The sequence below is a fragment of the Streptomyces amakusaensis genome (assembly GCF_039532665.1).
Classification (GTDB): Bacteria; Actinomycetota; Actinomycetes; order Streptomycetales; family Streptomycetaceae; genus Streptomyces; species Streptomyces amakusaensis.
The window spans coordinates 1-54,638 of the sequence record NZ_BAAASB010000026.1 but is presented as its reverse complement, the minus strand read 5'-3'; the positions used below and the strand labels follow the sequence as shown (position 1 = coordinate 54,638).

Here is a 54,638-nt window from a genome sequence, read left to right as displayed (position 1 = left end):
CGTCGACCGCGACCTGCGGCGACCGGTAGTCGTAGCGGTGCTTCAGGAAGCCGTCGCCGATCAGATACTTGTTGTGGTACTCCGGCACCTGGAGGTACTCGTAGACCCCGCTGGTGTGGTTGAGCAGCTGCCGCACGGTTATCTTGCTGCCGTCGTGGCCGTTGCCGCTGACGACGCCGGGGAGGTGCTTCTCGACGGTGTCGTCGAGGTCGAGCTTCCCCTCGGCCTCCATCTGCAACAGCACGGTGGCGACGAAGGTCTTGGTGATGCTGGCGATCCGGAAGCGGTCGTTCTTGCCGCGCGCCTTGCCGGTCTTCAGATTCCCGACGCCCGAGGTGCCCTTCCAGACCCGCTGTCCGTCCCGGGCCTCGGCCAGCATCCCCGGGATGCCGCTCGCCACGATGGCGTCCATCGCCTGCTGGGTGGCGGTGTGCCGGGGGGCCTTGGCCTGGGCGGGCCGGTCCTGCGCCTGGGCCGGTGCGGCGAAGGCGGTGGCCGCCACCGCCGCCGCCAGAAGTCCGACCGTTCCGGTACGGGCCCGGGAACGGGTACGAGTACGGGTACGGGTCATGCGCCGTGCTGCCATCTGCTGTGCTCCTCAACTCCGCCGGGGTACCACCCCGCTGCCGGGCCCGGACGGCTCCCCGGGTGATCTGTGACTGCGGGCCGGGGCGGGCCGCCTCGGGCCGGCATCGCCTGAAGTGACCGCGTGAGGGGGCGGAAGGGTTGATCGCTCCACCGCGCGCGCCGCCGAATGGCCGAAGACAGCCGTTGGCCGAAAAGGTGGTTTTGACCGAAAGTAGCTGCGAAGGCAACCGGATCGTCATCTCATTCCTCTGTCGCGCTACGCGCGTTGACCCTAGGCTGCGCTCGCAGCACACATATCCACCGCGCAACCACCAAGGGGAGCGATGTCAGCCAGACCGCACAGGACGGGCCCTTCGTCCAGAAACCGCCGGATACTCGCCGTGGTCGCCGGACTGACCACTGTCGGCGCACTCGTCGCGGCCATGCCCGCCGGATCCCACGAGGCACAGGAGCGCAGCCACGGCCACGGCCGTACGGTGGATGTGCAGCTGCTGTCCTTCAACGACCTGCACGGCAACCTCCAGCCCCCGTCCGGTTCGGGCGGCCGGGTCACCCACACCCACCCCGACGGCACCACCAAGACCATCGACGCGGGCGGTGTCGAGTACCTCGCCACCCATCTGCGCGAGGCGCGCGAGGGCAACCGCTACTCCGTCACCGCCGCCGCGGGCGACCTCATCGGCGCGACGCCGATGCTCTCCGGGCTCTTCCACGACGAGCCCACCATCGAGGCGCTGAACAAGCTGGACCTCGACGTCTCCTCCGTCGGCAACCACGAGTTCGACGACGGCGCGAAGGAACTGGGTCGCATCCAGAACGGCGGCTGTCACCCCACCGCGGGCTGTCACGAGCCGGGCAAGAAGTTCAAGGGCGCGGACTTCCCCTACCTCACCGCCAATGTGACCCACGAGAAGTCCGGCAAGCCGCTGCTCGACCCGTACTTCATCTGGAAGAAGAACGGCGTCAAGATCGGCTTCATCGGAGTGACCCTGGAGGGCACCCCGGACATCGTCAACGCCAACGGCATCAAGGGCCTGAAGTTCAACGACGAGATCGAGTCGATCAACAAGTACACCAAGATCCTGGAGCGCAAGGGCGTCAAGGCGATCGTCGCCCTGCTGCACGAGGGCGGCTACCCCGCCTCCTCCTCGTACAACTACGACTGCGACAGCCCCGGCGCGGGCGACGGCATCTCCGGCCCGATCGTGGACATCGCCAAGAAGGTCAGCCCGCAGGTCGACGCGCTGGTCACCGGCCACACCCACGAGGCGTACGCGTGCACCATCCCGGACCCCTCGGGCAAGCCGCGCACCGTCACCTCGGCGGCCTCCGCCGGGCGGCTGTACACCGACACCACGCTGACCTACGACCGCCGCACCCGCGACGTGGTCCGCACCTCCGTCGAGGCCGCCAACCACGTGGTCACCCGTGATGTGCCCAAGGCCCCCGACATGACCCGGCTGATCGACCGCTGGACCACCCTGGCGGGCCCGATCGCGGGCCGTCCCGTCGGACACATCGCCTCCGACATCGAGACCTCGGCCACCGAGGAGAGCCCGCTCGGCAACCTCATCGCCGACGCCCAGCTCGAAGCCTTCGCCCCCGCCGACAAGGGCGGCGCGCAGCTCGCCCTGATGAACTCCAAGGGCATCCGCGCGAGCCTGGTGCACAAGGCCTCCGGGGCCGAGGGCGACGGAGTGGTGACCTACGGCGAGGCGTTCACCGTGCAGCCGTTCACCAACATGATGAATGTCGTCGACCTGACCGGCGCGCAGCTCGTCACCGCGCTCCAGCAGCAGGTCAGCGGCGCGAACCTGGAGACCCCGAAGATCCTCCAGAGCTCGAAGGGCCTCACCTACACCCTCGACTGGACCAGGACCGGCGCGGACCGCGTCGTCGCCTCGTCCGTCAGGCTGAACGGCGAGGCCATCGACCCGGCGAAGAACTACCGGGTCGCGATGAACGAGTTCCTCTCCGCGGGCGGCGACGGCTTCGCCGTGCTGAAGGAGCACCGCAACAAGCTCGTCGGCGCCTCCGACCTGGATGTGTTCATCGGTCACCTGACCGCGCACTCCAGCGCCGCCGCCCCGCTGACCCCGCCGGCCGTCGGCCGGATCACGGTCGTCAAGTAACGGCGGAAGACGGTACGGAGGCGGGGCGGCGGGTCCACCGGACCCGCCGCCCCGCCGCGTTGTTCTTCGCGTTCCCCGCGTTCCCCGCGTTCCCCGGGTTCCCCGCGTTCCCCGGGGTTCTCAGCCCGCGGCCGGTGCCGCCGGTGCCAGGCCGTACACCGTCCAGTCGGCGAACGGCCGGTACCCGATGCGCTCGTAGAGGGCGTTGCTGGTGGCGTTGGCCGCGTTCGTGTACAGCACCGCCTCCGTCGCTCCCGCGTCGAGCGCGGCGCGGGTGACCGCGACCGTCACGGCCGCCGCGTACCCCCGGCCGCGCAGCTCGGCCGGGGTGTAGACCGGGTCCACCCGGGCCGTGCCCGCGACCGTCGGATTGATGCCCGCGATGGAGACCGGGGTGCCGTCCGGGGTCTCCCAGAAGGTGTAGCGCTTCTCGGCGAAGCGGGTGACGGGCCAGGTGCCGGCGTCGATGGTGACACTCTCCCCGACGGCCGCCGCGAACCCGCGGCACCAGCGCATGACGTCCTCGTGATCCGCCTCGCCCAGGGCCCGTTCCCGGCCCGCCGGGAACGGATCGGGCGGGGTGAGCGTGGCGAGACGGCGCAGCAGGAGCCGGACGCGGACGGACGGCTCCGCGCCCGTGTGCCGCTGCCAGGCCTCGGCGAAAGCGGTGGCGGTGGCGTGCTCCGCGCTGACGGAGGGCAGTGCGTGGCCGAGGGCGACCAGATGGGCGGCGAGGGAGTCGGCCTGCTCGAGGGTGAGCGGGGTGACGCTCAGCCCGCCGGACGGGAAGCGGTGGAAGGCGGCGAGGACCTCGCCCGCCCGCTCCAGCCGGCCGAGGACCGGGGGACCATCGCCGAAGGAGGCCGGACCGAGCGTCCGCAGCTTCTCGACCGTCGTCAGCGGCGTGGTGTGCATGACGGGCCGCGAGCGCAGGAACTCTCCCGCGTGGCTGAGGAAATCTTCGAGGTCTTCGGTGAGGTGCCAGTCGTCCGTGAGCATCCCGCATGATCGCCGATGGACCGGCCCCCGGGGAAGCCGAGCACCCGGTGATGACGCACGGCCCCCGGCGGCCCTCCCCGGCGGCCGATCACCCGCTCAAATCCCTCGCGGCCGGGGGCCGTCGGGGCCCATACTGGCGCGGTGTTCACCGCCGACGACGCAGCCGAGCTGTACGACCTGCTGAACCCCTGGGACGCCGGACTCTTCCCCGCCAGCCGTTTCTACGACGAGTTGGTCATGGCCGCCGACTCGGTCCTCGACGTCGGCTGCGGCACCGGCCTGATGCTCCACAGCGCCCGTGAGCACGGCCACCGGGGTGCTCTCACCGGCCTCGACCCCAACCCCGCCGCCCTGGCGCGCGCCCGCCGCCGTACCGATGTCGAATGGACCGAGGCCACCGCCGCACAGGCCCGCTGGGAGCGCGCCTTCGACCTCGCGACGATGACCAGCCACGCCTTCCAGTGCCTCGTCTCCGACGAGGAGCTGCGCGCCTCCCTCACCGCGATCCGCGCCGCCCTGCGCGAGGGGGGCCGCTTCGCCTTCGAGACCCGCCACCCGCAGGCCCGCGCCTGGGAGCGGTGGAGCCCTCCGTACGCCCGGGACCTCACGGGCCCGGACGGCCGCACCCTGCGCGTCGGGCACCGGGTCGACTCCGTCAGCGGCGACGTGGTCACCTTCACCGAGACGACGGCCGACGCCGAAGGCACCGTGCTGTACACCGACCGCGAGAGCCTGCGCTTCCTCGGAGTGGACCCGCTCAACGCCTTCCTCGCGGAGGCGGGCTTCGCCGTCGAGGCGCAGTACGGCGACTGGCACGGCGGTCCCCTCACCGCCGACAGCACCGAGATCGTCACCGTCGCCGTACGGACCGGCTGACCTTCCGCGCACCCTTCAGGGGTGCGAAGGCGGCGGCACCGAGGCCCCCGGGAGCCGGATCACCGCCCGGGTGCCCCCGCCCGGGGCGCGCTCCAGCCGGATGTCGCCGCCCGACTGCTGGACCACCCGCGCCACGATCGAGAGCCCGAGCCCCGACCCCGGCAGCGACCGCGCCGACGGCGAGCGCCAGAACCGCTCGAAGACATGCGGCAGCTCGTCGGCCGGGATGCCCGGACCCCGGTCCCGCACGGTGAGCGTGCCGTCCTTCAGCCGTACATCCACCGTGCCGCCCGCCGGGGAGAACTTCACCGCGTTGTCCAGCACATTCACCAGCGCCCGCTCCAGCACGGCGGGCTCCGCCCGTACGTACCAGGGCGCGATCTCCGTCGCGAAGACCAGCTCCGGACCGCGCAGCCGGGCCCGGCCCAGCGCCGTCCCCAGGATCTCGTGCAGCGCGACCACCGTCACCGGGCCGCCCCGGACCGCGTCCGGCCGCGACAGCTCCTGAAGATCGCCGATCAGCGAGGCCAGCTCGGTCATCTGCGCCTCCACGGACGCCAGCAGCGCCTGCCGGTCCGCCGGCGGGATCGCCCGTCCGGTGCGCTCACTGCGCACCAGCAGCTCGATATTGGTCCGCAGCGAGGTCAGCGGCGTACGCAGCTCATGGCCCGCGTCCGCGATCAGCCGGGCCTGCCGGTCCCGCGAGGAGGCCAGCGCGGCGGTCATCGCGTTGAAGGAACGCGACAGCCGGGCGATCTCGTCCTCCCCCTCGGCCGGGATCCGCACGGTCAGATCCTTCGTGCGCGCCACATGCTCCACCGTCTCGGTGAGCTGGTCCACCGGCCTCAGCCCGGTCCGGGCGACCAGCAGCCCCGCCGCGCCCGCGCCGACGACCCCGACCCCGGCGAGACCGCTCAGCAGCAGTGCCAGCCGGTTCAGCGAGGTGCTGATCTCGTCCAGCGGCCGGGAGACGGAGACCGCGACATTGATCCCGCCGCCGATGCCCATCAGCGTGGTGTGCACCCGCACCGGCGAGCCGTCGTCGGTGACGCTGTCGTGCAGAGTGCTCTTCAAGGTCCCGTTCGCCACCCCCACGTCCGAGGGCCGCACCTTCACCGGCTCGGAGTACGGACCGACACAGCGCGCGCCGTTCGGCGTGACGAGCTGGGTGTACGCGAAGTTCGGCGACTGCTTGCTGTCGGCCGGGCGCACGTCGTAGCAGCTCGCGTACGCCTGGCGGACCATGTCCACCGGCGCGCTGGTGTTCCGCAGGGTGGTGTTCAGCTCCTCGTACAGCTGGCCCCGGGTCAGCAGCCAGGAGACGACGGACACGGCCGCGACCGCGACCGCGACGGCGGTGGCCACCAGCAGGGCGAGCCGGGACCTCAGGGGCAGCGTACGGAACCGGCCGGTCAGGCCCGTCACGCCTCACCGCCGCCCGCGCGCAGGACATAGCCCACCCCGCGCACGGTGTGCACCAGCCGTGGTTCGCCCGCCGCCTCGGTCTTGCGCCGCAGATACATCACATACACATCCAGTGAATTGGAACTGGGCTCGAAGTCGAAGCCCCAGACGGACTTGAGGATCTGCTCCCTGGTGAGCACCTGCCTCGGGTGCGCCAGCAGCAGTTCCAGCAGCGTGAACTCGGTACGGGTCAGCTCGACCGGGCGCGCCCCCCGGTGCACCTCACGGGTGATCAGATCCATCCGCAGATCGCCGAAGGACAGCACCTCGTGCCCGTCGTCGCCCTCCGCCGCCCCGCCCGCGGGCGCTGCGTACGCACTGCGCCTGAGCAGGGCCCGGATCCGCGCGAACAGCTCGTCCAGCTCGAACGGCTTCACCAGATAGTCGTCGGCCCCGGCGTCCAGACCGGTCACCCGGTCGCCGACGGTGTCACGGGCGGTCAGCATCAGGATGGGCACGGTGGACCCCGTGCCCCGGATCCGGCGGGCGGCGGTCAGACCGTCCATCCGGGGCATCTGGATGTCGAGCACGATCAGATCCGGCTGGTACGCCTCCGCCTTCGCGAGCGCGTCGACGCCGTCGACGGCGACCTCCGTGCCGTATCCCTCGAAGGCGAGGCTCCGGCGGAGCGCCTCCAGGACGGCGGGCTCGTCGTCGACGATCAGGATGCGTTCGCCTTCGCGCGGGGTTGTCATGGAACCAGCCTCGCACGCGGGCTGCTGGCTCAGCGGTCGCCTTCGCGGAGGTCGCCGAGGACACTTTTGACGGTGTCCACGGGGATGGCGAAGCCGAGGCCGACGCTGCCGGCCGCCGACTCGCCCGCCGCGCTGGGCGAGTACATGGCGGAGTTGATCCCGATGATCTCGCCGCGCATATTGATCAGCGCGCCGCCCGAGTTCCCCGGGTTCAGCGAGGCGTCCGTCTGGATCGCCTTGTACGTGGTCTTCGAGTCCCCGGTGTCGCCGTTGAACTGCCGCCCGCCGAACTCGAAGGGCCAGCCGGTGTCCGGCAGCCGCTGCTCCTGCCCCGGCTCCTTCGCCACCGTCACATCCCGGTCGAGCGCGGAGACGATCCCGCTGGTCACCGTGCCCGTCAGCCCCTCGGGCGAGCCGATCGCGACGACCTCCTCGCCCACTGTGAGCTTCCCCGAGTCGCCCAGGGCCGCCGCCTTCAGGCCGCTCGCCCCCCGGAGCTTGATCAGCGCCAGATCCTTGCCGGGGTCGGTGCCGACGACATCGGCGGTGGAGGTCTTTCCGTCGCTGAGACCGACCTGAACGGTCTCAGCGCCGGAGATCACATGGTTGTTGGTGATGATCTCCCCGTCCTCGCTGATGATCACACCCGAACCCGTGGACTGCCCCGCCGCGCCCCCGGCCCTGATCTCCACAATGCTCGGCATGACCGCCTGGGCCACCCCCGCCACCGTCCCCGCACTGCTCGTGGACACATTCGTCCCACTCACCCCGGCACCCGGGCCCCCCGCCCGCTCCCCGCCCGCCCCCCCGAACCCGCCGACCAGCGTCGCCACCCCGCCCCCCACGGTCGCCGCCACGATCGCCACCGTCAGCAGCAGCCCGATCGGCCGCCGCGCCCGCGCCTGCGCCCGGTGCGTCGCCGGGGGCTGCTCGGGCTGCGGCGGATAGGTGGTGGTGTCGTAGGTCTGGGGCTGCGCCTGGTAGTGGTCCGTCATGGATACGACTCTCCCGGCGGCAGATGAGAACCGTCTGAGGCGGCCGTAAGAACAGCACCAGAAATCCGTAGGACCCGGATAAACAGATGCGGTCCCCCTCCCCCTCTCCCCCTACACCCGCCGCCCCAGGAAATTCAGCAGCCTGGTCTGGGCATCCGCCCCTTCGGCCGAAGACACCTTCGCGCCGAACGCCTGCGGCATCCGGATGTCCCCGTCCTCCGGCAGCAGAATGTCCACCGCCACCGCCACCGCCTCGGAATCCAACGCCTCGTCCTGACCGGTCGCCCGCGCCAGATCCCACCCGTGGATCAAGGTGTCGGCACACGCCATCCGCCGCACGAACTCCTCGAACGGTAGGGAACCGAACTCCTCCCCCAGCAGCGCGCCCGCTGTCACCGGGTCCCGCAGAGCGGCCTTGATCTCCTCCGACGCCGCATCCCACGCCCGAGACAGATCCTCGCCCCGCCCGGGCGCGGAATAGCCCGAACCGTCCAGCCCCGCGACGGCCCTCCGGTGATTCGAGATCACATGCGCCACAACATCCCGGGCCGTCCACCCGGGACACGGGGACGGATCTTCCCATCTGCCCGGCGGGCATTCACGGATCAATTCCCCGAAGCGCTCCGCGATCCGCTCGTAAAGCTCCGGCACTGAAGATTCCATTCGACTCTTCTTTCCGATTTCCGAACCGTCATTTCAGGCCCTGTGGCCACACAAGTGCCCCGGTGCCGCCTCGGCATCAGCGATCGTTCGTACGCCGGCGATCGCCCACCGCGCGGGCACCCGGCCCCAACTCAGGGGAAAGAAGACCATGTTACGGACCCTCCACCGCCTCTCCACTGCCCGACCGCGTCGGAACTCACCTCGTACCGGGCGTCCGCCCAGATGTCGGCCAGGACGTCGGGCAGCGGATGAACCGAGAACCGCCCGGAGGGGGTTACCCGCAGCCGCAGGAGCTGCGGATGACCAGGCGGGAGGGGAATTGGCGGACGCGTTCGCGGCGGGAGCCGGTGAGGCGGAGGCTTTCGTCGAGGACGAGGTCGACGGCGGCGCGGGCCATGGCGGGGCGGTCGGAGGCGACGGTGGTGAGGGGTGGGTCGGTGAGGTGGGCTTCTTTGACGTCGTCGAAGCCGGCGACGGCGAGTTCGCGGGGGACGTCGATACGGAGTTCGCGGGCGGCGCGGAGGACGCCGATGGCCTGGTCGTCGGTGGCGCAGAAGATCGCGGGGGGCCGCTCGGGGCCGGCCAGGAGCTTGAGGGCGACCTGGTAGGCCTCGTAGCGGTTGAAGGGGGCCTTGAAGAGGCGGCCCTCCACCGGGCGGCCGGACTCCAGCATCGCGCGCCGCCAGCCCTCGACATGGTCGGTCACCGGGTCGCCGACGGGCGGGGTGGTGTCCGGGCCGCCGAAGCAGGCGACATAGGCGTTGCCGTGCTCCAGGAGATGGCGGGTGGCGAGCTGGGCGCCGCCGATGTCGTCGGTGACGACGGCGACGTCATCGACCCCCTCGGGGCGCTCGTGGAGGAGTACGACGCGGGCGTCCCAGGCCTCGATCTCCTGCGCGGCCTGCTCGGTCAGCCCCTGGCTGACCAGGATCAGCCCGGCGACCCGCATCCCGAGGAAGGCACGGAGATAGTGGACCTCGCGCTCACGGCGGTAGTCGGAGTTCCCGACGAGCACCATTTTCCCGCGCTCGGCCGCGGCCTGCTCCACCGCGTGCGCCATCTCGGCGAAGAAGGGCTGCCGGGCATCGGGGACGATCATGCCTATGAGGTCGGTCCGCCGCGATGCCATCGCCTGGGCGACCCGGTCCGGCCGGTACCCCAGCTGCTTGATCGCCGCCAGTACCCGCTCGCGGGTGGCCGGGGCGACCGGTCTGGGTCCGTTGTTGATGACATAGCTGACGACGGCGGTCGAAGTCCCCGCCAGTCGCGCCACATCGTCCCGCGTCACCTTGGCCACGCGCGGCAGTCTACGCGTGGTGACCTACCTCTGGGCAGGCCGTACAGAGGCTTTCTGCTGCTCGGAGGCTTCCTCCGAACGGGCGATGGCCGAGGCGGCCTCCGCCGCCTCCCGCTCCGCCTTCTCCGGCACCACGAAGCGGTAGCCCACGTTCCGCACGGTTCCGATGAGCGACTCGTGCTCCGGGCCGAGCTTGGCGCGCAGCCGCCGCACATGGACGTCGACCGTCCGCGTACCGCCGAAGTAGTCGTAGCCCCAGACCTCCTGGAGCAGCTGCGCGCGGGTGAAGACCCGGCCGGGGTGCTGCGCCAGATACTTCAGCAGTTCGAATTCCTTGAAGGTCAGATCGAGGACCCGGCCCTTGAGCTTCGCGCTGTAGGTGGCCTCGTCCACGGAGAGGTCGCCGTTGCGGATCTCCATGGGGGAGTCGTCGGAGGTGATCTGCCGGCGGCCCATCGCCAGCCGCAGCCGGGCCTCGACCTCGGCCGGTCCGGCGGTGTCGAGGAGGACGTCGTCGACGCCCCAGTCGGCGGTGACGGCGGCGAGCCCGCCCTCGGTGACCACGAGGATCAGCGGGGAGCCGGGTCCGGTGGAGCGGAGCAGCTGGCAGAGGGAGCGGATCTGGGGGAGGTCGCGGCGGCCGTCGACCAGGATCACATCGGCGCCCGGGGTGTCGACCAGGGCGGGGCCCTCGGCGGGGGCCACCCGCACGCTGTGGAGCAGCAGCCCGAGGGCGGGGAGCACCTCCGCCGACGGCTGGAGGGCGTTGGTCAGCAGCAGGAGGGAGCTCATCGTGTCCCACCCGCCTGTGCCCGGGGCGTCGTCTTGAGGTCGTGCACGGTTCGCTCACCCATAACGTCGTTTCCCTCCTCGGTCCCTGCGAGGACGTGGTGCTGCGGCCCTGCTTCGTACGGTTGGTTCACCTGTCTGTAACAACAGTCAGGAAACACAAAAGGACCCGGGGGCTGCGTCGCCCTGGATCCTCTCCCGAGCACAATAGCCCACATGCGTTCTGAGCCAGAGGGCTGATTTCACCCTGTGGACGCCTCTTCGGCCGGGGACCGCTCCTGGTACAAAACTACCTGTACCGTCCTCTTTCCGTCGGGTGACGGCAGGATCGACGCGCGGTGACACTGCGCCGTGGGCGGGCGCCGTGAGCTTGCGCACGCTCCGGCGGTTCCAGGTGGTTCCGGAATTCGAGGGGCGCACGGAAGCACGGACGGTGGCGCGGGGGTCGCCCACGGCGTGGACGGCGCACCGGAAGCGGCCGTACGCCGGGCAGCGCCCGGTGCGGATGGCTCATGATGGTTGCCGACGAGGGGAAGGGAGCCGGGCATGCCCGCGGGGACGATCCGCTACTGGGCCGCGGCCAAGGCCGCCGCCGGGAGACCGGAGGAGCCGTACACGGAGGCGACGCTCGCCGAGGCGCTCGACGCCGCGCGGCGCAGGCACCCGGGGGAGCTGGTGCGCGTCCTGAAGCGATGCGCCTTCCTCGTCGACGGCGATCCCGTCGGGACCCGTGACCATGAGACGGTACGGCTTGCCGAGGGCGGCACGGTCGAGGTGCTCCCGCCGTTCGCAGGAGGGTGAACCCACAGCATGAGCAGTGATCAGCAGTATCCGTACGGGCAGCCGCAGCACCAGCAGCCGTACCAGCAGCAGCCGCCGTACCAGGGACAGTACGACCCGTATCAGGGCCAGTACCAGGGGCAGCCGCAATATCAGCCCCAGCCCCAGCAGCAGTACCAGGACCCTTACGCCCCGCAGCAGGACGGCGCGGCGCAGACCTGGGAGGGGGAGACCTGGGACACCCAGTACCAGCCGACGATAACCCCCGAGCACCACGCGCCCCCGGCCCCCGCCGCCGAGGAGACCGCCTATCTCCCGCCCGTCCGGAGCGGCCCGCCCGTCCGGAGCGGCCCGCCCGTCCGGACCGGCTCGCACGCGCTGCCGCCCGAGAACCCGGCGGCGGCCTACCCGCCCCCGGCCCCGGTACCGGCCGCGCCCGCCCCCGAGCCGCCCGCCGGCTACAGCGCCCCGACGATGGGCGGGAACGCCCGGATCACCGACGCCCAGCGCGCCCGCGCCGAGGGCCGCTCGCCGATCATCCCGCCGGGCATCGAGCCCGCCGCCCTGACCGCCGGGCTCGGACTGCTGCTCGCGGTCGGCGCGGGCATCGGCTCGTACGGGCTGCTGGTCCCGCTCGTACTGCTCCAGGCGGTCACCGCCGCCGGATGGTTCCGGCTGAACGGCATGTGGCCCGCCCGCCAGGGCATCGCGCTCGCCTTCGCGGGCGGTCTCGTCGCGGACGCCGTACTGCTCGGGGTCGGCAAGGAGCACGCGCCCGCCGCGATCCTCGGCACGCTCGGCATCTGGGTGCTGCTCATCCTCGTGCTCCAGCTGCGCAGCGCCGCGGGCGCGGACGAGCGGATGCAGGGACTGATGGCGACGGTCGTCTCGGCGGCGCTCGCCGTCCTCGCGACCGGCTTCCTGGCCGCCGCCGACTACGCCGTGATCACCGGCGGTATCGCGGTCGCCGCGGCCGTCGTGGTCCGCGCGCTGCCGCTGCCCGCCGTCGCGTCCATGGCGCTGGCGCTGCTGGCGGGCGCGGGCGCGGGGCTCGCCGCCGGCGGGATGACCGTCGTCGGCTCCTCCCAGGGAGCGCTGCTGGGGCTCGTGGCCGGCGTGCTCGCCCTGGTCGGACTGCGGGTGGCGAGCTACGACTACCCCTCCCGCTTCGTGCACTTCACGGCCGGGGTGGCGCTGCCGCTGACCGCCGCCGCGCCCGGGATCTATCTCCTCGGCCGCGTTTTCGCGCCCTAGCCGCACCGAGGCGGCCCGGGCGGGGCCGGAGACGCCCCCGCCCGGGCCGTACGGAACCATTGGCCGTGCCCGTACGTCGATGAGTACCGAGAAGGCGTCGTCGGCCGGGAGCCCCCGGACCGGGGGAGGGGGCGCGGAAGTCGGACACATCAGTGGGGGACACCGGACAATGCGCGCACTGCGAATACTTCTGATCATCGCCGTGATCCTCGGCATCGTCTTCACCGGTGTGGACCGTCTCGCGGTCAATATCGCGGAGTCCCAGGTGGCCGAGAAGGTCAAGGCCCGGCAGGGCCTGCCCGCCACCCCCGAGGTGTCGATCAAGGGCTTCCCCTTCCTCACCCAGGTCATGGACAAGAACCTCGACGAGGTCGACATCGCGCTCTCCGACATCACCGCGGGGACCGGCGACCGGACCGTCGAGGTCACCGACGTCAGGGCCGAGCTGACCGGGGTGCGGATCGGCGCGGACTACAGCTCCGCCGTGGCCTCCCGGGCCGAGGGCTCCGCCCACATCGCGTACAAGGATCTGAGCCATGCCGCCCCCAAGGGCGCGTCCATCGGCTGGGCGGGGGCCGAGCGGGCCGCGAAGAACCAGGTCAAGCTGGTCGGCCCGCTGGTGGATCTGCTCAAGGGCGCGGGCATCCCGGTCCCCGCGGCGATCGAGACGCTGGTCGGGGACCAGAAGATCACCGCCTACAGCACGGTCGAGCTGAGCGAGTCCGGCGCGCTGCGGCTGAAGGCCGACTCCCTGCCGGAGCTGCCGGTGCCGGGCTTCGAGGACCAGCTGCGCGAGGCCGTCGACCACGAGCTGAAGATCGAGGGGATGCCGGCCGGGATCGTCCTCGACCGGCTGGAGGCGACCGAGAGCGGTCTGAAGATCATGGGCACCGGCAAGGACGTCGGCCTCGCCGGTTAGCCCGTCCTGTCGTCCTGTCGTCCTGTCGGCCCGGGGCTCCGGGGGCTACCGGTGGAGCGCGATCAGCTCCGCGAGATGGCGCCCTGCGAGCAGCAGCGGGCGCTCGTCCTGGCAGACCTGGGCGGCCAGCTCCGCGCCCTCCAGGGTGCTGACCACGGTGACGGCCAGCTCCCGCGCGGTCTCCTCGGCCATGCCCGAGGCGAGGAGGCGTTCGGCGACGAGCCCCTGCCAGCGGGTGAACGCCTCGGCGGCGGCGTGCTGGATGTCGGGGAAGCGCGCGGCCGTCCCCAGCGAGGTCGCGGTGACCGGGCAGCCGTCGGCCCAGCCGGACTCCCGCAGCCCGTCGGCGAGGCTCCGGGTGAGCGCTTCGAGGGCCTCGCCGAGGGTGCCTTCGGCGGCCAGGGTCTCCCCCAGGATGCCGGTGAACTCCTCGTCGCCCCGGTGCACGGCGGCGACGGCCAGCTCCTGCTTGCCGCCGGGGAAGAAGTGGTAGACGGAGCCCAGGGTCGCCCCGGCCTCCTGGGCGATCTGCTTGATCCCGGTGCCGTCGTACCCCTGCCGCTGCATCAGTGTGGAGGCCGCCCGGACGATCCGCTCCCGGGTGCCGGGCCGGTCGTCGGATGCCGGGTCCGTCTGCTGCCGTGTCCTGGTCTGCATTCTCCTGAATTTACTGGATTGAACGACCATTACAGAACCCCGCGTGCCCGGCTCCGCAGAAGGTTCCGCGCCGGGTCCGCGCCGGGTCCGCGCCCGCCGGGCCGGGTTCAGGGCCGTATGGCCGCATGGTGAGACAACGCTGTCCGATGGGCAGAAGCCAGGGCGCGTGAGCTGGCAACGCGCCCCCTTCGAGCCGCGCGCGCCCCTCTTTCGTATCAAATACCGGACGATCGCGTCTCAATATTCGACACACCGGTGACATTGCCCCCGATCCGTCCCTACGATCGGCCCTATGAAGCAGCGACAGGCGGATCTCACGAAGCGGCGGGCAGTCGACCTGTGCCGCGTCGCCGCCATGCTCTGTCGCCTCGTCTGAAAGAGAGCGCCCGCGCTCCCTTCCCTCCGGCCCTTCGACCTCTCTGATCAGGGCCGCCCCTCGTGCGGTACGCCGCTCCCGACGTGTACCCGCGCAGCGTTTTTCGTACCACCCGCCGCACACTGCCCCGGAGGAGAAACAGCATGAGCCGCAGCGACGTCCTGGTCGACGCCGACTGGGTCGAGGCCCACCTCAATGACCCGCAGGTCGCCATTGTCGAGGTCGACGAGGACACCTCGGCCTACGAGAAGAACCACATCACGAACGCGATCCGGATCGACTGGACCAAGGACCTCCAGGACCCGGTCCGCCGTGACTTCATCGACCAGGAGGGCTTCGAGAAGCTCCTCTCGGCCAAGGGCATCGCGAACGACACCACCGTGATCCTCTATGGCGGCAACAACAACTGGTTCGCCTCCTACGCGTACTGGTACTTCAAGCTCTACGGCCACGACAGCGTCAAGCTGCTCGACGGCGGCCGCAAGAAGTGGGAGCTGGACTCCCGCGACCTGGTCGAGGCCGTCCCGACGCGCCCGGCCACCGAGTACAAGGCCAAGCCGCAGAACTCGGCGATCCGCGCCTTCCGTGACGACGTCGTCGCCGCGATCGGCACCCAGAACCTGGTCGACGTGCGCTCCCCCGACGAGTTCAGCGGCAAGCTGCTCGCCCCGGCGCACCTCCCGCAGGAGCAGTCGCAGCGCCCCGGCCACGTGCCCAGCGCCCGCAACATCCCGTGGTCCAAGAACGCCAACGACGACGGCACCTTCAAGTCGGACGACGCCCTGAAGGCGCTCTACGTCGACGAGCAGGTCGACCTGGCGAAGGACACCATCGCCTACTGCCGTATCGGCGAGCGCTCGGCCCTGACCTGGTTCGTCCTGCACGAGCTGCTCGGTGTCGAGAACGTCAAGAACTACGACGGCTCGTGGACCGAGTACGGCTCCCTGGTCGGCGTGCCGATCGAGCTCGGCGCCGGCAAGTAACCCCGACCCGCGGACATTTGGAGAGCTGAGAGTATGTGTGGAGCGAAGGCCGGCGGCCCCGACGCCTCGACGATCAAGCCCGGTGAGACGACGATCCAGGGACAGGTGACCCGCGACGGCGAGCCCGTCACCGGCTACGTCCGTCTGCTGGACTCGACCGGCGAGTTCACCGCCGAGGTCCCGACCTCGGCCACCGGACAGTTCCGTTTCTACGCTGCCGAGGGCACCTGGACGCTGCGCGCCCTGGTGCCGGGCGGCACGGCGGACCGTACGGTCGTCGCGCAGACCGGTGGTCTGGCAGAGGTCGCTATCGCGGTCTGAGCGCCGGCACCGCGATCGCGGGTGACCCCGGGACACCGTCCGGAGGTCACACCGAACGGCCGAAGGGCCGCACCCCAGGGGGTTGGACGCCACTGGATCGGGGTGCGGCCCTTCGGTCGTGCCGCCGGAGCGCCGCGTCTCCGCAGGGTGCGGGACAGGCTCCGCGCCGTACCCTGGAGGCATGTACGCGCGGCGTCGGCGTGTCTATTTCCTGCTGATGGGCGGATGCCTGTTCCTCTTCGTCTCCGCCTGGGCCCTCGTACGCCTCTGGTCGGTGCCGGCGGCCGTCGCCATGTGCGTCGTCGCCATGGTCATCCCGCCGGTCGCGGCGATGATCGCCAACCGGCGGGGCCCGGAGGACCGCTGGTGGGACGATCCCTCCGGCGATCCCCAGTCCGACGAGTGGTGGGACGAGCTGGACGGCAAGCGCCGCCGCCCGGGCTCGGACGACCGTCAGTAGACCGTCGGCGGACCGTCAGTAGACGAGTGCCTGCACACCGTCCGGCATGATCTCGCTGACGAAGACCTGGGCCCCCGCGATCCGTACGCCCTCCAGCACATCCGCCTCCGTGATCTCCCGGCGCGCCGCGCACTGGGTGCACAGGGTGATCTGTCCGGCGGCCAGGATCGAGTCGAGCAGATCGGGCAGCGGGGCGGCGTGCGGCAGCTCGAACCCGGCGGCGCGGCCCGGCAGCGCGAACCACGAGGACTCGCCGGTCAGCCAGAGGGACACCTCCACCCCGCTGGCCACGGCGACCGCCGCCACCGTGAAGGCCTGCGAGCAGCGCTCGGGCGCGTCCGCGCCTGCGGTCACCTTGATCACGAGCTTTTTCGCCATGCCCGAACTCTAGTGCGCGCCCCATGCGCGCCCTGCCCGCGCCCCGCCCGTACCCCCAGGTCGTCCCGGCCGCCGGGCGGGGCGACCTCACCGGGATCCCCGGGCCCCCACCCATTAGGCTGGTGCCGGACCCCGACTCACTGTCGAGCCGTCCTGCCCACCGCTCATCCGAGGAGCACCCGTGCTTGAGGCATTCTTCGAAGCCCTGCTGGTCCTGGTCTGCATCGGCGTCACCGCCTTCGCCTTCCTGGCCGTGAAGAAGCTGTACCAGGGCCAGCGCTAGCGGCACGCGCGGATCCCCCTGCCACCGCCCGACGGCGTACCCCGCCGACGTACTACAGATCGCCAGAGCTGCTCATGATCGAGATTCCGTCCGACCTGAACCCGGACCTCGTCCCTCTCTTCTTCCTCCTCGGCACCTGGGAGGGCGCGGGCGTCTCCGACTTCCCCGGCTCCGAGAAGTGCAACTTCGGCCAGTCCGTGACCTTCAGCCACGACGGCCGGGACTTCCTGGAGTACGTCTCGCACAGCTGGGTCCTCGACGCCGAGGGCAACAAGGTCCGGCCGCTGGAGAGCGAGCACGGCTACTGGCGTGTCGACAAGGACCGCAAGGTCGAGGTCGTCATGGTCCGTGACCAGGGCATCGTGGAGATCTGGTACGGCGAGCTGGCCGACCAGAAGCCGCAGATCGACCTGGTCACCGACGCCGTCGCCCGTACCGCCGCCTCCGGCCCGTACAGCGGCGGCAAGCGGCTCTACGGCTATGTGAAGAGCGATCTGATGTGGGTGGGCGAGAAGGCCACCCCCGAGGTTCCGCTCCGGCCGTACATGTCGGCGCATCTGAAGAAGGTCGTCACCCCCGAGCAGGTCGAGAACTGGGCCAAGGACCTCGGCGACCTCCCGGACGACGGAATCGCCTTCTTCAAGTAGGAATGCCCCGGGCCCTTCCGGCCCGGACCCCGGCGAGAGCGGGGAGAGCGGCTCGCGGCAAGAGGCCCGTGCCGCTCTCCCGCCTACACTGGGGGCGTGGTGAGCACCGACTGGAAGAGTGATCTGCGGCAGCGCGGCTACCGGCTGACCCCCCAGCGCCAGCTTGTCCTGGAGGCGGTCGACGCGCTGGAGCACGCCACCCCGGACGACATTCTTCGCGAAGTGCGCAAGACCGCCTCCGGCATCAACATCTCCACCGTCTACCGGACCCTGGAGCTGCTGGAGGAGCTGGGCCTGGTCTCCCACGCGCATCTCGGCCACGGAGCCCCCACGTACCACCTCGCCGACCGCCATCACCACATCCACCTCGTCTGCCGTGACTGCACCGGTGTGATCGAGGCCGATGTCGAGGTCGCCGCCGACTTCACCGCGAAGCTCCGCGAGACCTTCGGGTTCGACACCGACATGAAGCACTTCGCGATCTTCGGCCGTTGTGGCGACTGCACGGCTGGGGCTTCAACTACCGAGTCGTAGGCTTTCCCCATGGCCACCGTGAAGAGCCCACTGCTGTCCCTGCCCGGCGCCGTGCCCGCCGAGGGCGCCGACGAAGGCGTCGCCGCGCACTACGGCGACCTCTTCCGCGAACAGCGCGCCCTCGCCGCCGGCCAAGGGCTGGTCGACCTCTCCCACCGGGGCGTCGTCACCGTCACCGGCGACGACCGGCTGAGCTGGCTGCATCTGCTGCTCACCCAGTACATGACCGACCTCCCGGCCGGACAGGCCACCGAGGCGCTGGTCCTCTCCGCCAACGGGCACATCGAGCACGCGCTCTATCTCGTCGACGACGGCACCACGGTCTGGGCGCACGTCGAGTCCGGCGGAGCCCCGGCGCTGATCGCCTATCTGGAGTCGATGAAGTTCTTCTACCGGGTGGAGGTCGCCGACCGCACCGACGACATCGCCCTGGTCCACCTCCCCGCCGGCTCGATCGCCACGACCCCGGAGGGCGCCGCCGTGCGGGAGACCGCGTACGGCCGGGATCTCTTCCTGCCCCGCGCCGACCTTGAGGAGTACGCCGCCCTCCACGGCCCGCCGGCCGGGATCCTGGCGTACGAGGCGCTGCGCGTGGAGGGCCACCGGCCCCGCGTCGGCTTCGAGACCGACCACCGCACCATCCCGCACGAGCTGGGGTGGATCGGCACCGCCGTCCACCTCCAGAAGGGGTGCTACCGGGGTCAGGAGACCGTCGCCCGGGTGCAGAACCTGGGCAAGCCGCCGCGCCGGCTGGTCTTCCTCCACCTGGACGGCAGCGAGGTCCATCTGCCCGGCCCCGGCACCCCGGTACGGCTCGCCTCCGAGGGCCAGGACGGCCGCCAGTTGGGCTTCGTCACCAGCTCCGCGCGCCATCACGAGCTGGGGCCGATCGCGCTCGCGCTGGTGAAGCGGAATGTGCCGGTCGATGCGGAGCTGATGGCCGGGGAGACGGCAGCGGCCCAGGAGACCGTGGTCGAGCCCTGACCCCCGGAGCCCCGGCCCCTCGGAGACCGAGGGGCCGGGGCTCAGAGGTCCACTATCACCGTGAACGGGCCCTGGTTCGTCAGCGAGACCCGCATGCTCGCGCCGAACCTGCCCGTCTCCACCCGAGCGCCCAACTCCCGCAGCCGCGCGACCACCTCGGCCACCAGCGGCTCGGCCACCGGCCCCGGGGCCGCCGCGTTCCAGGTGGGGCGACGGCCCTTCCGGGCGTCCCCGTAGAGAGTGAACTGCGAAATCACCAGCAAGGGCGCATTCACGTCCGAGCAGGACTTCTCACCCTCCAGGATCCGCAGCGACCAGAGCTTGCGGGCCAGCCGCTCCGCCTGCTCCGGGGTGTCCTCATGAGTGACCCCCACCAGCACACACAGTCCTTCGCCGACGATCTCGCCGACCGTCTCGGACCCGGACTCGTCCGTCACGACGACGCTCGCGCCGTCCACCCTCTGCACCACCGCACGCATACAGACCAACCTATCTGGGGCTGAACGGGTGCAGAGCACCTGCGTCGGAAGGCGGCGGAGTGGCACGATGCACAAAGGCGGGGTGCCGCACCGGTCAAGGGGACGGAATTACGCATATGAGCACATCTGGAACCGGGCAGCCGGCCGGTCCCTGCACGCCGCCGGCGGCCCCGGCCGCCCTCGCGACGGTGACCGCCCCCCTCCCCCCGGTGCCCCGGCCGCCCCAGCAGCGCACCACCGCGGGCGCGCTCCCGGGCGCGCTCCCGGACCCGCCGCAGTACGATCTGCGCGCCCTGCGCCTGCCGGAGCTGCGCGCCCTGCGCCGGGACTCCCAGCGCGACGAGGCCGACCTCAGCTATGTACGGCGGCTGCTGCACGGCCGGATCGACATCCTCCGCGCCGAGCTGGCCCGGCGCGCCCGGCCGCCGGCCCCGCCGGTGGACCGGCTCGTGGTGGACCGTCTCGTCGTCGACCGGCTCTCCGAGATCCTCGCCGACACCCCCTCGCGGCACCGCACCTCGGCCCGGCATGTGACGCTCTCGCCCCCGCACGGCGAGGAGTACCGGAGGCTCGCCTCCGACATGCTCGCCGATGTGGAGCTGTCCGATCTGACCGCCCGTACGGACGAGGAGCTGCTCGCCGGGACGGGCCGGCTGATCCGCTACGAGCAGCAGGTCTCCGGCCGTCGTCAGCTGCTCCAGCGCACCGCCGACGATTGCAGCGCGGAGATCGCCCGCAGGTACCGTGAGGGAGAAGCCCAAGTCGACGACCTGCTGACCTGAAGCGATCCTTCCGGGAGCGGGTTCTCACCCCCCGCCTGGAGATCGACCATGACCACCGCCGCCGCCCACGCCATACCCCCGGTCCTCGCCGAGGTCGTACGCTCAGGCTTCGTCGAGGGCCACCATCGCGGCTCCCTGGTCGTCCTCGCCGCCGACGGCCGGGTGGAGTTCGCGCTGGGCGACCCGGCGGCCCCGGTCTTCCCGCGCTCCTGCAACAAGCCCTTCCAGGCCGCCGCCGTGCTCCGGGCCGGTCTCGACCTGTCCGGCGAGCGTCTCGCGCTGGCCGCCGCCAGCCACTCCGGCGAGGACTTCCACCTCGGTCTCGTCCGCACCATGCTCGACGAGCACGGGCTGAGCGCCGACGAACTCCAGACCCCGCCCGATCTGCCGCTGGACCCGGTCGAGGCCGAGAGCTATCTCGCCTCGGGACGGGTGCGCGACAGGATCGTCATGAACTGCTCGGGCAAGCACACCGCGATGCTCGCGGCCTGCGCCCGGGGCGGCTGGGACCGCGCGAGCTATCTCGACCCCGCCCACCCCCTCCAGCGGCTCGTCCACACCGTGGTCGAGGAGGCCGCCGGGGAGCCGGTCGCGGCCGTCGGCACCGACGGCTGCGGTGCGCCGCTGTCGGCGATCAGCCTCACCGGGCTCGCCCGGGGGTTCCGCTCCCTGGTGCTGGCGGAGCCGGGCTCGGCCGAGCGCCGGGTCGCGGACGCGATGCGGGCCCACCCGGAGTATGTGGCGGGCACCCGCCGTCCGGACACCTGGCTGATGCGCGAGGTGCCGGGGACGCTCGCCAAGATGGGCGCGGAGGCCGTGCAGGCGATGGCGCTCCCCGACGGCCGGGCCCTCGCCTTCAAGATCGACGACGGTTCGGGCCGGGCGCTGGGCCCGGTGCTCGGCCGGGCGCTGGAGCTGCTGGGGGTCGACTCCCCGGTGGTCTCCCGGATCGGCCGCTCGCCGCTGCTCGGCGGCGGCGCGGAGGTCGGCGCGGTCCGCGCGGCCTTCTGACGGGTTCTGGCCGGGTCCGTGACGCCCGGGTCCCAGGACGGCCGTTCTGAGACCCGGGCTCGGGGTGCGGGCCTCATCGGTTCCGTACCCGGAACAGGGCCGCCGACGCGGCCGTCGACAGCGTGAGGATCCCCGCGCACCACGCCAGTGCGACCCAGGGCTCGTTCCCCACCGGCTCGGCGAGCAGCAGCCCGCGCAGGGACTCGATCAGCGGGGTCACCGGCTGGTGCTCCGCGAAGCCGTGCAGCCAGCCGGGCATGGTGTCGATCGGGACGAACGCGCTGCTCGGATAGGGCAGGAAGACCATGAAGAAGCTGAACCCGCTCGCCGCCTCCGGGGTGCGGGCCAGCAGTCCGACCGCCGTGGAGAGCCAGGAGATCGCCACCACGAAGGCGGTCAGCAGCCCCGCCGCCGCCAGCCAGCCGGCCGGGGACGCGGCGGGGCGGAAGCCGATCAGCAGGGCCGCGCCCAGCACCAGCGCCGTGGAGATGAGATTGCGCAGGGTGCTGGCGACGACATGGCCGGCCAGGATCGACGTACCGCCCACCCCGAGCGAGCGGAAGCGGTCGATGATGCCGCCCTTCATGTCCTCGGTCACCCCGATGGCGGTGGTGGACCCGCCGAAGGCGGCGCAGAGCACGAGGATGCCGGGGACGACATAGGTGACATAGGCGGTGCCGGTGTCGATCGCGCCGCCGAAGAGATAGATGAAGACGGCCATCAGCATCAGCGGCAGCAGCAGCGAGGTGATGACGGCGTCGATGTTGCGGGCGCTGATCCGGATCCGGCGGCCGGTCATCGTCACCGTCCGACCGATCGGGCCGAGGGCGTCAGACATGGGCGGCCTCCTGGTGGGGTGCGGCCTCCCGGCCGGTCAGGGCGAGGAAGACCTCGTCGAGAGTGGCCTGCTCCACCGAGAAGCGGACCACATCGCACCGCTCGGGATCGGCCCGGTCCAGCAGCGCCCGGACCTCGTCCGCGCCGCCGCCCGTGGGGAGGGTGAGGGTCAGGCTGTCGGGGGAGTGCTGGATCTGCCAGGGCCCGCCCGCCTGGGGCGCTCCCCCGGGCCGCGGCCGACCGGTCTCCGGTGCCACCCGCGAGGCGATCCGCAGATACGCCTCCGTGCCGGCGGCGACGAGGTCGAGACGGTGCCCCGAGACCCTCGCCTTGAGCTCGTCGGCCGAGCCCTGCGCGATCAGCCGGCCGCCGTCGACCAGCGCGATCCGGTCGGCCAGCCGGTCGGCCTCCTCCAGATACTGCGTGGTCAGAAACACCGTTGAGCCCGCCGCCGACAGCTCGCGCACCACCTCCCACAGCCCTGCCCTGCTGCGCGGGTCGAGCCCGGTCGTCGGCTCGTCGAGGAAGATCACCTCCGGTTCGCCGACCAGCCCGGCGGCGAGGTCGAGCCGCCGGCGCATGCCGCCGGAGTACGTCTCCGCCCGGCGGCGGGCGGCTGCGGTCAGATCGAAGCGCTCCAGCAGCTCGGCGGCCCGGCGGCGCGCGGCCGGCCGGGAGAGACCGCTGAGCCGGGCCGTCATCCGGAGGTTCTCCTCGGCCGTCTGCTTCTCGTCCACCGCCGCGAACTGCCCGGTCAGGCTGATCACGCGGCGGACCGCCGCGCGCTCGGCGACGACGTCGCGCCCGGCGACGCGCGCCAGGCCGCCGTCCGGGGCGGTGAGCGTGGAGAGGATGCGGACGGTGGTGGTCTTGCCCGCGCCGTTGGGCCCGAGGAGGGAGAAGACCTCGCCCCTCTCCACCTGGAAATCGACTCCGGTCAGGACCCGGACGGGCCCGAAGGACTTCCGGAGGCCGATGGCCTCGATGGCCGGTGCGTCGGGCCGGTGGGGTTCGTGCGAGGCGGTGCGGGACCTGGTGCGAGAGGTGTGGGCGGTGGGCGAGGTGCGCCGTCGATACATGGCCAACCCTTCTGCGTATGCCATACGCGTTATTGCGTAAGGGTTACGCATTACTAGGATGGGCGTCAAGCCGACGGCCGAGGGCGAGGGGTGTGATGAGGGACAGCAGCGAGGCGGACACGGGTCTGCCCGCCAGCATCGAAGCCGCGTGGGGCCTGCGCGGGCGCCCCGCCAAGGGGCCCCGTCCCGGGCTGAGCCTGGAGCGGATCGTGGCCGCCGCGGTCGCCCTGGCGGCGGCGGAGGGGCTCGACGCGGTCTCGATGGGCCGGGTCGCCAAGGAGCTGGGCGTCTCGACCATGTCCCTCTACCGCTATGTCGCGGCCAAGGGCGAGCTGTACATCCTGATGCTGGAGGCGGCCGTGGGCCCGCCGCCCCCGGCCCCGGACCCCGGCACCGGCTGGCGCGAGGCGCTCGCGGCCTGGGCGGCGGCGCACCGCGCGGCCCTGCGGCGCAACCTCTGGGTCCTGCGCATCCCCGTCTCCGGGCCGCCCGCCACCCCCAACTCGGTGGCCTGGTGGGAGCAGGGGCTCGCGGCCCTGGAGGAGACCGGCCTCGACGAGGGCCAGAAGCTGTACGTGATCATGCTGGTCACCGGGTTCGTCCGGGACGAGGCGCTGGTGACGGCGGACCTCGCCGCGGCGATCGACTCCACCGGACTCACCGCCGACCAGGTCATGCGCCGCTACGGCCGCACCCTCCAGCGCCTCGCGGACCCGGCCCGCTACCCCTCCGTCGCCCGGGCCCTCGCCTCCGGCGTCCTCCTTGAGCCGAACGACCCGGACCGGGAGTTCTCCCTCGGGCTGAGCATCCTCCTGGACGGTGTGTCCGCCCTGATCGCCCGGCACGGCCACGCGGAGACCCCCGCCGGCCCCCAGGTCTGAGACCTGCGGCCCACCCGCGGCCGGGCCGCCCCGTACGCTCGGCCCCATGAGCGGTGACGAGGCGGGCGGCGGCCTGCGGGAACGCAAGAAGCGCCAGACATATCAGGCGATCTCCGACGCGGCGATCGCCCTCTTCCTCGCGAAGGGCTTCGGCCCGGTCTCCGTCGCCGAGATCGCCGCCGCCGCCGGGATCTCCAAGCCGACCCTCTTCCGGTACTTCCCCGCCAAGGAGGACCTGGTACTGCACCGCCTGGCCGACCACGAGGGCGAGGCCGCCCGGGTGGTGGCCGGCCGGCCGCCGGGCCTCTCGCCGCTGGACGCCCTGCACCGCCACTTCCTGGCGGGTCTGGACCGGTACGACCCGGTGACCGGGGTCAACGACGAGCCCGAGGTGCTCGCCCTGCACCGGCTGCTGTACGGGACGCCGAGCCTGGTCGCGCGGCTGCACACCTTCCAGGGCCGCTCGGAGCTCGCGCTCGCCGAGGCGCTCGGCGGCGGTGTCCGGGGGCGGCTGGCGGCCGGGCAGATCATCGCCGTACAGCGGATCCTCGCCGAGGACAGCTGGCGGCGGATCGCGGCGGGGGAGAGCGCGGCCCTCGTCCGCCCCGGCGCGGTGGAGGCCGCCGGGATCGCCTTCGGGCAGCTCAAGGACGGCCTGGAGCCACATTCCTGAACTCGGTTAAAAATGTAACTCGGTTACGCTAGCCTCGCTGCAATGACCGACCTCAGCCATGTCCCCAGCCATGCCCCCAGCCGTGCCCTGGACCAGGCCCTGGACCATGCCCTGTGCCAGGAGCGCGCCCACCACGAGGCCTGCCGCGCCGCCCTCTCCGCTATGACCGACGACGCCGCGCGCTCCGTCCGTACGGGAGAGAACGCCTTCGCGTCCGGTGCCGACGCCGAAGTGCTCGGCCGCCATCTCCGCGGTCTGGCAAAGGAACTACGCGCGGAACCCGAAGGTCCGCTGTTCTTCGGCCGGCTGGACTTCGCCGCCGCCGATGCCGCCGATGCCGCAGATGCCTCCCAGGCGGGGGAGCACAGCGGGCAGAGCTACCACATCGGCCGCCGCCGGATCACCGAAGACCCCCTGAGGCCACCCCTGGTCATCGACTGGCGGGCCCCCGTCTCCCGCGCCTTCTACCAGGCGAGCCCCCGCGACCCCCAGGGCGTCGCGGTCCGCCGCCGCTTCGGCTGGGCCCCCTTCGCCACCGGTGAACCGGCGGATCTCACCGGCATCGAGGACGAACCGCTGAGCCTGCCCGCCCCGGGCTCCGGCCCCGGCACGGGTCCCGTGCCCAGCGCCGTCGTGGTCCGGGAGATCGAGCGCCCCCGCCTCGGCCCGATGCGCGACATCGCCGCCACCATCCAGCCCGAACAGGACGACCTCGTACGCTCGGAACCCACCCGCTCCCTCTGTGTGCAGGGCGCGCCGGGCACCGGGAAGACCGCCGTCGGCCTGCACCGCGCCGCCTATCTCCTCTACGCCCACCCCCAGCGCGTCCGGCGCGGCGGGCTGCTCGTCCTCGGCCCCGGCCGCGCCTTCCTCGCGTACATCTCCGAAGTCCTGCCCGCCCTCGGGGAGAGCGGCGTCCGCCAGTCGACCATCGACGAGGAGATCGCCGCCCACGAGATCCGGGCCCAGGACGACCCCGCCGCCGAGGCCGTCAAACACGACGCGCGCATGGCCGGGGTGCTGCACCGGGCGCTGTACGCGAGGGTCGCCCCGCCCGCCGAGGGGATCACCGTTCCCGACGGCTCCTACCGCTGGCGGATCCCGCGGGAAGAGCTGGCCGGCATCGTCGCCGAGGTGCGCGCCGAGGCCCCGCCGTACGCCGTCGGCCGCGAACGCGTCCGGGGCCGCGCCGTCCGGGCGCTGCGCCGCAGGGCGGAGCGCCGGGCCGGGCCCCGGGGCGAGACCTGGGCCCGGCGGATCGGGCGCGCCCGCCCGGTCGCCGCGTTCGTCGACGAGGTCTGGCCCAGGACCCGCCCCGAGGAGGTGCTCGCCGGGCTGCTCGCCGACCCCGCCGACGGCGCGCTCACCCCGGCCGAGCGGGAGGCGATCCGCTGGGCCCGGCCGCCGCGCTCCCACCGGTCCGCGCGGTGGAGCGCCGCCGATCTGCTGCTCCTCGACGAGTTGGCCGGGCTGATCGAACGGCCGGAGGGCTTCGCCCATGTCGTCGTGGACGAGGCCCAGGACCTCTCGCCGATGCAGTGCCGCGCGATCGCCAGACGCGCCGGTTCCGGCTCGCTGACCGTCCTCGGCGACCTCGCCCAGGGCACCACCCCCTGGGCCGCCCGGACCTGGCCCGGCCAACTAGCCCACCTGGGCCGCCCGGACGCCGCCGTCATCCCGCTGACCACCGGCTTCCGCGTCCCGGCCGCGATCGTGGATTTCGCGGGCCGGCTGCTCCCCGCGCTCGGCGTCGAGGTGCCCCCGGCCTGCTCCCTGCGCGCGGGTGGCGAGCTGACGGTCCGCCGGACGGACGACCTCGCCGCCGCGACCGTCGCCGCGGTGCGCGCCGCGCTCTCCCGCGAGGGCTCGATCGGGGTCATCGCCGACGGCCCCGGCACCGGCGCTCTGCGTGCGGCGCTGACGGCCGCGGGCGTCGAGACGGCCGTCGCCGGGACGCCGGAGGCCGCCGGGGCCGCCGCCCGGGTGACGGTGGTCCCCGCCGCGCTCGCCAAGGGACTGGAGTACGAGCATGTCGTCGCCGTCGAACCCGCCGCGATCGTGGGCGCGGAGCCGCGCGGTACGCATCGGCTGTACGTGGTCCTCACCCGCGCCGTCTCCCGGCTGGACGTCCTGCACCGCCGGCCGCTGCCGCCCGAACTGGCGGGGCCCGCGCTCTGATCAGGCGGTGGCGGTCTGGCGTACCCGCTCGGCCGTCCCCGTCCCCGTGGCCGTGGCCGTGCAGGCCCCCGGTGTGCCGGTGAGTGTCGGCAGATCCCACCACCAGGCCACGACGGGTATGCCCAGCGGCAGATCGCGGTCGTCGGTGGGCCGGTCGCTGAAGGAGGTGGGCAACTGGGCGGGGTCGTGCGGGGTGGTGTAGCGGACGGAGCTGATGCCCCAGTCCTGCGCCGCCCGGACGAAGTGGGTCAGACTGGTGAGATAGCGGCGCAGCTGCGGCCCGGCGGTCGCCATGAGGTCGTCCTTCAGCCGCAGATAGCGGCACATCACCCGGTCGCGCTGGGCCACGGCGGTGGCCAGCGCCTCGTCGGGGGCCATGCCGTGGTGGTGCTCCAGTACGCGGATCACATTGAGCCAGTAGCCCTTGCTCCGGCTCTCCTTGTGGTGGGACAGGATGTCGTTGTCCCAGGTGATGATGAAGGACGCCATCTCGGCGGCGGCCCGGGTGGCGGGGCTGTCGCGCTCGTGGGGCTGGAGTTCATAGCCGTGGCCCATCTCCAGCAGGGGGAGTACGACGGTGGTGGCCCCGTCGTAGAGCCGCATGAGCGTGTAGTCGTCCAGGCCGGGGACGGTGCCGGCGCGGCGGTGTTCGGCCTCCCAGGCGACGGAGAAGAAGTACTCGCGCAGCGCGTCGATCCAGCGGGCGGCCTGGCTGTGGGTGCCGTACCGGGAGACCCTGGCGCGCAGATCGCGGAGTCCGACCGCGAGCGGGTCCCGTTCGAGCAGTGGTGTCTCGGGGTTCTGGGCGATGCGCAGCAGCCGGTGCAGCAGCGCGATCAGATCTCCGGGGCGGTGTCCGAGGTCGCTCTCCTCGCAGCAGCCGTCGTCCACGCCGAAGAGCCAGAGGATGAAGTCGGAGAGCAGGGAGACGACTTCGTCGCGGCCGTCGGGGAGGATCATGGCCGAGAAGGTGCCGATGCCATGGCTGACGAGCCGGGCGCGGAGTTCTTCGGTGCCGATGCCGACGGTCTCGGCCCAGGCGGAGGTCTGGGCGTCTATGGCGGCGTGCCGGGGGTGGATGGCGGGGGGTATGGGGGAGAAGATCGGCGGAATGGTCAGCTCGGGCCCCACTTCGGCCACCTCTCTGCTCTGTCGAATCTGCCTGCCGGGTCCGCGGTGCGGTATCGGACCCGGATCCGGAGGCGCGCTCGGCACGCCCGGTGGGGGCGACGGATATGGGTGCGGGTGCTGCTGCGGGTGCGGGTACGGATCGGCGCTTTGCGAACCGCTGCTTCGCGGGAGGGTGTTGAGCGTCCCGTGCACGGCGGGTCACTCCATGCGACTGATCGAATACGGCGCATCGTACTCACCGGTCACACCCCTTCGAACGGGCCCTTCACGCCACTTCCCGCACGCTCCGGGCCTTCCGTACCGGCGTTGCCGCCCCGTCCGGCGGCCGGTCGCGGGCGACGGCCGGGCGGGTGTGGGCCCCGGAGCGCTTTCGGAGGCAACGGTCCGGAGGGGCAGAGTCCCTGGTGGCGGGGGATCGGCCGGGCTGGAGCGGACGTGGCGCGCCCGGTGGCCGTCCGGGGCTCACCGGGATGCCGGGGCGTCGGTGCCGGGCGGGGGCCGGGGAGTTCGGGGGCGGCGGGGCGTACCTGCCCGAATGACGCCAGAAGCCTCATGAGGGGAGAGCGGTGCGAGTGCGCTGAGTGACTCAATGATCACGCTTCTCGGCGTGTCGGGTTCTCCGTGCCCGCTCGCCGCGTTGCGGGCTGGCCGAGAATGGTCGGCCAGGGGGTGGGGCGGCGCTGTGCGGGGCGGTTCGGCGGCCGATCACCCGGTGATAAGAGGCGAGTTCAGGGCGGTGGCGACTCGCTTCGGCGGCTCGGCTCCCGTTATCACTCATAGAATCTTCATACATTGATGCAACCATTCACAGACCCCCCTTGTCTGGACTTGATGAGTCAGCAGACTCATAGACCTCCGGGCACCCAGAGGGCGCGTGCGTCGCGTCTTGGAGCCCCCTCTGAACTGGGAAAAATATGCGCATGCGTGCATCTGCCGCCGTCGTGACGGGCGCCCTGGCGCTCACGTCCCTGGTCGCTCCGGTCGCACAGGCCGACGACAAGCCCGGCTCGGACGCCCCCCGTTCGGCGTTCGCGGCCAAGGGCGCGGACGACATCCAGCTCGGCGACACCAAGGTCTCGAACGTCGTCGTCAACGGCGGCAAGCCCGTCGCGGCCGGCACCGGCAACGCGAAGTTCAAGGTGACCTTCACGGCCAGCGACAACTCCGGTGTGGAGGCGGCCGACGCCTACATCTGGCACGGCACGGCCGGTAACGAAGACGGCCTCGTCTTCCCTGTGGAGAACTCCGCCAAGTGCGGCACCGGTAAGACGGTCACCTGCACGGTCACCTTCGTCGTCGAGCCGGAGTGGGACCTGTACAAGAACTCCTTCGGCACGAACTGGAAGGTCGCCGCCAGTGCGGACGGCGCGGACGGTGACCTCACCATGAAGGACAACCTCAAGTCCTTCAACATCCAGCGCGCGGCCAAGCTCACCGTCAACGCCTCGCCGGAGCCGGTGAAGAAGGGCAAGACCCTCACCGTCACCGGTGCGCTGACCCGCGTCAACTGGGAGACGATGAAGTACGCGGGCTACACCGTCCAGCCGGTGCAGCTCCAGTTCCGCAAGAAGGGCACCAAGGCCTACTCCACCCTCAAGACCGTGAAGACGGACAAGAAGGGCAACCTGAAGACCACGGTCAAGGCGACCGTCGACGGTGACTACCGCTACAGCTTCGCCGGCACCACCACCACCCAGGCCGTGAACTCGGGCGGCGACGCCATCGACGTCCGCTAGTCCCCGCACCGCCAGGGGCCGGGTTCACCGGCCCGGGTGCTGACAGTGCCCCCGAGCCCTTCCGGGCCGGGGGCGCTGGCGTCGGGCCCGCCCGACGCCGGGGGCCGCACGGGAGTACGGCCGGCCGGGTGGGCCCGCTGTCGGGGCGCGCGGTCCTCGCGGACCGTCGCCCGATGCCGCTACTTGAAGAGCTTGCCGTCGAACTTGGCCCAGTCGTACATCTGGTGGACTGCCTGGCCCAGGATCGGGATGCTGATGTGCTCGAAGACATCCTCGATCAGGTCGATGTCGCCGGTGTTGTAGATCAGCGGTCCGTTGATGTTGATCAGGCCGCCGGACAGAATGCCGGAGCGCGGCTGCTGCTCCTGAGCGTGCGCCGTGCCGCTCGACATCGTGAGGGCGATGCCCGTCGCCACCAAAACCGCAAACCCCGCACTGCGTACGCGACGCTTCATTCTCTTTCTCCGCTTCTGGGAACTCACATGTCCGGATTCGGCCCAGCGTCGATCGCCCGTCGAGACGGGTGGGATGAACTGAGGGTGTCGCCACTGGGGCCGAAGTGACCGTCAGCTTGCCACCGGGTCAAGGGCAAGTAAAGTGCCTGGTCAGCAAGGTGTTGATCTTGGCTGATTCTCGATGGGTGCGCTCCCATCGGCTCGTTCTCATCGGCAAATCCCGCCCGGGGAGGCCCCGCTCGGGCGGTTGGCCGCAGGGGCGTGTCCATCGCGTACTTTCCTGCTCCAGGCCCCCAGGGGCGGGCCGTGAGGTACGCCCGGCGGCCCGCCGCCGAGCCCGGTTCGGCAATTTCCGACCCGTATCGACGCCGAACGCGCCCTCGATGGGCTATGGCTGACGGTGGCTCAATCTCTACTATGGATTCCGGACATTCCGCCTCGATCTCTGATCGAGCGTCAGTTCTCCTGCTCCGGTTCCCCGGTGAGGAAGTGCCGGACGTCCGCCGCCAGCGCCGCCATCTGCTCACCGGCCTCCAGCCATGTGGTCACCGAGGCGCTCCAGCCGCCATCGGCTTCCCGCCACGGGCGAAGCGTCCACGTCAGACCGATCCGCCCCCGTGAGCGGAAGACGGCCGACACCACCAGGTCCCGGTCCTCGGTCTCCCAGCGCCGCTCCCCCTCCCACCCCCGGTACCCCGCCGCCAGCTCCTCCAGAAAACCCGGAAGCCCCGCCTCCAGCGTCCACGCCACAACCCCGTCCACGCGCGCACTCATCCCGGGAGCCCGCAGCTCCACCGCGTACTCCACCCGCTCCGCATCGAACCGGAACCGATCGAGGAGCCGCACCCGAGCGGCGGACCCCTCCCGGAAACGGAGGGTCACGCCCGCCGTCCCGTCTGTGTTGTTCGTGTTGTCCCTGTATGGGTCGGTCATGAGCGAAACACTAGGCCGGTTCGCCGTCCCGGCCGTGTTCCCGACCGGCTTCCCGGGCGGCCTTCTCCACCCGGTCGCGATGCCTCTCCCACCAGGCCGGGTCACCCGAGGCCATGCCGGTGTTGTTCTCATTCATCCCCACGGCCCCGTCAAGCAGTTCGCGGAGGATGTCGGCGTGCCCGGCGTGCCGCTGCGTATCGGCGATCATGCGGATCACAGCGTGATTCAACGTCACCTCGTCCCGCCCGTCCGGCCACCACGGCACCCTGCCGACCGTGTCCAGCTCCAGCGCCTCGATCGTCGCGTCCGTGTGCGCCCACGCCCGGCGGTAGAGCCCCACGACGTCCTCGCGCGACTCGTCGGCCGTGACCCACATGTCGCCATTGGACTCGGCCGCCTCCGCCATCCACGGCAACTGCTCCCCGGACGGCCGCCCGAAGGTGTCGCCGAGATAGCCCAACTCCATGCTTGCCACATGCTTGACCAGGCCCAGAACATTCGTCCCGGTCGGCGTCAGCGGGCGGCGCGCGTCGTACTCCGAGAGCCCTTCGAGCTTCCACAGCAGGGCGTCGCGGGCGGACTGGAGGTAGTAGCGAAGGACATCCTTGGGTTCCGATTCGACCATGGCCCCAGTCTGGTCTCCGTACGGACGGCGTCCACCGTTTTTCCGCTCGTCGCAGGGGCCTGTGGGCGAGGAGAAAGCCCTGCCGGCCCTGGTGGGCCCCACCCCCGCCTCGTGGCCCGGGTGATCGGTGACTGGCGGCCCTGACCACCCGCCGAACCGCTACCGTGCGGACATGACCGGTCCGCGACAATCTCCCCTTCTCTTTCTCGACATCGACGGCCCCCTCATTCCCTTCGGCGCGCCACCCCGGCTGTACCCGGACGGCTACCCGACGTACGACCCGGGCCCCGGGCGGCCGACAGCCACCGGGAATCCCCTGCTGACCAGGATCAATCCCGCGCACGGGCCCCGACTGACGGCGCTGGGATGCGAGCTGGTGTGGGCGACGACCTGGATGGCCGACGCGAACGAATACGTCGCCCCTCTGCTCGGTCTGCCCTCCCTCCCCGTAGTCGTCTGGCCCGATCCCTCCCCCGACGACCGCGAGCCCGGCGGACTCCACTGGAAGACCCGCCCCCTCCTCACCCACGCCGCCGGCCGCCCCTTCATCTGGGTCGACGACGAGATCTCCCCCACCGACCGGAGCTGGGTGACGAACCACCACCCGTCCCGAGCCCTCCTCCACCGCGTCGACCCCCGCCACGGCCTCAGGGACGCGGACTTCGCGGCGCTCACGGAGTGGCTGCGCGCGCTCCGGTGACATGGAGGACGGCGGGCGACCGCACCGCGGCCTGCGGACCCGCAGGAGTGGCGCTCCCGTCTGTGGCGCGACACACTATTGCAAGCATCTGCTTGCAATAGTTAGCAAGGGTGGTGCACCATCGAGGCATGGCATCACTCAACGTCGGCAATCTCGGTGAGTACCTCCGCGAGCAGCGGCGCAACGCTCAGCTCTCGCTTCGGCAGCTCGCCGACGCCGCCGGGGTGTCCAATCCGTATCTCAGTCAGATCGAGCGCGGGCTGCGCAAGCCGAGCGCGGAGGTGTTGCAGCAGGTCGCGAAGGCGCTGCGGATCTCCGCCGAGACGCTGTACGTGCGGGCCGGGATTCTTGACGAGCGGGATCGGGACGAGTTGGAGACGCGGGCCGTGATCATCGCGGACCCGTCCATAAATGAGCGGCAGAAGGCCGTTCTGCTCCAGATCTACGAGTCCTTCCGCAAGGAGAACGGATTCGAGACCGCGCCGGGGGCGGACGACCCGGACGCGAGCAAGCAGCCGGAGCCGGGTACGGAGCCGGAGGCGGAACTGAAGACCGGCGGGGAGTCCGTGGTGCGGAAGGAATCCGGCACGGATGATCCGGGTGCCGTGGGCTGAGACCCAGGCCGGTCGACCCTCACACTGAACTGCGTTCCAGGAGGACCACAGCAATGGCCATCACCGATGACCTCCGCAAGACGTTCACCGACCCCACCCCCCTCTACTTCGCCGCCGGCACGGCCGACCTCGCCGTCCAGCAGGCCCGGAAGGTTCCGGCGCTGCTGGAGCAGCTCGCCGCCGAGGCTCCCGGCCGGATCGAGGCCGTGCGGAACGCGGATCCCAAGGCTGTGCAGGAGAAGGTGAGCAGCCAGGCCAAGGAGGCCCAGGCCACCGTGCAGGCCAAGGTCAACGAGGTCTTCGGCGGGTTCGACGCCGATTTCAAGAAGTTCGGCGAGACGGCTCAGGATCTCGCGCTGCGCGGGGTCGGGGTGGCCGCCGAGTACGCGGTGAAGGCCCGGGAGACCTATGAGAAGGTCGCCGAGCACGGTGAGCAGACGGTGCGGAACTGGCGTGGCGAGGCGGCCGAGGAGATCACGGAGATCGCCGTGGCCGTCGAGCCCGAGCCGGTGCGGCGGGAGTCCGTGAAGACGGAGCCTGTGAAGACGGAGCGGGTGCGCACCGAGCCCGCGGGGACGACGTCGGCCAATGGCCGCCCGGCCAGGCCGGCGGCCCGCAAGCCGGCCGCCGAGCGCAAGGCGGCGGCCCCGAAGAAGAGCACGCCGCCCGCCGAGTAGGCGCGGGGGAGAGCGGGGGCCGGACACCTTTGTGGGTGTCCGGCCCGTTCTCCGGGTACGTTGGCGGCGAGGCGCTTGTCTCACTCACTAGGCCTAGGCGGTGCCGAGCATGTTGCGCACGAATTTCGAGTTCACCCTCTGGCTCGTCGTGGACTTGATCTGTCTGACCACGGCCGTGATCGCGCTGGTCATGGCGGCCCTCGCCCGTGAGGACGCCTATCGCGCCGCGGACAAGCAGACCAAGAGCTTCTGGCTGGTCATCCTCGGCGTCACCGTCGCGGTGAATCTGTTCGTCTCGATGCTGTTCCTGTCCCTCGCGGGACTGATCGCGACCATTGTCTTCTTCGTCGATGTGAGGCCCGCGCTGGCGCAGGTCTCCGGCGGCGGCCGAGGGCGGCGCGGCGGCGGCTCCAGCAGCGACGGACCCTATGGCCCGTACAACGGCGGACGGTAGAAGTCCGAAGGGGCTCTCCCCGGGGAGAGCCCCTTCGCTCAGCCCCTGCTCAGCAGCAGGACCGCCACATCGTCGGTCAGCTCGCCCCCGTTGAGTTCGCGTGCCTCCGACACCGCCGACTCGATCAGGGCCTCGCCCTCCAGCCCCGCCGACAGCCTGCGGTTGATCATCTTCAGCATTCCCTCGTCGCCGAGGCGCTGCTTCTCGCCGGGGCCCGAGCGGCCCTCGATCAGCCCGTCCGTGTAGAGCATCAGACTCCAGGCCCCGCCCAGCTCCACCTGGCGGCGGGGCCAGCGGGCGCGCGGCAGCAGACCGAGCGCGGGGCCGCCGCTCCCCTGCGGCAGCAGCTGTGCGGCCAGGCCGCCCCGGGTGATCAGGGGTGAGGGGTGGCCGGCCAGGCAGATGCCCGCCCGCCGTCCGTCGGGCGCTATGTCGACCGTGCACAGCGTCGCGAAGATCTCCTCGCTCTCCCGCTCGTGCTCCAGCACCCGCTGGAGCGTCGAGAGCAGCTCGTCCCCGCACAGCCCCGCGAAGGTCAGCGCGCGCCACGCTATGCGCAGCTCCACGCCGAGGGCCGCTTCGTCGGGGCCGTGGCCGCAGACGTCGCCGATCATCGCGTGGACCGTGCCGTCGGGGGTGCGGACCGTGTCGTAGAAGTCCCCGCCGAGCAGCGCGCGGGAGCGCCCGGGCCGGTAGCGGGCGGCGAAGCGCAGGTCGGAGCCTTCGAGGAGGGGAGTGGGCAGCAGCCCGCGCTCCAGCCGGGCGTTCTCCTGGGCGCGCAGCCGTGACTCGGAGAGCTTGCGCTGGACGGTGTCGGCGCGCTTGCGCTCCACCGCGTATCTGACGGTGCGGTGCAGCAGCCGGCCGTCCAGCTCGTCGCGGAAGAGATGGTCCTGGGCCCCGAGCCGGACGGCCTCGGCGGCGCGCTCGGTGTCGGCCGACGTGGTCAGCGCCAGGACGGCGTGCCGGTCGGCGAGGCGCAGCACCTCGCGGAGCGCGCCCAGCTCGGCGTCGGCCGGGCCGCCGGGCAGTGCCAGGTCGACCAGGACGCAGTGGACGTCGTCGGTGAGCAGCCGCTCGGCCTCGGTGAGGTTGCGGGCGCTGCGGATACGGATCCGGGAGCCGGCCGTGTCGGCGGGCTCGGGTACGGAGAAGGTGCCGGTCGGGTCGTCCTCGATCACCAGCAGGACGAGGTCGCCGTCGGCGGCGGTCTCCGTGGCGACGGTCTCCGCCGCGGGGGCGGTGCGCTGGTGCGGTACGGGTACGGGCATGTGTCCGGGTTCCTTCCCTCCCCCCGAGGGCGCGGCGGGACGACGAGCGACGCTCCGCCAGACGGGGACACTAGCGGTAGCCTCCGGTGCGGTGGAATGAGGAGGGCGGGCACTGACGCCATATGCCGGGAATCGACGGGCGGTTGGCGGCTCTGTCATGACGAACATCACCCCCTCGGGCACAGCGGGTGGCCGCTCCGGCACGGCGCGCGTCCGGCCGTGCGGCCCGGTGTCCGGGACCCGTCCCGGACCGGTCGGGACCGGTCGGGACCGTCCCGGTCACTTGTCGGGGCGCACCACTCCGAGGATCTTCATGGAGCCCGCGCCCGCGACGCTGACGTTCCGGCCGGGCCGGGGGGCGTGCACGATCGATCCGTCGCCTATGTACATGCCGACATGGCTCGCGTCCGCGTGGTAGATGATCAGGTCGCCGGGGCGCATGTCCTCGACCGTCACCCTGGGCAGCTGTCGCCACTGCTGCTGCGAGGTGCGCGGTATGGTCCGCCCGGCCGAGGCCCAGGCCTGCGAGGTCAGCCCGGAGCAGTCGTAGGATCCGGGGCCCTCGTCCCCCCAGCCGTAGGGCTTGCCCAGCTGGGCCGAGGCGAACTTCACGGCCTTGGCGCCCTGGCCGCTCGCGCCGCCGTCCCATCCGTCGGCCGTCTCCCCGGACGTGTCCCCCGAGGTGTCGCCGCCCGCGGTGGGGCTGTCCGCCGTCCCGGCGGCTGCCGCCCGCTCGCGCTCGCGGGACTCCAGCCACCGCGCCTGCGCCTTCTCGGCCGCCTCCCGCTCCAGCTCCAGCAGCCGGGCGCGCTCCTTCTTCTCCAGCCGCCGCTCCATCTTCTCCGCCGCGGCGATCTTCTCGGTGATCTCCTTCTTGGCCTTGTCCCGCGTGACGCGGGTGGCCTCCAGCGCTCTCCACCGGGCCCCGGCGTCATGGGCGTAGGTCTTCAGCTCGGACTGGGCCCTCTCCAGATCGCGGAGGAGGTCCTTGGTGGCCTTCATGCCCTGCTTGACGCGGTCGACGCCGTCCAGGAAGAGACGGGGGTCGTCGGTGAGGACCAGCTGCGCCTCGGCGGGCAGGCCGCCGCCCCGGTACTGCGCGCGGGCGGTGGCCCCCGCCCGGTCCTTCAGCTCCTGGATGCGCTTCTGGCCGTCGGCCGTCCGCTGGGCGAGCGCGGTGATCTCGGCGGACTGCCGCTCCGCCTCCTCCTCGGCGAGGTTGTACGCGTCGGTCGCGGACACCGCCTGGTGGTAGAGGCCCTCGATCTCCACCCGCACCCTGTCCAGGGAGTCCTCGGCGCTCTCCCCGGCGCGGTCCGGCGGCTCCGGGGCCCGGGGGAGGAGGGGCGCGGCCGGGGCCCCCGCCGTGCGGGGGGAGAGGGGGGAGGCGGACGCCATGCCCGACGACGCCGGCACGGCGAGTGCGCAGAGCACGGTGAGCGCGGCGATGGCACAGCGGCGTCGGTTCACGACTCCCCCTCCGATGACCAACTGATTTACCGTCAGTAACTTACGGGCGCTGCCGTGATGGTGCCACGGCGGCCCCCGGAGCGACAGAGGGCCACCGGTGGACGGCCCCCGCGTCGACTCCCACGCACCGGTGACGAACAGCGGGTCCCGAGCGTTCCCCATTCGTACATACGTTCACTCGTTCGAGGGAGCCAGCGCCGCCCAGTCCACGGTGACCTCGCCCTGCCGCCACCGCTTCGGGCCGTCCCTCAGCGGCCAGTCCCTCCCCAGCTCGCGCACCGCCCGCATCCAGCGCTGCCGCGCCCCCAGCGAGGCGTACGGCGCCGCCGCCGCCCACGCCCGGTCGAAGTCCCGCAGAAATGCATGGACCGGCTCACCCGGCACATTGCGGTGGATCAGCGCCTTCGGGAGCCGTTCCGCCAGGTCGGACGGGCGGTCCAGGGAGCCCAGCCGGGTCGCGAAGGTCACCGTGCGCGGGCCCTCGGGCCCCAGCGCCACCCATACGTGCCGCCGGCCGATCTCGTCGCAGGTGCCCTCGACCAGCAGTCCGCCCGGCGCGAGCCGCCCGCACAGCCGCGCCCAGACGGCCGCGACCTCGCCCTCCTCGTACTGTCTGAGCACATTCGCCGCGCGGATCAGCAACGGCGGCTCCGGCACGGGAAGCTCGAAGCCGCCGTGGCGGAAGCTCAGCCCCTCGACGGCGTACGGCTCGGCCGCGGCGACCCGCGCGGGGTCGATCTCGATTCCGACGACCTCGCAGCGCGGGTCCGCGGTGCGCAGTCGTCGCAGCAGCTCCAGGGTGGTCCAGGGGGCCGAGCCGTAGCCGAGGTCGACGGCGAGCGGCCGGGCGGCGCGGCGCAGCTCGGGGCCGTGGGCGGCGGCGATCCAGCGGTCCATCCGGCGCAGCCGGTTGGGGTTGGTCGTCCCGCGGGTGGGGGTGCCTACGGGGCGGGTGCTCATGGAAATGAGCCTAAACGGCCGGACCGGGCCCGCCCGCGCCCCCTCCGTCCGGCCCGGCGGAGGCCTGCCCCGGCCCGGCGGAGGCCTGTCCCGAGCGGCCCGCCCGGGGAACCAATCGCGCCCCCCGTTCGTAATGATTTGGCAAAGTGCCGGAGCCCGGGAAATGGAAGGGAAGGCTCCGCTGTTGAGGGCCGTGGAAACCCGGCTCTGCCCATGCCGGAACGAGGAGGAACGACGACGTGAGCCAGTACGTCTCCCGCCTCGGCAGCGGCTTCCTGCCCCCCCGGATCAGATTCCCCGGCGGGCACCGCAGACCGCGCCGTATCGCGATGCTCAGCGTGCACACCTCCCCGCTGCACCAGCCGGGCACCGGCGACGCGGGCGGGATGAACGTCTACATAGTCGAGCTGGCCAGACGGCTCGCCGCCATCAACATCGAGGTGGAGATCTTCACCCGGGCCACCGCCGGCGGCCTGCCCCCCTCCGTGGAACTCGCGCCCGGCGTGCTCGTACGCCATGTCGACGCCGGCCCCTACGAGGGCCTCGCCAAGGAAGACCTGCCCGGCCAGCTCTGCGCCTTCACCCACGGCGTGATGCGCGCCTGGGCCCACCACCGCCCCGGCCACTACGACCTCGTCCACTCCCACTACTGGCTCTCCGGCCATGTGGGCTGGCTCGCCGCCGAGCGCTGGGGAGTCCCCCTCGTCCACGCCATGCACACCATGGCCAAGGTCAAGAACGCCTCCCTGGCCGACGGCGACACCCCGGAACCGGCCTCCCGGGTCATCGGCGAGACCCAGATCGTCAACGCCGCCGACCGGCTGATCGCGAACACCGCCGAGGAGGCCGACGAGCTGGTCCGCTTCTACGCGGCGGACCCGGCGAAGGTCGCCGTCGTCCACCCCGGGGTGAACCTCGACCGCTTCCGCCCCGCGGACGGCCGGGCCGCCGCCCGCGCCCGCCTCGGAGTGCCGCAGGACGCCTTCGTCCCCCTCTTCGCCGGCCGGATACAGCCGCTGAAGGCCCCCGACATCCTGCTCCGCGCGGTCGCCCGGCTGCTGGAGCGGGACCCCTCGCTGCGCCCCCTGCTCCATGTCCCCGTCGTCGGCGGCCCCAGCGGCAGCGGTCTCGCCAAGCCCGAGGGCCTCCAGAAACTGGCGGCGGGCCTCGGCATCGCCGATGTCGTCCACTTCCATCCGCCGGTCCGTCAGGAGGCGCTCGCGGACTGGTTCCGCGCCGCGTCCGCGCTGGTGATGCCCTCGTACAGCGAATCCTTCGGTCTGGTGGCGATCGAGGCCCAGGCGGCGGGCACCCCGGTGGTCGCCGCGCGTGTCGGCGGGCTCCCGGTCGCCGTGCGCGACGGGGAGACCGGAATCCTCGTCGACGGCCACGACCCCGGCGACTACGCGACGGCGCTGCACCGGCTGCTCGCCCACCCCCCGCGCACCGCCCGGATGGGCGCGGAGGCGGCCCGGCACGCCGAATCCTTCGGCTGGGACACCGCCGCCGCGGCCACGGCGGACGTCTACACGGCGGCGACCCACGAACACCGCCGCCGGGTACGCTCGCACCATGTCTGACGCGCGGCGGCCCACGGAAATCATCGAGCGCGCCCTGGCGGACGCCGATCTCGGCTGGGAGAGCCCGGAGCCGGGCACCTTCGTGGTCACCCTCCCCGGCACCCGCAAGCTCGCCACCACCTGCTCCCTGCGCGTCGGCAAGCACTCCCTCTCCGTCAACGCCTTCGTCATCCGCCACCCCGACGAGAACGACCCGGCGGTCCACCGCTGGCTGCTGGAGCGGAATCTGCGGCTGTACGGGGTGAGTTACGGCATCGATCACCTCGGCGACATCTATCTGACCGGCCGGCTCCCGCTCTCGGTGATCACGCCGGACGAGGTGGACCGGCTGCTGGGGTCGGTGCTGGAGGCCTCTGACGGGGCGTTCAACACTCTGCTGGAGCTGGGCTTCGCCGGGGCCATCCGCCGCGAGTACGACTGGCGGGTCTCGCGCGGGGAGTCCACCAGGAACCTGGACGCGTTCACCCATCTGACCGGCGCGGCCCGCGACTCCGAGCCCGGCTGACCCCTCCCGTCGCCCGGCCGGCCCCTCCCGCCCCCCAGGGCCCGCCCGGCTCTGGGTGCGGGGGACCCCACCCCGGGGCAGAATCCTGCCCATGCGCGACAAAAAGGGTGAAACCGGGGATCGGGCGGGTGCCGGCCCCGCCGCGCCTCCTCCCGCCGGGGGGACGCGTCCCGGGCCCGCGGGCTCCGCCAACCAGACCCTCGCGCTCGCCGCGATGATGTTCGCCGTCGCGATGACCTTCATCGATCAGACCATCGTCGCCATCGCCGCCCCGGACATCACCGACGAACTGGGACTCACCGCCTCCGGCATGCGCTGGGTGGTCAACTCCTATCTGCTCGCCCTCGCGGTCTGCTTCGCGCTCGGCGGCCGGCTGGCCGACATCCACGGCCACCGCCGGATGGTGCTGATCGGCACCCTGATCTTCGTCATCGCCTCGGTGCTCTGCGGCTGTGTCCCGGCGACCGGCTTCGCCCAGAGCTGGATGATCATCTTCCGCGCCGTCCAGGGCGTGGGGGCCGCCCTGCTGTTCCCCGCCGCGCTCGCCGTGGTCACCGCGGTCTTCCCCGTGGAGCGCCGGGGCCGCGCGATCGCGCTCTTCTTCGGCGTCTCCGGCGGCCTCACCGCGATCGGCCCACTGCTCGGCGGCTGGCTCACCGCGTGGACCTGGCGCGCCATCTTCTGGGTGAACGTGCCGGTGGCCGTGATCGCCATCGTCCTCACGGTGCTCGCCCGGATCCCCAACACCCCGCGCGAGGAACGCCTCGACCTGCGGGGAGCGGTCCTCATCGCGGCCGGCATGGGCCTGAGCGTGCTGGGCCTCCAGCAGGCCGCCGGCTGGGGCTGGGGCTCCGCCGCCACCTGGGGCTGCATCCTCGGCGGACTGCTGCTGCTGGCCGTCTTCTGCGTCTACGAGCTGCGGGTGCCGGAGCATCCGCTGATCAAGCTGAGGGTCTTCCGCGACCGGGCCTTCAGCGTCGACACGGCGGTGCTGTTCTTCGGGATGCTCGCCTTCGTCCCGCTGTTCTTCTTCGCCTCGGTGTACGCGCAGGTCTCGCTCCGGAAGTCGCCGAACGAGGCCGCTCTCTACCTCCTCTACTTCTTCCTCGGCTTCGTCGTCGCCTCCCAGCTCGGCGGCCGGATGCTCGACAAACGGGGGGCCCGGCCGCCGATGCTGCTGGGCACGGCGATCGGCACGGCCGGATTCGCCCTGTGGGCGGCCAAACTGACGGACCTCTCGTACGCCGCGCAGTGGCCCTATGTGGTCCTGTCGGGCGCGGGCATCGGCCTGCTGCTCGCGCCCGCCTCGACGGACTCGGTCAACCGGGCGATCGACGCCTCGTACGGAGAGGTCACCGGCATCACCCAGACGGCGCGCAACTACGCGGCGGCGGTGGGGCTCGCGGTGTACGGGACGGTGCTCAGCCATGTCACCGTCGACAAGGTGGCCGCCACCCTCCACGCGGACGGCATGTCCCGGGAGGAGGCCCGCCGCGCCGCCCACGGCATCGCCCAGTCGGTGGCGGGCCACGGCGACGGACGGGGGACCGGCGACGGTTCGGTGACCGCCGCGCTGGGGCAGACGGGGCACGCGGTGCGGATGGACTTCGCCGAGGCCAACCAGTGGGTGTTCTACGGAATGGCGATCGCCCTGGCGGTCGCGTTCCTCTGCGCGCTGGCGCACCCCGGCACCCGGGTGACCGCCGACTCCTGAATTCCGAAGCCCTCCCTTTCAAGGGTGACCTGCACCACATCTCTTTCCCGAGCGGTCCGTCCGCTTATGGCGCTCCGCGTACCCGATTCACAGGCCAATACCGCTGGACAGAGGCCGGCTCGGGATTCCCCGCTCCCGGCGCGCGGCTCATCCGTGCCCCGCTCGCGCTGTCTGTCCCGGCCGCTTCGGTGGACGATGTGGCATCTCGGCAACACCCCGGAAAAGGATGCCCCCTTGCGCCCCATGAGACGTGCTCTTCTCTCCTCGTTCGTCGTCACGACCCTGGTTCTGGGACCGGGCCGACTCGCGGTCGCCGAACCCGTCGGCGGTATACCGCCCGTAGGTGCGGGCGCGGGTGACGCCTCGTCCGGCGACGGCTCGTCCATCGTCGGCGCGACTCCCGAACTGTCGAACGGCGAAGACGTCGACTCCCGCGCCGAGGCGCTCGAAGCCGGGAAGTACTGGACCGCCGAGCGCATGGCGCGTGCCATTCCGGCGGACAACCTCCTTCCCGCGCCGCCCACCGGACCAGCCACTCGCGCGGCGGGCCCCACGGGCAGGCCCGGGAGCACCCCGGCCGCCTCGCCGACCGCGACACGGCCCGGCGGGCGGGCCGCCCGTATCGCGGACACGGCGTCGGTCGGCAAGGTGTTCTTCAAGAACCCGGTCAACGGCAAGAATTACGTCTGCTCGGCGGCGGCCCTCAACAGCCCGTCGAAGCAGATGGTGGTCACCGCCGGGCACTGCGTCAACACCGGCGGCTCCAAAGGCACCGCGGGCCGGTGGATGCGGAATTGGACGTACGTCCCCCGCTATCGCGACGGGGCCCGGCCGTTCGGAACCTTCGCGGCCAAGCATTTCCGCTCCTTCAGCGGCTGGACCGACCACAGCGATCTGGCACGGGACGTGGCCATGGTGACCACCTGGCCGCTCAACAACAAGAAGCTCGTGAATGTCACCGGCGGCCACGGACTCAGCTGGAACTTCAGCCAGAGGCAGGCGACGACCGTCTTCGGATATCCGGGGAACCACGGCAAGGGCAAGTCCCAGCGCGTCTGCCGGGGCAAGACCCGCGCCGCCGGAGCGTCCTACAGCGAATTGCGGTGCGACTTCGGCAGCGGGGCCAGCGGCGGCCCCTGGCTCCGGGAGTACGACGAGGCCAAGGGGCTCGGCCGGCAGAACGGCGTGATGAGCACCCGCAACCGCGACGGCTGGAACCGGACCCCGTACTTCGACACCGCCGTCAAGCGGCTGTTCGACGCTCAGGGCAGCAAGACCTGACCCCGGCGCCCCCGCCCGGCCCGAGCCCGCTCAGACCTTGCGCGCCGCCTCCGTGACAAGCGCGGGCTCCACCGGCTCCACCAGCTCCACCGGCTCCACCGGCTTCTCCGCCACGACGGGCTCCTCCACCACGTCCTGGGGGAGATTGCGCATCAGCGCCCAGTACCCGAGCCCCGCGACCGACCCCAGCACCGCGCACATCCCCCACAGCCAGTCCGCCCCGAACCGGTCGATCACCACACCCGCCACCAGCGGGGCGACCAGCATCGCCACCGACCAGGTCATCGTGTACATCCCCTGGTAACGCCCCCGGCCGTGCACCGGCGAGAGACGGACCACCAGACCGGTCTGCGTCGGCGCGTTGACGATCTCGGCCAGCGTCCACACGACCACCGTCAGCGCGTACAGCCCGATCGACCCGGCGAACGCGGTCAGCCCGAAGCCGTACCCCGCCAGCACCGAGGAGAGGATCAGCAGCCTGCGCGGATCGCGGTGCTCGATGAACCGGGTCACCGGGATCTGGAGCGCCACGATCAGCACCCCGTTGAGCGCCATCACCGTGCCGTAGTCGGAGGCCGAGAGCCCGTCCTGGCCCATCGCCAGCGGCACCCCGATATGACCCTGCATGAAGATCAGCGCGATCAGGAACGACAGCCCGACGACGCCCATGAACCGCCCGTCGCGCACCACGGTCATCAGCCCGACCGCCGGCTCCGCCGCCCCGCCGGCCGCCGGGCGCTCCGGCCGCGACTCCGGCAGCTTCACGAAGATCAGAATCGCGCAGGCCAGCGTCATCGCGGCCTCGCCGAGGAAGCCCGCCAGATAGCTGTACTCGGCGATGAAGCCCGCCGCCACCGCGGAGATCGCGAAGCCCAGATTGATCGCCCAGTAGTTCAGCGAGAACGCCCGCACCCGGTCCTTCGGCGGCACGATGTCCGCCATCATCGCCTGCACGGCCGGCCGGGAGGCATTGCTCGCCGCGCCCACCAGACACGCCACGGCCGCGATCGCGACCGGATGGTGGACAAAGCCCAGCGCCGCCACGGACAGCGCGGTGGCCACCTGGGAGATCAGCAGCGTGGGCCGCCGCCCCAGCCGGTCGGCCATCACCCCGCCGGCGAGCGAGGCGACCACCCCGCCCAGCCCGTACAGCGAGACGACCAGTCCGGCGTACGCGGCCGAGTGCCCCCGGTCGGAGGTGAGGTACAGCACCAGAAAGGTGGCGACGAACCCCCCGAGCCGATTGACCAGGGTGCTCGTCCACAGCCACCAGAACTCCCGGGGAAGCCCCGACACGCTCTCCGAGACGGCGCGGCGCGCACCGGCGAGCAGACCGGCTGTGGACATGGATCCCCCCAGGACCTTCGGCAGATGGCAATGTAAGTGGCGCTTCGGCGGGTCGAACGTTACTTACCCGGCCGCCCCGGCGGCCAGTCAATTGACGTGGACCGTCAAACGTCGCCGCCCGCCAGGCCGAACGCCGTGGATCACCCCGACTCGTCCGACGCGCGGACCGAGGAGGAAGAGCCGCACACCCGTCCATTAGGCTCGGACACATGGCCGACGCACCGTACAAGCTGATCCTCCTCCGCCACGGCGAGAGCGAGTGGAACGCCAAGAACCTGTTCACCGGCTGGGTGGACGTCAACCTCACGGAGAAGGGCGAGAAGGAGGCGGTCCGCGGCGGTGAGCTGCTGAAGGACGCCGGCCTGCTCCCCGACGTACTGCACACCTCGCTCCAGAAGCGCGCGATCCGCACCGCCCAGCTCTCGCTGGAGGCCGCGGACCGCCACTGGGTCCCCGTGCACCGCTCCTGGCGGCTCAACGAGCGCCACTACGGCGCGCTCCAGGGCAAGGACAAGGCCCAGACGCTCGCCGAGTTCGGCGAGGAGCAGTTCATGCTCTGGCGCCGTTCCTACGACACCCCGCCGCCCGCCCTTGAGGACGGCACCGAGTTCTCGCAGAGCGACGACGCCCGTTACGCCACCATCCCCCCGGAGCTGCGCCCGCGCACCGAGTGCCTGAAGGACGTCGTCGTCCGGATGCTGCCCTACTGGTACGACGGCATCGTCCCGGACCTGCTGGCCGGCCGCACGGTCCTGGTCGCCGCCCACGGCAACTCGCTGCGCGCGCTGGTCAAGCACCTCGACGGCGTCTCCGACGAGGACATCGCCGGTCTGAACATCCCGACCGGCATCCCGCTGGTGTACGAGCTGGACGCCGACTTCAAGCCGCTCAAGCCGGGCGGCACCTACCTCGACCCCGACGCGGCCGCCGCGGCGATCGAGGCCGTGAAGAACCAGGGCAAGAAGTAGTTCCAAGCTTGATCAAGCCCCCTGCCGGCGGATTCTCCGCCGGCAGGGGGCTTGATGGTTTCCCTGGACCGCCCGTGGGCCGTCAGGCGCTGCCGCGTGCCGGCCTCAAGGGTCCCGGGGCGCTTACAGCTCGGGCAGCGCGGTCAGTGCCGAGAGCTGCTGGATCGCCGTGGCGCTGAGGGCTCCGGAGTACGCGCGGACCTCGTCGACCGCACCGGCGAAGTGCTCCCCGCCGGCGGCGACCGCCGAGCGGCCCACCTGGAGGCCGCCCGTCGCCTGCCACGAGGTGGTGTCGGCGGCGGTCGACGTCGCCGCCCGCTGTCCGTTGACATGGAGGCGCAGTTCGCCGGTGGGGGCGTCGAAGACCACGGCGAGGTGGTCGCCGGAGCCGTTGGGGTCGGTGCTGGGCAGCCGCTGGTCGTCGCTGACGACCACACGGGGGGCGTCCGGCCGGTCCTCGGTGGCCACGACGGCTTCCCAGCGGCCGTTGGCGGGCTGGTACCGGACGGCGATCCGGTCGGCACCCGCGCCGGGGAGGGAGAGGACCGTCTGGGTCCGCCCGTCGGCGGTGTTCAGCAGGGCACGGGCGGCGATCGTGAAGCTTCCGTCCCCGCTCACGGGAGCCGTGGCCGTCTGGGCCCAGTCGCCCACGCCGTCGAGCCGCAGCTCTCCGCCGCCGACCAGGGCGGGCGTGTCCCAGAGGCCGTCGGACCAGCGGATCGAGGAGTCGCCGTGCAGCGCCAGGGGCTGAGCGCCGGCCTGCGTATTGGGCGAGAGACCGCCGGACGCGGATTCCAGCGGCCAGTAACCCTTACGGCTCGGCGGAGCCTCGGTGGCGGTGCCGGTGCCGGTGGTGGTGGCGTTGTCCGCCTCGGCGGCGTTCGCCGGGAGCGCTCCCAGCGTGAGCGAGAGCGCGGCCGCGGACAGTGCCGAGGCGACGGCGCGGTGAGCGAAGTTCATGATCCCCCCTGGATCCTGTGCCGGATTTCGAAATGATCTTCGATTCCGGGGCGGGGGAACCGCAAGGTATTTTCGGCCCGAAGGACCGGACCCCGGCCGTACCGAGACGATCCGGTGCGGCCGGGGCCCTCCCCGGGCGTGCCGCCGCGATCAGCCGCAGCCGCCGCCGCACTGGCACGACCCGCCGGACTGGCAGCCGCAGCCGCAGCCCGAGCCGCAGCCGCAGGCGGCGAGGGTGGAGAGTCGTCCCACCTCGGTGGGGTTCTCCTGCCGGGGATCTGATGTGGGGAAGTCGGCCATGGGCCCTCCTCATGAGCGTACGAGCCGTACAGGACGTACGAAACATGTCCGCACAGAGCCGTACGGTCGGCCTCGACGGCGAGCACGAGAGCCGCCCGCACGGTGTACGGGGCATGGCTGTGCCGGGCGGGCGCGAACGGCCGCCCCCGCCATTGGACGCCCGCCGGCGCGGGCGCATCAACAGCGCGCGGAGGCACAGCCCCGGTCCCCGAGTGCGGGGACTACGCGCCCTCCACCGGGAGCGTCGCCTGAAGCTCGTCCGCGTGCTCGCCGGTGACCAGGTAGACCACCCGCTTCGCCACCGACACCGCGTGGTCGGCGAACCGCTCGTAGTAGCGGCCGAGCAGCGTCACATCGACCGCAGTCTCGATGCCGTGCTTCCAGCGGTCGTCCATCAGATGCTGGAAGAGCGCGCGGTGCAGCAGATCCATCTCGTCGTCGTCGGTCTCCAGCTGGAGCGCCAGATCGACGTCCTTGGTGATGATCACCTCGGCGGCCTTCGCCATCAGCCGCTGTGCCAGCTGACCCATCTCCAGGATCGTCGCCTGGAGATCCCTGGGCACCGCCGAGTCCGGGAAGCGCAGCCGGGCGAGCTTCGCCACATGCTGGGCCAGATCACCCGAACGCTCCAGGTCGGCGCTCATCCGCAGCGAGGTCACCACGATCCGCAGATCCGTGGCCACCGGCTGCTGCCGGGCCAGCAGCGCGATCGCCCGTGCCTCCAGATCGTGCTGGAGGTCGTCGACCTTCTGGTCGGCGGCGATCACGGTTTCGGCCAGCTTGAGATCGGCGTCGAGCATGGCCGTGGTGGCGCGCCCGATGGCCGACCCCACCAGCCTGGCCATCTCGACCAGGCCCTCCCCGATCGAGTCCAGTTCCTCGTGGTACGCGTCCCGCATCGAGTTCCCTTTCAGCTGCTTGTGAACAGAGGTCCGGATGGGGCTCTCGGACCCCCACGGTCCCACGGTCGGTCCGAAACGCGTCGGGGGCCTCCCGGTCATATGAACCGGCCCCGTCCCCCCGGTGAACTCTGGGCGACGAGTCCCCGGGGGGCTACCCGATTGGCTGTGAGCATGTCGGCGGGCCCGCCTAACCTGGAAGCATGGACGTGAACGCGGCGGTCGCCGCAGTGGCTGCGATCGCCGGTCTGCTGACCGGCGTGATCGCCATGCTGGCGTTTCGCTGGAGCGAGCGTGACCAGCGCAGACCCACCCGCACCTCACTGCACACCGATGCGGTGCTGCCGCCGGGTGTGGACACCGTGCTGTCCGTTCTGCGCTCCTCCGCGGTCGTCCTCGACGAGAGCGACTCCGTCGTCAAGGCCAGCTCCGCGGCGTATGCGCTGGGTCTGGTCCGTGGCGGAAAACTGACGGTCGAGGCCATGCTCCAGATGGCCCGCGACACCCGGCGGGACGGCGAGATACGACAGGTCGAGCTGGATCTTCCCCGCCGCGGCACCGGCCGCGGCGAGGCGCTCGCCGTGTCCGCCCGGGTCGCCCCCCTCGGCTCGCGTCTCGTTCTCCTTCTCGTCGAGGATCTCACCGAGGCCCGGCGGATCGAAGCGGTACGGCGGGATTTCGTCGCGAATGTCAGCCATGAGCTGAAGACCCCGGTCGGCGCGCTCTCACTGCTCTCGGAAGCGGTCATGGACGCGTCCGACGACCCCGAGGCGGTCTCCCGCTTCGCCGGGCGGATGCAGATCGAGGCGACCCGGCTCACCAATCTCGTCCAGGAGCTGATCGACCTCTCCCGGGTGCAGAACGACGACCCGCTGGAGGACGCCGAGCCGGTACGGGTGGACGAGCTGGTCGCCGAGGCCATCGACCGCTCCCGGCACCCCGCCTCCACCAAACAGATCACCATGGCCAGCGGAGGCACCTCCGGGCTGCACATCTGGGGCAACCGCGGCAAGCTCGCCGCCGCCCTGGGCAATCTGGTGGAGAACGCGGTCAACTACTCGCCGGCCCGCACCCGCGTCGGCATCTCGGCCCGCAGGCTCCCCTCCCCGGGGGGCGAGGCGGGCCAGAGCGGGGGCTTCGGCGGGCTGATCGAGATCGCCGTCACCGACCAGGGCATCGGGATACCCGAGAAGGACCGCGAGCGCATCTTCGAGCGGTTCTACCGGGTCGACCCCGCCCGCTCCCGCGCCACCGGAGGAACCGGCCTCGGTCTGGCGATCGTCAAACATGTGGCAGCCTCGCACGGCGGGGAAGTCACGGTCTGGAGCACCGAGGGCCAGGGCTCCACCTTCACGCTCAGACTTCCCGAAGCGGGCTCCACCCGCGACCGTACGGCCTCCGCCCGCGAAGGCGGATCCGGAACGGAGACCGGCGGCGAAACCGGAACCGGAACCGAAACCGAAACCGGAACCGGAGCCGCCTTCGGCTTCGGCTTCGGAACCGATCCTCACCCTCACGCAGTGCCCGACCCTCACCTTCACCCTCACCCCGGAACCGGCCCTCAGCGGGAAACCGGCCCCCACCCCGGAGCCGGCTCCCCCACCGGAACCGACACCCGCCGTCCGGATCGCCTCGACCAGCAGTACGACGACCGGCCCTACGACACCGATCCACACACCGACATCCCTGCCCCGGAGGTCCTTCCGTGACCCGAGTGCTCGTCGTCGAGGATGAGGAATCATTCAGCGACGCCCTGTCCTACATGCTCCGCAAGGAAGGCTTCGAGGTCGCCGTCGCGACCACGGGCCCCGAGGGGCTCGATGAATTCGAACGCAACGGCGCCGACCTCGTCCTTCTCGACCTGATGCTGCCCGGCCTGCCGGGCACCGAGGTCTGTCGCCAGCTGCGCGGCCGCTCCAATGTCCCGGTGATCATGGTGACCGCCAAGGACAGCGAGATCGACAAGGTCGTCGGACTGGAGATAGGGGCCGACGACTACGTCACCAAGCCCTTCTCCTCGCGGGAGCTGGTCGCCCGCATCCGCGCCGTGCTGCGCCGCCGCGGCGAGCCGGAGGAGGTCACCCCGGCGGCCCTGGAGGCCGGCCCCGTCCGGATGGACGTGGACCGCCATGTGGTCACCGTCTCCGGCGGCAAGGTCGATCTGCCGCTCAAGGAGTTCGACCTGCTGGAGATGCTGCTGCGCAACGCGGGCCGCGTCCTCACCCGGATGCAGCTCATCGACCGGGTCTGGGGCGCCGACTACGTCGGCGACACCAAGACGCTGGACGTGCACGTCAAGCGGCTGCGCGCCAAGATCGAGCCCGACCCGGGCGCGCCGCGCTATCTGGTGACGGTCCGCGGCCTCGGGTACAAGTTCGAGCCGTAGCCGAGCCCGGGGCCCCTCCACCCGTGCGGACGGACGGGCCCCACAGCGGAGACAGCGGAAACGGGTGGGCCCCGCCGGAGAAGATCCGGCGGGGCCCACCCGTCACGCGTTGCGCCGCGAGTGCGGCCGTCAGCTCGCGGGCTGCGAGGCGGAGTCCGAAGCGGAGTCCGAAGCGGAGTCGGAGGCGGCGTCGGACGGGCGGTCCGTGGCCTTCTCGCCGCCCGGCGCGCCGCTCGCGGCCTCCGAGGGGGAGCCGGACGCCTCGGGAGACGGGGCGGCCGGGGTCGGCAGGCTGCTCGGGCCGAACTCCTCGAAGTAATCCGTCGAGGGGACCACGAAGGCATTGAGCTTGACATCGCCGGTGTCGCTGAGGCGGAAGACCGTCTCCTGGACGCCGCCGATGTTCGCGGTCAGCGCGGTGCCGTCCTCGATCACCGCGGTGGCGTTGCCCTTGCCGCCGATCACGACCGAGCCCAGCGCGGGCACGGTGATCGGGCCGGAGCCCTTGGCCGGGGCGAGCTTCACGGTGCCGGCGCCGCCCGCCAGGGTGACCGACTCGATGGTCTGGTCCTCCTGGCCGCCGTTGAAGACCGTCGCGGAGACGACCGCGGGACCCGCGGCACCGGCCTCCGGCTGGGTGATCACGTTGGCGTTCTGGATGATGATCTTGTCGACCGTCGCCTCGGCGGTGTCCGGCTTGATGCCGAGGGACTGCGCGTTGTTGCCCGCGCCACAGGCGGTCAGCGCGGTGAAGGACAGCGCGACAGCGGTCACGGCGAGGGCGCCGCGGCGAAGGCGGAGGACGCCCCCGGGCGGAGTTTGGGGGAGGCTCACGGCGGCGGCATCTCCTTGGACGTGCGGGCTGACGGTTGACGGGTCGGTCGAACCGGCGCAATGGCGGCCGGGCCCGCGTGAGTTCGCGATACCGTCCGAGATCACCTCAGTTCGCCGCCAGATTACAGAGCCGCCGCGCCGGGGTCGCACCCGACCCGCCCCTTCACGCCACAGCGGCCTCAGGGGTCTCTCGCCCATGCCTTCCCCCCACCCGTCACGACTCTTCCCGGCGGCCCTTCCGGCGGTGTTTCGGCCGTCCGTTCGGCACCCGTTCCGGATCTCGTTCGGGGCCCTGTTGCGGGTGGTGTTCCAGGGGTGTTCCGCGGGCATCGAGCCGAAGTTCCGGGCCGGCTGTTTACGGGCCCGCTCACATATCACCGATGATCAATTCCGTCCCCCGGAGAGCATTCCCGGGAATACCTTCGGCGTGACTTCGTTGATCAATTCCGGATTCCCGGCCGAAGCGTCCGTACGGGTGACCGACGGCCGAACGGAGTAGGGGAAGTTCACCGTCGAGAACCCGGCAAATCGGGACGTTCACCCTCTCCTGAGCGGCTCAGGCCCGGCGTGGCGCACTCGTTTCCCTTCCCTTGTGCAGCCGCTCCCACCTGCGAATACCCCCTTCCGGAACCCGTCCGCAGCACGATCCTGTCGTTGTTGTCAAGCCCCGAGATATGCCCTGACCTGCGAAAACGCCATTCAGAAGAAGCTGTATCCGTGTTACCCTGGATAGCCACGGAAGGGGTACCTGTCACATGACGTTCAAGGTTGGCGACACCGTGGTCTATCCCCATCACGGGGCCGCGCTGATCGAGGCCATCGAAACTCGCCAGATCAAAGGCGTGGACAAGACCTACTTGGTGCTCAAGGTCGCCCAGGGCGACCTGACGGTTCGTGTGCCGGCGGACAATGCGGAGTTCGTCGGTGTGCGCGATGTGGTCGGCCAGGACGGGCTCGACCGGGTCTTCGAGGTGCTGCGCGCGCCGTACGCCGAAGAGCCGACGAACTGGTCCCGCCGCTACAAGGCAAATCTTGAGAAGCTCGCGTCCGGCGATGTCATCAAGGTCGCCGAAGTCGTGCGCGACCTGTGGCGCCGTGAGCGTGAGCGCGGTCTTTCCGCAGGTGAGAAGCGAATGCTCGCCAAGGCTCGCCAGATCCTGGTGAGCGAGCTCGCCCTCGCGGAGAACACCAACGAAGACAAGGCCGAGGCTCTGCTCGACGAGGTCCTCGCGTCCTGACGCACGACGCACCAATGCCGCGGTGCCCGCTGACGTGCCATGATCATCTTTGATCACGGTACTGTCGCCGGGCGCTGCGGCATGTTCGTGTCCACCCCGCGGATCTCCCGCGAGGTGTCCCACGCACAGCAGCACCACCTGACTCCTGTGGTGTGCCGGGCCCGGACGGCTGGCGCAGACCAGTGGTCACGGAAGGGTCCGTCAAAGCGTCGCGCCCGGCACGCTGTGGCCATACCCATGTCGGCCAAGGAAACAAACCTGCCGGAGTGCAACCGATGACAGACGCATCGCAGCCGTCCCGCACCGCAGCCGTGATCCCGGCCGCCGGCCGGGGCGTACGCATGGGCCCCGGCGCCCCCAAGGCGCTCCGCACGCTCAACGGCACGCCCATCCTCGTCCACGCCGTCCGCGCCATGGCGGCCTCCAACGCCGTCACCCTCGTCGTGGTCGTCGCACCGCCCGAGGACACCGCCTCCGTACGGAACCTCCTCGCCGATCTCGCCCTCCCCGACCGCACCGACGTCCTCGTCGTGCCCGGCGGCGAGAACCGCCAGGAGTCGGTACGGCTCGGCCTCGACGCCCTCCCCGAGGGCATCACCACCGTCCTCGTCCACGACGCCGCGCGCCCGCTGGTGCCGGTCGACACCGTCGACGCGGTCATCGAGGCCGTCCGGGACGGAGCGCGGGCCGTCGTCCCCGCCCTGCCCCTCGCCGACACCGTCAAAGAGGTCGAGCCGGGCCCGGGGAACGCGCCCGAGCCCGTCGTCGCCACCCCCGAGCGGTCCAGGCTCCGCGCCGTGCAGACCCCGCAGGGCTTCGACCGCGCCACCCTGGTCCGCGCGCACGGCGTGCGGAGCCCGTCCGGCGAGGGCGCGACCGACTGCGCCGGGCTGGTCGAGCGGCTCGGCGAGCCCGTCGTGGTCGTGCCCGGACACGAGGAGGCGTTCAAAGTGACCCGTCCGCTCGATCTCGTACTGGCCGAGGCCGTACTCGCCCGCAGGAGGGCCAATGACGGCTTCTGACACCCCGCTGCCGCCCCTGCTGCCGCTCATCGGCGTCGGGACCGACGTGCACGCGTTTGAAGCGGGCCGCGAGCTGTGGTGCGCCGGACTCCTCTGGGAGGGCGAGGACGGCCTCGCCGGCCACTCCGACGGCGATGTGGCCGCCCACGCGGCCTGCGACGCCCTCTTCTCCGCCGCCGGCGTCGGCGATCTCGGCGCGCACTTCGGCACCGACCGCCCCGAGTGGTCCGGCGCCTCCGGGGTCACCCTGCTGACCGAGGCCGCCCGGATCGTCCGCGCCGAGGGCTTCGAGATCGGCAATGTCGCCATCCAGGTCATCGGGGTGCGCCCGAAGATCGGCAAGCGCCGGGCGGAGGCCCAGCGGGCCCTGTCCGGGGCCGTCGGGGCCCCGGTGTCCGTCTCGGGCACCACGACGGACGGTCTGGGCCTCACCGGCCGCGCCGAGGGCCTCGCGGCCATCGCCACCGCGCTGGTCCACCGCACCGCCGCACGGCCCGCCGGAGCGGCCGGCTGAGCCGTACGGAGGGATCGGCCACGCCATGTGGCCGGGGGTGAAATATTCACCGGGTGTGGCGTGGTTCACCCGGCGGGTACTGGTTACCCGGACGATCAACGATCGTTCCCGCCCGCCACCAGAAAGGCCGCACCATGACCGCCGCACTCACGGACGAGCTGAAGACGCTGCTCGACGGCCCCGTCTTCGTGCACATCGCGACCATTCAGCCCGACGGCAGTCCTCAGGTGTCCCCGGTATGGGTGAAGCGGGACGGCGACGATCTCCTGATCTCCACCACCGTCGGCCGGCAGAAGGAGAAGAACCTGCGCCGCGACCCCCGGGTGACCGTGGTCGTGCAGCCCTTCGACGCCCCGTACACCTATGCCGAGATCCGCGGCGCGGCCACCCTCACCACCGAGGGCGGCCCGGAGCTGATCGACGAGCTGTCCCGGAAGTACACGGGCAAGGGGTACGCGGAATTCAACCCCTCCTCCGCCCAGGACGCCCAGCGGGTGATCGTCCGGATCACCCCGCGCAAGATCGTCGGACGCGTCTGAGAACGATCGAGGCACCCTGACGGCGACTCGGAGACGTACCGGAGAGGTGTCGGCGACGTATTCGATCACACAGCCGACTTGTACGGGTGCACAAAGTTCGCCCCGCGATCCACAGGGGTCGCGGGGCACTGCTATACGGCCACTACCCTTGTTCCGTGACCATTCGCCTGTACGACACCAGCGCCCGGCAGATCCGTGACTTCACCCCGCTCATTCCGGGCTGCGTCTCGATCTACCTCTGTGGTGCGACCGTGCAGGCCGCCCCGCACATCGGGCACATCCGTTCCGGGCTGAACTTCGACATCATGCGCCGCTGGTTCGAGTACCGCGGCTACGAGGTCACGTTCATCCGCAATGTCACCGACATCGACGACAAGATCATCCAGAAGTCGGCGGAACAGAACCGCCCCTGGTGGTCGATCGGCTATGAGAATGAGCGGGCCTTCAACAACGGCTATGACGCGCTCGGGTGCCTGCCGCCGACGTGCGAGCCGCGTGCGACCGGGCACATCACCGAGATGGTGGAGATGA

58 protein-coding genes and 1 pseudogene (1 of these 59 running past the window's edge) are annotated in these 54,638 nt (G+C 71.5%); 34 read left to right on the top strand and 25 right to left on the bottom strand.

The annotated features are described in order from the left end of the window. Positions 1-586: the 5' end (the start) of a serine hydrolase domain-containing protein gene (locus ABD371_RS32010; RefSeq protein ID WP_344484882.1), read on the bottom strand. 680 nt of this gene lie to the left of the window's left edge; only the first 586 of its 1,266 coding nucleotides appear in the window; it begins with the start codon at positions 584-586; its stop codon lies off the left edge, out of view. Between the two features lie 325 nt (positions 587-911). On the opposite strand from ABD371_RS32010, the gene ABD371_RS32005 reads away from it, so the two are divergent. Further along, positions 912-2,720, top strand: coding sequence for a bifunctional metallophosphatase/5'-nucleotidase (locus ABD371_RS32005; protein ID WP_344484879.1), 1,809 nt, complete (start codon positions 912-914; stop codon positions 2,718-2,720). A gap of 120 nt (positions 2,721-2,840) precedes the next feature. Here ABD371_RS32005 and ABD371_RS32000 read toward each other — a convergent pair whose 3' ends face one another. Beyond that, the gene (locus ABD371_RS32000) at positions 2,841-3,719 is read right to left on the bottom strand and encodes a GNAT family N-acetyltransferase (protein ID WP_344484876.1); all 879 of its coding nucleotides are present in this window, start codon (positions 3,717-3,719) and stop codon (positions 2,841-2,843) included. A 141-nt stretch (positions 3,720-3,860) separates the two neighbouring features. On the opposite strand from ABD371_RS32000, the gene ABD371_RS31995 reads away from it, so the two are divergent. Further along, positions 3,861-4,595 (top strand): class I SAM-dependent methyltransferase, encoded by a 735-nt coding sequence (locus tag ABD371_RS31995; RefSeq protein ID WP_344484873.1) that lies wholly within the window; start codon positions 3,861-3,863, stop codon positions 4,593-4,595. 15 nt (positions 4,596-4,610) lie between these two features. On the opposite strand, the gene ABD371_RS31990 is transcribed toward ABD371_RS31995, so the two are convergent. From ABD371_RS31990 to ABD371_RS31965, 6 genes are all read right to left on the bottom strand, one after another. After that, positions 4,611-6,020, bottom strand: coding sequence for a HAMP domain-containing sensor histidine kinase (locus ABD371_RS31990; RefSeq protein ID WP_344484870.1), 1,410 nt, complete (start codon positions 6,018-6,020; stop codon positions 4,611-4,613). Further along, positions 6,017-6,754 (bottom strand): response regulator transcription factor, encoded by a 738-nt coding sequence (locus tag ABD371_RS31985; RefSeq protein ID WP_344484867.1) that lies wholly within the window; start codon positions 6,752-6,754, stop codon positions 6,017-6,019. Before ABD371_RS31985 ends, ABD371_RS31990 begins: the two co-directional genes overlap by 4 nt. A gap of 29 nt (positions 6,755-6,783) precedes the next feature. Next, the gene (locus ABD371_RS31980; protein WP_344484864.1) at positions 6,784-7,749 is read right to left on the bottom strand and encodes a S1C family serine protease; all 966 of its coding nucleotides are present in this window, start codon (positions 7,747-7,749) and stop codon (positions 6,784-6,786) included. A 111-nt stretch (positions 7,750-7,860) separates the two neighbouring features. After that, positions 7,861-8,400 carry a TIGR03086 family metal-binding protein gene (locus tag ABD371_RS31975; protein WP_344484861.1) on the bottom strand — a complete coding sequence of 180 codons (540 nt, stop codon included), beginning with the start codon at positions 8,398-8,400 and terminating at the stop codon, positions 7,861-7,863. Between the two features lie 286 nt (positions 8,401-8,686). Next, the gene (locus tag ABD371_RS31970) at positions 8,687-9,709 is read right to left on the bottom strand and encodes a LacI family DNA-binding transcriptional regulator (protein WP_344484858.1); all 1,023 of its coding nucleotides are present in this window, start codon (positions 9,707-9,709) and stop codon (positions 8,687-8,689) included. Positions 9,710-9,733: 24 nt separating this feature from the next. Further along, a complete protein-coding gene (locus ABD371_RS31965; protein ID WP_190126423.1) occupies positions 9,734-10,501 on the bottom strand; it encodes a response regulator transcription factor in 768 nt (255 codons plus the stop codon). Between the two features lie 543 nt (positions 10,502-11,044). Between ABD371_RS31965 and ABD371_RS31960 the strand changes: the two genes are divergently transcribed. The 3 genes from ABD371_RS31960 to ABD371_RS31950 all read left to right on the top strand — a co-directional run bounded on the left by ABD371_RS31960 (position 11,045) and on the right by ABD371_RS31950 (position 13,451). Then, complete coding sequence (locus ABD371_RS31960; protein WP_190126422.1) at positions 11,045-11,299, top strand: MoaD/ThiS family protein; 255 nt, start codon at positions 11,045-11,047, stop codon at positions 11,297-11,299. A gap of 9 nt (positions 11,300-11,308) precedes the next feature. Next, positions 11,309-12,532, top strand: a complete 1,224-nt coding sequence (locus ABD371_RS31955; RefSeq protein ID WP_344484854.1) for a hypothetical protein — start codon at positions 11,309-11,311, stop codon at positions 12,530-12,532. Between the two features lie 169 nt (positions 12,533-12,701). Continuing rightward, positions 12,702-13,451: an LmeA family phospholipid-binding protein gene (locus tag ABD371_RS31950; protein WP_344484851.1), complete on the top strand. Its 750-nt coding sequence runs from the start codon at positions 12,702-12,704 to the stop codon at positions 13,449-13,451. A gap of 45 nt (positions 13,452-13,496) precedes the next feature. On the opposite strand, the gene ABD371_RS31945 is transcribed toward ABD371_RS31950, so the two are convergent. After that, positions 13,497-14,108: a TetR/AcrR family transcriptional regulator gene (locus ABD371_RS31945; RefSeq protein ID WP_344484849.1), complete on the bottom strand. Its 612-nt coding sequence runs from the start codon at positions 14,106-14,108 to the stop codon at positions 13,497-13,499. Between the two features lie 292 nt (positions 14,109-14,400). On the opposite strand from ABD371_RS31945, the gene ABD371_RS35900 reads away from it, so the two are divergent. From ABD371_RS35900 to ABD371_RS31930, 4 genes are all read left to right on the top strand, one after another. Beyond that, the gene (locus ABD371_RS35900) at positions 14,401-14,484 is read left to right on the top strand and encodes a putative leader peptide (RefSeq protein ID WP_360651805.1); all 84 of its coding nucleotides are present in this window, start codon (positions 14,401-14,403) and stop codon (positions 14,482-14,484) included. A gap of 143 nt (positions 14,485-14,627) precedes the next feature. After that, entirely contained in the window at positions 14,628-15,467 is an 840-nt protein-coding gene (locus ABD371_RS31940) for a sulfurtransferase (RefSeq protein ID WP_190126418.1), read from the top strand. Positions 15,468-15,500: 33 nt separating this feature from the next. Beyond that, complete coding sequence (locus ABD371_RS31935; protein WP_127832476.1) at positions 15,501-15,788, top strand: DUF1416 domain-containing protein; 288 nt, start codon at positions 15,501-15,503, stop codon at positions 15,786-15,788. A gap of 181 nt (positions 15,789-15,969) precedes the next feature. Then, positions 15,970-16,248: a DUF3099 domain-containing protein gene (locus ABD371_RS31930; RefSeq protein WP_344484843.1), complete on the top strand. Its 279-nt coding sequence runs from the start codon at positions 15,970-15,972 to the stop codon at positions 16,246-16,248. Positions 16,249-16,263: 15 nt separating this feature from the next. Here ABD371_RS31930 and ABD371_RS31925 read toward each other — a convergent pair whose 3' ends face one another. Beyond that, a complete protein-coding gene (locus tag ABD371_RS31925) occupies positions 16,264-16,626 on the bottom strand; it encodes a DsrE family protein (protein ID WP_344484840.1) in 363 nt (120 codons plus the stop codon). 357 nt (positions 16,627-16,983) lie between these two features. Between ABD371_RS31925 and ABD371_RS31920 the strand changes: the two genes are divergently transcribed. The 3 genes from ABD371_RS31920 (at position 16,984) to ygfZ (ending at position 19,074) form a co-directional block, all read left to right on the top strand. After that, positions 16,984-17,556: a heme-binding beta-barrel domain-containing protein gene (locus ABD371_RS31920; protein WP_344484837.1), complete on the top strand. Its 573-nt coding sequence runs from the start codon at positions 16,984-16,986 to the stop codon at positions 17,554-17,556. 96 nt (positions 17,557-17,652) lie between these two features. After that, on the top strand, positions 17,653-18,090 hold the full coding sequence (locus tag ABD371_RS31915; RefSeq protein WP_344484834.1) for a Fur family transcriptional regulator: 438 nt from the start codon (positions 17,653-17,655) through the stop codon (positions 18,088-18,090). 18 nt (positions 18,091-18,108) lie between these two features. Next, positions 18,109-19,074, top strand: a complete 966-nt coding sequence (gene ygfZ / locus ABD371_RS31910; RefSeq protein ID WP_344484968.1) for a CAF17-like 4Fe-4S cluster assembly/insertion protein YgfZ — start codon at positions 18,109-18,111, stop codon at positions 19,072-19,074. A gap of 41 nt (positions 19,075-19,115) precedes the next feature. On the opposite strand, the gene dtd is transcribed toward ygfZ, so the two are convergent. Continuing rightward, entirely contained in the window at positions 19,116-19,553 is a 438-nt protein-coding gene (dtd, locus tag ABD371_RS31905; RefSeq protein ID WP_344484831.1) for a D-aminoacyl-tRNA deacylase, read from the bottom strand. 116 nt (positions 19,554-19,669) lie between these two features. On the opposite strand from dtd, the gene ABD371_RS31900 reads away from it, so the two are divergent. Together ABD371_RS31900 and ABD371_RS31895 are read left to right on the top strand one after the other, a co-directional pair. After that, entirely contained in the window at positions 19,670-20,335 is a 666-nt protein-coding gene (locus ABD371_RS31900) for an RsiG family protein (protein WP_344484828.1), read from the top strand. Between the two features lie 48 nt (positions 20,336-20,383). After that, positions 20,384-21,346, top strand: a complete 963-nt coding sequence (locus ABD371_RS31895) for an asparaginase (protein WP_344484825.1) — start codon at positions 20,384-20,386, stop codon at positions 21,344-21,346. Positions 21,347-21,419: 73 nt separating this feature from the next. Here ABD371_RS31895 and ABD371_RS31890 read toward each other — a convergent pair whose 3' ends face one another. Both ABD371_RS31890 and ABD371_RS31885 read right to left on the bottom strand, forming a co-directional pair. Next, a complete protein-coding gene (locus tag ABD371_RS31890; RefSeq protein ID WP_344484822.1) occupies positions 21,420-22,184 on the bottom strand; it encodes an ABC transporter permease in 765 nt (254 codons plus the stop codon). Then, on the bottom strand, positions 22,177-23,262 hold the full coding sequence (locus ABD371_RS31885; RefSeq protein WP_344484965.1) for an ATP-binding cassette domain-containing protein: 1,086 nt from the start codon (positions 23,260-23,262) through the stop codon (positions 22,177-22,179). Before ABD371_RS31885 ends, ABD371_RS31890 begins: the two co-directional genes overlap by 8 nt. 95 nt (positions 23,263-23,357) lie before the next feature. Between ABD371_RS31885 and ABD371_RS31880 the strand changes: the two genes are divergently transcribed. The 3 genes from ABD371_RS31880 to ABD371_RS31870 are packed head-to-tail and all read left to right on the top strand — an operon-like array spanning position 23,358 to position 26,994. Further along, the gene (locus tag ABD371_RS31880; RefSeq protein WP_344484818.1) at positions 23,358-24,143 is read left to right on the top strand and encodes a TetR/AcrR family transcriptional regulator; all 786 of its coding nucleotides are present in this window, start codon (positions 23,358-23,360) and stop codon (positions 24,141-24,143) included. A gap of 46 nt (positions 24,144-24,189) precedes the next feature. Further along, a complete protein-coding gene (locus tag ABD371_RS31875) occupies positions 24,190-24,816 on the top strand; it encodes a TetR/AcrR family transcriptional regulator (protein ID WP_344484815.1) in 627 nt (208 codons plus the stop codon). A 42-nt stretch (positions 24,817-24,858) separates the two neighbouring features. Next, complete coding sequence (locus ABD371_RS31870; protein ID WP_344484813.1) at positions 24,859-26,994, top strand: HelD family protein; 2,136 nt, start codon at positions 24,859-24,861, stop codon at positions 26,992-26,994. Here ABD371_RS31870 and ABD371_RS31865 read toward each other — a convergent pair whose 3' ends face one another. After that, positions 26,995-28,125, bottom strand: a complete 1,131-nt coding sequence (locus ABD371_RS31865; RefSeq protein ID WP_344484810.1) for a selina-4(15),7(11)-diene synthase — start codon at positions 28,123-28,125, stop codon at positions 26,995-26,997. A 920-nt stretch (positions 28,126-29,045) separates the two neighbouring features. Between ABD371_RS31865 and ABD371_RS31860 the strand changes: the two genes are divergently transcribed. Further along, positions 29,046-29,861, top strand: a complete 816-nt coding sequence (locus ABD371_RS31860) for a calcium-binding protein (protein ID WP_344484807.1) — start codon at positions 29,046-29,048, stop codon at positions 29,859-29,861. A gap of 179 nt (positions 29,862-30,040) precedes the next feature. Here the strand turns inward: ABD371_RS31860 and ABD371_RS31855 are convergent, their stop codons facing one another. The 3 genes from ABD371_RS31855 to ABD371_RS31845 all read right to left on the bottom strand — a co-directional run bounded on the left by ABD371_RS31855 (position 30,041) and on the right by ABD371_RS31845 (position 31,874). Beyond that, positions 30,041-30,277: a hypothetical protein gene (locus tag ABD371_RS31855; RefSeq protein WP_344484804.1), complete on the bottom strand. Its 237-nt coding sequence runs from the start codon at positions 30,275-30,277 to the stop codon at positions 30,041-30,043. Positions 30,278-30,772: 495 nt separating this feature from the next. After that, complete coding sequence (locus tag ABD371_RS31850) at positions 30,773-31,249, bottom strand: DUF6228 family protein (protein ID WP_344484801.1); 477 nt, start codon at positions 31,247-31,249, stop codon at positions 30,773-30,775. Positions 31,250-31,259: 10 nt separating this feature from the next. Further along, a complete protein-coding gene (locus ABD371_RS31845; RefSeq protein WP_344484798.1) occupies positions 31,260-31,874 on the bottom strand; it encodes a DinB family protein in 615 nt (204 codons plus the stop codon). 172 nt (positions 31,875-32,046) lie between these two features. Between ABD371_RS31845 and ABD371_RS31840 the strand changes: the two genes are divergently transcribed. The 4 genes from ABD371_RS31840 to ABD371_RS31825 all read left to right on the top strand — a co-directional run bounded on the left by ABD371_RS31840 (position 32,047) and on the right by ABD371_RS31825 (position 34,319). After that, positions 32,047-32,574 (top strand): HAD domain-containing protein, encoded by a 528-nt coding sequence (locus ABD371_RS31840; protein WP_344484795.1) that lies wholly within the window; start codon positions 32,047-32,049, stop codon positions 32,572-32,574. Between the two features lie 128 nt (positions 32,575-32,702). Then, complete coding sequence (locus tag ABD371_RS31835; RefSeq protein WP_344484792.1) at positions 32,703-33,188, top strand: helix-turn-helix domain-containing protein; 486 nt, start codon at positions 32,703-32,705, stop codon at positions 33,186-33,188. Between the two features lie 53 nt (positions 33,189-33,241). Continuing rightward, positions 33,242-33,865, top strand: a complete 624-nt coding sequence (locus ABD371_RS31830) for a hypothetical protein (protein WP_344484789.1) — start codon at positions 33,242-33,244, stop codon at positions 33,863-33,865. A gap of 109 nt (positions 33,866-33,974) precedes the next feature. Further along, positions 33,975-34,319, top strand: coding sequence for a DUF2516 family protein (locus tag ABD371_RS31825; protein ID WP_344484786.1), 345 nt, complete (start codon positions 33,975-33,977; stop codon positions 34,317-34,319). A gap of 38 nt (positions 34,320-34,357) precedes the next feature. Here ABD371_RS31825 and ABD371_RS31820 read toward each other — a convergent pair whose 3' ends face one another. The 3 genes from ABD371_RS31820 to ABD371_RS31810 all read right to left on the bottom strand — a co-directional run bounded on the left by ABD371_RS31820 (position 34,358) and on the right by ABD371_RS31810 (position 38,020). Continuing rightward, positions 34,358-35,590 carry a PP2C family protein-serine/threonine phosphatase gene (locus ABD371_RS31820; RefSeq protein WP_344484783.1) on the bottom strand — a complete coding sequence of 411 codons (1,233 nt, stop codon included), beginning with the start codon at positions 35,588-35,590 and terminating at the stop codon, positions 34,358-34,360. Between the two features lie 279 nt (positions 35,591-35,869). Beyond that, positions 35,870-37,060 (bottom strand): C40 family peptidase, encoded by a 1,191-nt coding sequence (locus ABD371_RS31815; protein ID WP_344484780.1) that lies wholly within the window; start codon positions 37,058-37,060, stop codon positions 35,870-35,872. 174 nt (positions 37,061-37,234) lie between these two features. Next, positions 37,235-38,020: a class I SAM-dependent methyltransferase gene (locus ABD371_RS31810; protein WP_344484777.1), complete on the bottom strand. Its 786-nt coding sequence runs from the start codon at positions 38,018-38,020 to the stop codon at positions 37,235-37,237. Between the two features lie 239 nt (positions 38,021-38,259). Between ABD371_RS31810 and mshA the strand changes: the two genes are divergently transcribed. From mshA to ABD371_RS31790, 4 genes are all read left to right on the top strand, one after another. Beyond that, positions 38,260-39,600: a D-inositol-3-phosphate glycosyltransferase gene (gene mshA, locus ABD371_RS31805; protein ID WP_344484774.1), complete on the top strand. Its 1,341-nt coding sequence runs from the start codon at positions 38,260-38,262 to the stop codon at positions 39,598-39,600. Further along, complete coding sequence (locus tag ABD371_RS31800) at positions 39,593-40,105, top strand: type III secretion system chaperone family protein (protein ID WP_344484771.1); 513 nt, start codon at positions 39,593-39,595, stop codon at positions 40,103-40,105. Before mshA ends, ABD371_RS31800 begins: the two co-directional genes overlap by 8 nt. 91 nt (positions 40,106-40,196) lie before the next feature. Then, the gene (locus ABD371_RS31795) at positions 40,197-41,819 is read left to right on the top strand and encodes an MFS transporter (protein ID WP_381735247.1); all 1,623 of its coding nucleotides are present in this window, start codon (positions 40,197-40,199) and stop codon (positions 41,817-41,819) included. Positions 41,820-42,062: 243 nt separating this feature from the next. Then, complete coding sequence (locus ABD371_RS31790) at positions 42,063-43,100, top strand: trypsin-like serine peptidase (RefSeq protein WP_344484768.1); 1,038 nt, start codon at positions 42,063-42,065, stop codon at positions 43,098-43,100. Positions 43,101-43,130: 30 nt separating this feature from the next. On the opposite strand, the gene ABD371_RS31785 is transcribed toward ABD371_RS31790, so the two are convergent. After that, entirely contained in the window at positions 43,131-44,447 is a 1,317-nt protein-coding gene (locus tag ABD371_RS31785) for an MDR family MFS transporter (protein WP_344484765.1), read from the bottom strand. Positions 44,448-44,656: 209 nt separating this feature from the next. Here ABD371_RS31785 and ABD371_RS31780 point away from each other — a divergent pair, with 209 nt between their 5' ends. After that, positions 44,657-45,415 carry a phosphoglyceromutase gene (locus ABD371_RS31780; protein ID WP_344484762.1) on the top strand — a complete coding sequence of 253 codons (759 nt, stop codon included), beginning with the start codon at positions 44,657-44,659 and terminating at the stop codon, positions 45,413-45,415. Positions 45,416-45,538: 123 nt separating this feature from the next. Here ABD371_RS31780 and ABD371_RS31775 read toward each other — a convergent pair whose 3' ends face one another. The 3 genes from ABD371_RS31775 to phoU form a co-directional block, all read right to left on the bottom strand. After that, positions 45,539-46,375, bottom strand: coding sequence for a LamG domain-containing protein (locus ABD371_RS31775; protein WP_344484759.1), 837 nt, complete (start codon positions 46,373-46,375; stop codon positions 45,539-45,541). Positions 46,376-46,525: 150 nt separating this feature from the next. Continuing rightward, entirely contained in the window at positions 46,526-46,675 is a 150-nt protein-coding gene (locus ABD371_RS31770) for a hypothetical protein (RefSeq protein WP_344484756.1), read from the bottom strand. 221 nt (positions 46,676-46,896) lie between these two features. Further along, positions 46,897-47,574 (bottom strand): phosphate signaling complex protein PhoU, encoded by a 678-nt coding sequence (phoU, locus tag ABD371_RS31765; RefSeq protein WP_344484753.1) that lies wholly within the window; start codon positions 47,572-47,574, stop codon positions 46,897-46,899. A 203-nt stretch (positions 47,575-47,777) separates the two neighbouring features. Here phoU and phoR point away from each other — a divergent pair. Next, a pseudogene (gene phoR, locus ABD371_RS31760) lies at positions 47,778-48,975 on the top strand (two-component system sensor histidine kinase PhoR); the annotation flags it as partial. A 313-nt stretch (positions 48,976-49,288) separates the two neighbouring features. Continuing rightward, entirely contained in the window at positions 49,289-49,960 is a 672-nt protein-coding gene (gene phoP, locus ABD371_RS31755; protein WP_020610279.1) for a two-component system response regulator PhoP, read from the top strand. Positions 49,961-50,089: 129 nt separating this feature from the next. Here the strand turns inward: phoP and ABD371_RS31750 are convergent, their stop codons facing one another. Continuing rightward, a complete protein-coding gene (locus ABD371_RS31750) occupies positions 50,090-50,794 on the bottom strand; it encodes a DUF461 domain-containing protein (protein WP_344484741.1) in 705 nt (234 codons plus the stop codon). A gap of 755 nt (positions 50,795-51,549) precedes the next feature. Here ABD371_RS31750 and ABD371_RS31745 point away from each other — a divergent pair. The 5 genes from ABD371_RS31745 to ABD371_RS31725 form a co-directional block, all read left to right on the top strand. After that, a complete protein-coding gene (locus ABD371_RS31745; protein ID WP_003953493.1) occupies positions 51,550-52,032 on the top strand; it encodes a CarD family transcriptional regulator in 483 nt (160 codons plus the stop codon). A 275-nt stretch (positions 52,033-52,307) separates the two neighbouring features. Beyond that, positions 52,308-53,054, top strand: a complete 747-nt coding sequence (ispD, locus tag ABD371_RS31740; RefSeq protein ID WP_344484738.1) for a 2-C-methyl-D-erythritol 4-phosphate cytidylyltransferase — start codon at positions 52,308-52,310, stop codon at positions 53,052-53,054. Beyond that, positions 53,041-53,568 (top strand): 2-C-methyl-D-erythritol 2,4-cyclodiphosphate synthase, encoded by a 528-nt coding sequence (ispF, locus tag ABD371_RS31735; protein ID WP_344484734.1) that lies wholly within the window; start codon positions 53,041-53,043, stop codon positions 53,566-53,568. Before ispD ends, ispF begins: the two co-directional genes overlap by 14 nt. 134 nt (positions 53,569-53,702) lie before the next feature. Further along, positions 53,703-54,107 (top strand): PPOX class F420-dependent oxidoreductase, encoded by a 405-nt coding sequence (locus ABD371_RS31730; protein ID WP_344484731.1) that lies wholly within the window; start codon positions 53,703-53,705, stop codon positions 54,105-54,107. Between the two features lie 155 nt (positions 54,108-54,262). Further along, positions 54,263-54,638, top strand: a 376-nt coding sequence (locus tag ABD371_RS31725) for a class I tRNA ligase family protein (RefSeq protein ID WP_344484728.1), incomplete at its 3' end; no start/stop codon positions are given.

Coding starts and splice junctions, on each gene's coding strand:
- ABD371_RS32005 (WP_344484879.1), top strand. CDS start 912: ATGTCAGCCAGACCGCACAGGACGGGCCCTTCGTCCAGAAACCGCCGG.
- ABD371_RS32000 (WP_344484876.1), bottom strand. CDS start 3,719: ATGCTCACGGACGACTGGCACCTCACCGAAGACCTCGAAGATTTCCTC.
- ABD371_RS31985 (WP_344484867.1), bottom strand. CDS start 6,754: ATGACAACCCCGCGCGAAGGCGAACGCATCCTGATCGTCGACGACGAG.
- ABD371_RS31980 (WP_344484864.1), bottom strand. CDS start 7,749: ATGACGGACCACTACCAGGCGCAGCCCCAGACCTACGACACCACCACC.
- ABD371_RS31965 (WP_190126423.1), bottom strand. CDS start 10,501: ATGAGCTCCCTCCTGCTGCTGACCAACGCCCTCCAGCCGTCGGCGGAG.
- ABD371_RS31960 (WP_190126422.1), top strand. CDS start 11,045: ATGCCCGCGGGGACGATCCGCTACTGGGCCGCGGCCAAGGCCGCCGCC.
- ABD371_RS31955 (WP_344484854.1), top strand. CDS start 11,309: ATGAGCAGTGATCAGCAGTATCCGTACGGGCAGCCGCAGCACCAGCAG.
- ABD371_RS31950 (WP_344484851.1), top strand. CDS start 12,702: ATGCGCGCACTGCGAATACTTCTGATCATCGCCGTGATCCTCGGCATC.
- ABD371_RS31945 (WP_344484849.1), bottom strand. CDS start 14,108: ATGCAGACCAGGACACGGCAGCAGACGGACCCGGCATCCGACGACCGG.
- ABD371_RS35900 (WP_360651805.1), top strand. CDS start 14,401: ATGAAGCAGCGACAGGCGGATCTCACGAAGCGGCGGGCAGTCGACCTG.
- ABD371_RS31940 (WP_190126418.1), top strand. CDS start 14,628: ATGAGCCGCAGCGACGTCCTGGTCGACGCCGACTGGGTCGAGGCCCAC.
- ABD371_RS31935 (WP_127832476.1), top strand. CDS start 15,501: ATGTGTGGAGCGAAGGCCGGCGGCCCCGACGCCTCGACGATCAAGCCC.
- ABD371_RS31930 (WP_344484843.1), top strand. CDS start 15,970: ATGTACGCGCGGCGTCGGCGTGTCTATTTCCTGCTGATGGGCGGATGC.
- ABD371_RS31925 (WP_344484840.1), bottom strand. CDS start 16,626: ATGGCGAAAAAGCTCGTGATCAAGGTGACCGCAGGCGCGGACGCGCCC.
- ABD371_RS31920 (WP_344484837.1), top strand. CDS start 16,984: ATGATCGAGATTCCGTCCGACCTGAACCCGGACCTCGTCCCTCTCTTC.
- dtd (WP_344484831.1), bottom strand. CDS start 19,553: ATGCGTGCGGTGGTGCAGAGGGTGGACGGCGCGAGCGTCGTCGTGACG.
- ABD371_RS31900 (WP_344484828.1), top strand. CDS start 19,670: ATGAGCACATCTGGAACCGGGCAGCCGGCCGGTCCCTGCACGCCGCCG.
- ABD371_RS31895 (WP_344484825.1), top strand. CDS start 20,384: ATGACCACCGCCGCCGCCCACGCCATACCCCCGGTCCTCGCCGAGGTC.
- ABD371_RS31890 (WP_344484822.1), bottom strand. CDS start 22,184: ATGTCTGACGCCCTCGGCCCGATCGGTCGGACGGTGACGATGACCGGC.
- ABD371_RS31885 (WP_344484965.1), bottom strand. CDS start 23,262: ATGTATCGACGGCGCACCTCGCCCACCGCCCACACCTCTCGCACCAGG.
- ABD371_RS31880 (WP_344484818.1), top strand. CDS start 23,358: ATGAGGGACAGCAGCGAGGCGGACACGGGTCTGCCCGCCAGCATCGAA.
- ABD371_RS31875 (WP_344484815.1), top strand. CDS start 24,190: ATGAGCGGTGACGAGGCGGGCGGCGGCCTGCGGGAACGCAAGAAGCGC.
- ABD371_RS31870 (WP_344484813.1), top strand. CDS start 24,859: ATGACCGACCTCAGCCATGTCCCCAGCCATGCCCCCAGCCGTGCCCTG.
- ABD371_RS31860 (WP_344484807.1), top strand. CDS start 29,046: ATGCGTGCATCTGCCGCCGTCGTGACGGGCGCCCTGGCGCTCACGTCC.
- ABD371_RS31850 (WP_344484801.1), bottom strand. CDS start 31,249: ATGACCGACCCATACAGGGACAACACGAACAACACAGACGGGACGGCG.
- ABD371_RS31845 (WP_344484798.1), bottom strand. CDS start 31,874: ATGGTCGAATCGGAACCCAAGGATGTCCTTCGCTACTACCTCCAGTCC.
- ABD371_RS31840 (WP_344484795.1), top strand. CDS start 32,047: ATGACCGGTCCGCGACAATCTCCCCTTCTCTTTCTCGACATCGACGGC.
- ABD371_RS31835 (WP_344484792.1), top strand. CDS start 32,703: ATGGCATCACTCAACGTCGGCAATCTCGGTGAGTACCTCCGCGAGCAG.
- ABD371_RS31830 (WP_344484789.1), top strand. CDS start 33,242: ATGGCCATCACCGATGACCTCCGCAAGACGTTCACCGACCCCACCCCC.
- ABD371_RS31825 (WP_344484786.1), top strand. CDS start 33,975: ATGTTGCGCACGAATTTCGAGTTCACCCTCTGGCTCGTCGTGGACTTG.
- ABD371_RS31820 (WP_344484783.1), bottom strand. CDS start 35,590: ATGCCCGTACCCGTACCGCACCAGCGCACCGCCCCCGCGGCGGAGACC.
- ABD371_RS31810 (WP_344484777.1), bottom strand. CDS start 38,020: ATGAGCACCCGCCCCGTAGGCACCCCCACCCGCGGGACGACCAACCCC.
- ABD371_RS31800 (WP_344484771.1), top strand. CDS start 39,593: ATGTCTGACGCGCGGCGGCCCACGGAAATCATCGAGCGCGCCCTGGCG.
- ABD371_RS31795 (WP_381735247.1), top strand. CDS start 40,197: ATGCGCGACAAAAAGGGTGAAACCGGGGATCGGGCGGGTGCCGGCCCC.
- ABD371_RS31790 (WP_344484768.1), top strand. CDS start 42,063: ATGAGACGTGCTCTTCTCTCCTCGTTCGTCGTCACGACCCTGGTTCTG.
- ABD371_RS31785 (WP_344484765.1), bottom strand. CDS start 44,447: ATGTCCACAGCCGGTCTGCTCGCCGGTGCGCGCCGCGCCGTCTCGGAG.
- ABD371_RS31780 (WP_344484762.1), top strand. CDS start 44,657: ATGGCCGACGCACCGTACAAGCTGATCCTCCTCCGCCACGGCGAGAGC.
- ABD371_RS31775 (WP_344484759.1), bottom strand. CDS start 46,375: ATGAACTTCGCTCACCGCGCCGTCGCCTCGGCACTGTCCGCGGCCGCG.
- ABD371_RS31770 (WP_344484756.1), bottom strand. CDS start 46,675: ATGGCCGACTTCCCCACATCAGATCCCCGGCAGGAGAACCCCACCGAG.
- phoU (WP_344484753.1), bottom strand. CDS start 47,574: ATGCGGGACGCGTACCACGAGGAACTGGACTCGATCGGGGAGGGCCTG.
- ABD371_RS31745 (WP_003953493.1), top strand. CDS start 51,550: ATGACGTTCAAGGTTGGCGACACCGTGGTCTATCCCCATCACGGGGCC.
- ispD (WP_344484738.1), top strand. CDS start 52,308: ATGACAGACGCATCGCAGCCGTCCCGCACCGCAGCCGTGATCCCGGCC.
- ispF (WP_344484734.1), top strand. CDS start 53,041: ATGACGGCTTCTGACACCCCGCTGCCGCCCCTGCTGCCGCTCATCGGC.
- ABD371_RS31730 (WP_344484731.1), top strand. CDS start 53,703: ATGACCGCCGCACTCACGGACGAGCTGAAGACGCTGCTCGACGGCCCC.